The following is a 56,665-nucleotide window of genomic DNA, read 5'->3' as shown; positions in this document are numbered from 1 at the left end:
GCACCGGCATGGGCCAGTCCCTGGTCGTGGGCCGCGAGGCCGAGGTCAAGGCCGAGCTGGAGGCCCTGGGTATGGGCGACGCCTTCCGCGAGATCAGCGTCGTGAACGCGGCCAACACCCGGCATTTGGACAGCTATCACGAGTTCCTCTATCAGCGCCTGCAACGGAAGGGCGTCGACCGCGAGGATGCGTTCAAGCTGGCCAATCGCGACCGCCACATCTTTGCGGCGCTGATGCTGGCGCATGGGCATGGCGACGGGTTGGTGACCGGGGCCACGCGCAAGAACGCGCCCGTGCTGGCGCAGATCGGGCAGGTCTTCGACGTGCGCCCGCAGGACGGGGCGGTGGGCATCACCGCCGTGCTGCACCGGGGCCGGATCGTGCTGATCGGCGACACGCTGGTCCATGAATGGCCCGAGGCCGAGGATCTGGCCGATATCGCCACCCGCGGCGCCGCCGTGGCCCGCGGCCTGGGGCTGGAGCCGCGCGTGGCCTTCCTGTCGTTTTCGAACTTTGGCTATCCGGTCAGCGAACGCGCGACCAAGATGGCGCAGGCGGCGCATGTCCTGGACGAACGCGGCGCCGATTTCGAATATGAGGGCGAGATGACCGTGGACGTCGCCCTGAACATGGAATCGGCCGCGCGCTATCCGTTCAGCCGCCTGACCGCGCCGGCCAATGTGTTGGTGGTGCCGGCGCGGCATTCGGCCTCGATTTCCGTGAAGCTGATGCAGGAGATGGCGGGCGCGACCGTGATCGGCCCGATCCTGACGGGGGTGGCGCGGCCGATCCAGATCTGTTCCACCAATTCGACGGTCAGCGACATCCTGAACATGGCCGCCATCGCCGCGGGCGGGATCGGCGTGCGGGGCTGATCCCGCGCGTCGATGGGTATTTGAGCAACGGAGAGGCTCAGGCGCCGCGTTCGAACTGACGCTGTCTTTCGCGGAAGCGGGCGCGGTCCTCGGGGCCGTATTCGGCGGCGCAGCGGTGGCAGCTGACGCCTTCCTCGTAATCAGGGTGGGCGCGGTCCTCGGGGGCCAGGGGGCGGCGGCAGGCATGGCAGAGACCGTGACGACCCGGCGCCAGGCCATGGGTCAGGCTGACCCGCTGGTCGAAGACGAAGCAGTCGCCCTGCCAGGCGCTGTCTTCCTCGGGGACCTCTTCCAAGTATTTCAGGATGCCGCCCTGCAAGTGATAGACCTGATCCACGCCCTGCCCGATCAGGTAGTTGGTCGATTTCTCGCAGCGGATGCCGCCGGTGCAGAACATCGCGATGCGCTTGCCCGCGAAGCGATGCGCGTTCGCCTGCCACCAGGCGGGAAAGTCGCGGAAGCTTTTCGTGCCGGGGTCGATGGCGCCTTGGAAGCTGCCGATCTGGACCTCGTAGTCGTTGCGCGTGTCGATGACGGCCACATCGGGCGCGGCGATCAGCGCGTTCCAGTCGCGCGGGGCGACGTAATGGCCGGTCCCTGCGGCGGGGTCCACGTCGGGCTGGCCCATGGTCACGATCTCGGCCTTGAGGCGGACCTTCATGCGGCCGAAGGGGGGTGCGTCTGCGGCGCTTTCCTTCCAGTCGAGGCCCGCGAAGCCGGGCCAGGCGCGGATGTGGTCCAGCACCGCCGTGATGCCCGCGCGGGGGCCGGCGATGGTGCCGTTCACGCCTTCGGGCGCCAGCAGCAGCGTGCCGCAGAGGCCTTGGGCCCGGCACAGGTCCAGGAGCGGCCCCTGCCGCGCGGCGGGGTCGGCCAGCCGCGCGAAGCGATAGAGCGCGGCGACGGTGATGGGGGGGTCGGTCAGCATGGGCGTGGCCTTATCGCGGCCACGCCCCTTGGCGCAAGATCAGAATACCAGGCCCAAGGCCAGCCCGCCCAGCAGATAGGTCATGCCCGTGATCAGCAGGATGCCCAGCATGTTCAGCACCACTCCGCCCCGCGCCATCTGCGCGATGGTCACCGTGCCGGTGCCGAAGACGATGGCATTGGGCGGCGTGCCCACCGGCAGCATGAAGGCGCAGGTCGCCGCCAGCGCCGCCGGGATCAGCAGCGTCATGGGGTCGGCCCCGATGCCCAAGGCCACGCCGCCCAGGATCGGGATGAAGGTCGCCGCCGTCGCGGTGTTCGAGGTCACCTCGGTCAGGAACATGATGATCGCCACCACGGCCGCGACCAGCAGCACCGTGGGCAGCGCGCCGAGGCCCGTCACCTGCTGGCCGAACCAGCCGTCCAGCCCCGACGCCGCCACCGCCGAGGCCAGCGACAGCCCGCCCCCGAACAGCAGCAGAACGCCCCAAGGCAGGCCGCGTTCGGCATCCTTCCATTCCAGCACCATCTGGTCGCGCCCGCGCCCGGGCAGCAGGAACATGACCAGACCCGCGCCGATGGCGATGGCCGTGTCGTCCAGCCCCCCCAGCCAGGGGGCGGCATCCTCGACGCCCGGAATGGTGATCAGAAGGCCCGGCACCACCCACAGGAAGGCCGCGCCCAGAAACACCGCCAGGACCATGCGCTCGCCTTGGCTCAGCGGGCCCAGGTCGCGGACCTGATCCTCGATCATCTGCTGGCCGCCCGGGATCTCGGGCAGGTCGAAGCGGTAGAGGACCCGCGTCATCAGCACCCAGCCCAGCAGGATGAAGACCAGCGCCAAGGGCGTGCCCAGCATCATCCATTCCAGAAAGCCGATGCGGCGGCCCAGCTCGTCCGCGGCATAGCCCGCGACGATGGCGTTGGGCGGGCTGCCCAGCAGCGTGCCCAGGCCCCCCATGGATGCCGACCAGGCGATGGCCAGCACCAGGCAGACGCCGAAGGCCTTGATGTTGGGATCCTTGACCACCTCGGAGATGGTGGCCCCGCCCTTCAGCGCCTCCTCGGCGGCGGCGCCGTCCTGGCGCGATCCGCGTTCCACCACCAGCGACAGGACCGACAGGCCGATGGGCAGCATCATCAGCGTGGTCGCGGTGTTGGACACCCACATGGACAGGAACCCCGTGGCCAGCATCATCCCCAGCACGATCCGCTTGGGCGCGACCCCCACCTTGCGCAGCGTCAGAAGCGCGATGCGGGTGTGCAGATGCCATTTCTCCATCGCGATGGCGATCAGGAAGCCGCCCAGGAACAGGAACACGATGGATGACGCATAGGGCTGGGTCGCCTGCGCCACGGTGCGGTCGGTCAGCGCCGGGATCAGCACGATGGGCAGCAGCGCGGTGGCCGAGAGCGGGATCGCCTCGGTCATCCACCAGACGGCCATCAGCGTGCCCACCGCGGCCACGATGCGTGCATCGGGCGACAGATCGGCCTGGCCGCCCAGGGCGAACCAGACCAGCGCCGCCAGCCCCAACCCCAGCAGCCTGAGGCCCCAGATCATCCGGGCGGACCGGATCGGGACCTCGTTCTCGTCATGGGGGGCGGGGTGGTGCAGGTCGTCCTTGATGCCCATCATCTCCTCCGGGTTATGGTGCAGCCTAATCCGGCGACGGCCTTAGCGCAAAGACCCCGGCGCGGCCAGAGGCCCTTGACCCCGGCCCCGCCGCCCGGCCAGATCGGGCGCGAACCGCAGGAGGCCCTATGACCCATGCCCTGATCGTCATCGACATGCAGCGCGACTTCTGCCCCGGCGGCGCGCTGGCCGTCCCCGAGGGCGACAGGATCGTGGCGCCGATCAACGCGATGATGCCCGATTACGACGCGGTCATCCTGACCCAGGACTGGCACCCGGCGGATCATTCCAGCTTTGCCGTCAACCATCCGGGCGCGCGGCCCTATGACCAGGTGCCGATGGATTACGGCCCCCAGGTCCTCTGGCCCGCCCATTGCGTGATCGGCCGGCCGGGGGCGGATTTCCACCCCGATCTGGCAGTGGACCGGGCCGAGCTGATCCTGCGCAAGGGGTTCCGGCGCGGCATCGACAGCTATTCGGCGTTTCGGGAAAACGACCGGCGGACCCAGACCGGGCTGGCCGGGTATCTGCGCGACCGGGGCGTGACCCGGGTCAGCCTGGCGGGCCTGGCGCTGGATTTCTGCGTCGCCTGGTCGGCGATCGACGCCGCCGCCCTGGGCCTTGAGGTGCGGGTCCTGCAGGATGCCTGCCGCGCCATCGACCTGGATGGCAGCCTGGAGGCCGCGCGCCGGTCCATGCGCGATGCGGGCGTGACATTGGCGTGACGCTTGCGCCGCCCGGCGCTTGCGGGCACCAAGGGCGAAATCTGCAAGGAATCCGGCCATGGTCGATATCGCCACGCGCGTCCACAACCACAAATGGAAGATCGACCCCATCGTGCGGTCGCTGATCGACACGGATTTCTACAAGCTGCTGATGTGCCAGTCCGTCTTCCGCAACAGCCCCCACACCACCGTCACCTTCAGCCTGATCAACCGGTCCCGCGACATCCGCCTGGCCGAGCTGATCGACGAGGGCGAGCTGCGCGAACAGCTGGACCATGTGCGCGGCCTGTCGCTGACCCGCGGCGAAAGCACCTGGCTGCGGGGCAACACCTTCTATGGCAAGCGCCAGATGTTCCGCCCCAACTTCATGGAATTCCTGGAGGGGCTGCGCCTGCCCCCCTATCACCTGGACAAGCGCGACGGGCAATACGAGCTGACCTTCGAAGGCCCCTGGCCCCAGGTCATGCTGTGGGAGATCCCGGCCCTGTCCATCCTGATGGAGCTTCGGTCGCGCGCCGTCCTGAAGGACATGGGCCGGTTCGAGCTGCAGGTCCTCTATGCCCGCGCCATGACCCGGCTGTGGGAAAAGATCGAGGCGCTGCGCGACCTGCCCGACCTGCGCATCGCCGATTTCGGCACGCGCCGCCGCCACAGCTTCCTGTGGCAGGACTGGGCCGTGCAGGCGATGATCGAGGGCTTGGGCGAGCGATTCACCGGCACCTCGAACTGCCTGATCGCGCAGCGCCGCGACATCGAGGCGATCGGCACCAACGCGCATGAACTGCCGATGGTCCGCGCGGCCTTGGCCGATGGCGACGCGGCCCTGCGCCGCGCGCCCTATGACGTGCTGGCCGATTGGCACGAGGAACACGAGGGCAACCTGCGCGTGATCCTGCCCGACACCTACGGCACCGAGGGATTCCTGGCGGGGGCGCCCGACTGGCTGGCGGGCTGGACCGGCATCCGCATCGACAGCGGCGATCCCGCCACCGGGGCCGAGACCGCCATCCGCTGGTGGCGGGACCGGGGCGAGGATCCGCGCGACAAGCTGATCATCTTCTCGGACGGGCTGGACGTGGACCGCATCGCGCGGCTGCACCGCCAGTTCCATGGCCGGGTCCGGGTCAGCTTTGGCTGGGGGACGCTGCTGACCAACGATTTCCGCGGGCTGGTGCCGGGCGACGGGCTGGCGCCCTTCAGCCTGGTCTGCAAGGCGGTGGCGGCGGATGGCCGCCCGACGGTCAAGCTGTCGGACAACCCCGCCAAGGCCACCGGCCCCGCATCCGAGATCGCCCGCTACAAGCGCGTCTTCGGCATCGGCGCCCAAGAGGCCCAGCCCGTCACGGTCTGACCCCGCTAGACCCCCGCCGCCCAGAGGATCATGAGGCAGGTCACCGCCCCCAGCCCCGCCGTGACCGGCAGGGTGACCAGCCAGGCAGCGGTGATGGTCAGGACATGGCTGCGCCGGACCAGGATGCGGCGGCGGGTCTCCTCGGCGGGCAAGGCCTCGGCCCGGCGGCCGCGGCGGCGGTCCAGCCATTCGCGCCCGAAGCCCACGCCGAAGACGCCGCCCACCGCCACATGCGTGGTCGAGACCGGCAGGCCCAGCCCCGATGCCGTCAGCACCGTGACCGCCGTGGCCAGCGACACGCAGAAGGCCCGCCCCGCATTCAGCCGGGTGATGCCACTGCCGACCATGCCCACCAGCCGGCGCCCGAACAGCAGCGTCCCCAGCCCGATGGCCAGCCCCCCCGCGACCAGGATCGCCATGGGCACAGCCCCCGCATCGCCGCGCCCCATCCCGCCCTGCAGCACGACCGACAGCGGCCCCGCGATGTTGCCCACGTCATTCGCGCCATGGGCAAAGCCCAGGATCACCACCGCCATCAGCAGGGCCGGGCGCAGCAGGCGCTTGGTGCCGGGCTTGTCGGGGCTGCGCGCCAATTCGTCCTGGACGCGGGCGCGGGTCAGCATCCAGCCGCCGAGGCCCAGCACCGCCGCCAGCGCCAGCTGCGGCGGCGCGCCGATCCGCCGGTCCAGCAGCAGCATCACATAGGCCGCGAACAGCCCCGTCATCAGCCCCACCAGCGCCGGCAGCCAGACCAGCGCCGCGGCACCCCGATCGGGCGCCTCGACCACCTTCAGGCGCAGCAGGATCAGCAGCCCCGCCGCCAGCCCCGCCGCCAGGATCGGCGTCGCCACCCAGACCGAGGCGATCATCGCCACCGTCCCCCAAGCCACGCCGCCCATGCCCAGAACCACCGATCCCGCCCCGGCGATGCCGCCCACGATGGAATGCGAGGTGCTGACCGGCAGGCCGATCCCGGTCGCCAAGGTGATCCAGACCGCCGCCCCGATCAGGGCAGCCACCATCACCATCGGGCCGCGGACCGACCCCTCCAGCGGGGCCAGCTGGACGATGCCGCGGGCCAGCCGTTCGGACACGGCACCCCCGGCCAGCACCGCCAGCAGCGCGCCGACCAGCGCCAGAACCCCCATGCCCAGCCGCCAGACCGGGCGGAAGGCATGCATCTGGGCCTGCTCAGCATGGCCGATGCGCCCCAGGTCCTTGTCCAAAATGCGGAATTTCTGGCCGCGCGTCATCCGGCGCGCTCAGCGACCGTCAAGCCGGGCCAGGATACGGCGCAGGCCGGGCTCGTCCACATGCTGCGCGGCCTTGGCGGGCGCGAACCATTGACGGCGGCGCTGCGATTGCTCGGGGAAATCGTCGCTGAGCGCGGTGACCTCCAGCAGGAAGACGCGCATCTCGACCGGGATGGCGAAGCCCTCGTCCTGGCCCTTGTCATAGCGATAGCGGCCCAGCTCGGTCGGGTGGACACGGCCGCGGACGCCAGCCTCCTCCCAAGCCTCCTGGGCGGCGGCGCCGGGCAGGGTGCGCCCCTCCATCGGCCAGCCCTTGGGAATGACCCATCGCCCCGTCCCGCGGCTGGTGATCAGCAGCACCCGGCCCGTGGCCGGATCGCGGCAGACCGCGCCCACCTGCATCGAGGCCGGGCGTCGTCCCAACAGCATGTCGAAGGACCGCAGGATCATGTTCATTCGTCGTCGTCCACCTTTCCACGCAGGGATTTCACGCCGCCGCGAATCGCCTTGGCCTTGAGCCGCCGCCGCTGGCTGCCCAAGGTCGGCCGTGTCGCGACACGCCGTTTAGGCGTAACGAGCGCCTGGCGGATCAGTTCCACCAGACGGTCGCGCGCCAATTCGCGGTTGCGGGCCTGGCTGCGGGTCTCCTGCGACAGGATCAGGATCGCCCCGTCCTGGGTCCAGCGCCGCCCGGCCAGCCGCCGCAGCCGCCGCTTGACCCCGTCCGACAGGCCGGGGGACCGTTCCGCCTCGAACCGCAGCTCCACCGCCGTCTCGACCTTGTTCACGTTCTGCCCGCCCGGTCCCTGAGACCGGGTGAACTGTTCGGACAGTTCCCATTCCTGGATGGTGATGGCGTCGGTGACATGCAGCATGGCCCCAAGATAGGATGCGTCCCGACCCCAGTTAAAGCGCAATACCGTTAATCGGGCGTGAATCGGCGTCGAAAATCACCCGATCACGCGACTTTGCCCCTGTTCGGGCCAATGCGCGAAGGGCAGGACGGCGCCCTCCCTCCGGCTGAGGGTCACGCGGCCCAGGTCGACCTCGGCCCGCAGCCAGCCGGGTTCGTCCATCGCGCCTTGGGCGATGATGCCGGTCTCGGGCCAGAACCCGTCCGGCGGGCCATAGATCGCCGCCCGTCCGCGGTTCTCGTCCAGGGCGGGCAGCCAGTCGCATGCCCCCACGGTGGGGGCATGCACGACGACGCATTGGCTTTCCAGCGCGCGGGCCATGGCGCCGATCCGGACCCGGTGAAACCCCGCCACCGTATCCGTGCAGCTGGGCACCAGCAGGATCTGCGCCCCCGCCTCGGCCAGGGCGCGGCCCAGCAGGGGGAATTCGCTGTCATAGCAGATCAGCACCCCCATCCGCCCCAGATCCGTGTCGAAGATCCGCAGCCCCGGCGCGCCGGTCACGTCCCATTCCTCGCGTTCGAAGCGGGTCATGATCTGCTTGTCCTGATGCCCGATCACGCCGCCGGGACCATAGAGCACCGCCCGGTTCACCGGCCGCGCGCCCTCGAAGACCGGCCCCGAGGCGCCCAGGATGTGACAGCCGTGCCGGGCCGCCAGTTCGGCATGCAGGGCCCGGACCGCGGGCGCGTGGCGGGCGACCTCGTGCAGGCCCGCCTTCAGATCGCCCGCCACCGCGCGACCGCCCAGCGATGCCAGTTCCATCGCGCCGTATTCGGGAAAGACCAGCAGATCGGCCCCGGCCCCCTCGACCCAACGGGTCAGCTTGTCGGCATAGGCGTCGAATGTGTCGAACCAGTCGATCGGATAGGCGGCAGAGGCGATCTTCACAGCGGTCTCATCCAGAATTGCAGGGATTTGTCGGTCTCGGCGGGCTGGCCCATGTCCTTCCACGCGAATTGCGCCACGACGCCCGGCAGGGGCGCGTAACCGCGCCGGGTCCAGAACCCGTCCAGTGGGCGGTAACCGGCGGGCCGCAGCGGGTGGTCATCGGGCCGGATGACGCTGCAGAAGGCCGACCAGCGGGCCCCCAGGGCGCGGGCGTGATCCTCGCGCGCGTCGAAGAAGGCATGGCCCAGCCCCCTGCCCCGATAGTCCGGCAGCAGCACCGATTCGGCGCAATAGAAGATCTGGGACAAGGGCTCCGGCCGGTCGGACCAGGCGGCGGCGAAATCGGCGGCGTGATCGGCCATGGGCGCGCCCGTCGCCGCCCCCACGATGCGGTCGCCGTCCATCGCCGCCACCACCACCGCGCCCGGCGACTGATAGGCCCGCAGATAGTCACGCTCGTAATCCTGGTCCCCGTCATAGAGATAGGGCCAGTCGCGGAACACCGCGATGCGCAGCCGGGCCACGTCGTCCAGGGCCCGCGCCAGCGCATCTCCCGTCAGGACCCGGACCGTGACGCTCATGCGCCGACCTGCGCCATCCAGTCGGCCAGGTTGTAATAGGTGGTCACCCGCGCGATGCGCCCGTCGCGGATGGTGAAGAACGCCCCCGCAGGCAGGCGATAGGTCTGGCCGCGGGCCTCGGGCAGGCCGGGATCGGTCTTCAGATAGGTGCCGTTCACCACGAATTCCGCCGCCGCCCGGTCGCCCGCCTCATTGGCCATGATGACCATGTCGGTCAGGTTCTCCCGATAGCATTCGGTCATATGGGCGTTGAATTCGGCGAATTTGGCGCGGCCGTGGCGGATCCTGCCCTCGTTCACGTGATGTTCGACATCGTCATGCAGCAAGGCCAGCATGTCGTCGCTGCGTCCGGCATTGAAGGCATCGTAATAGGCGGCGATCAGGTCGGTGGCGGTCATCGGTCTCTCCTCGGTCTTTGGCGGAATCTAGCGCGCGCGGCGCGCCCCGTCACCTGATCCCTAGGTCCGAGGGAACCCGACCCCGACCGCCAGCCTTGAAAAACCGCATGAACCTGTTAGCGCTGATGCAAACAGGACCCGGAGGGACGACATGGACAACCGCGATCAGCTCGGCAGACGCGAGATCACCTGCTTCAAGGCCTATGACGTGCGCGGCGAGCTGGGCAAGAACCTGGACGCGGATGTGGCCTATCGCATCGGCCGCGCCTTCGCGCAGGCGCGCGGCGCGAAACGCGTGGTCGTGGGCCGCGACAGCCGCGAGAGCAGCCCCGAGCTGGCCGCGGCCCTGATCGAGGGGCTGACCGATGGCGGCGCCGATGTGCTGGACCTGGGGCTTGCGGGCACCGAGGAGGTCTATTTCCACACCGGCAACCAGGACACCGATGGCGGGATCGAGGTCACGGCATCCCACAACCCGATCAACTATAACGGCATGAAGATCGTGGGCCGCGGCTCGGCGCCCTTGGACCCGGCGACCGAACTGCCGCCCATCGTGGATCTGGCCACCGGCGGCGATTTTGCCCCGGCCACCAAGGGCAGCGTCACCGATTTCAGCCATGCCCGCGCGGAATACGCATCCCGCATGGCCGATTTCGTCGACGTCGCGGCGCTGAAGCCGATGAAGATCCTGGTCAATGCCGGCAACGGCACCGCCGGCCCGACCTTCGACGCCATCGCCGAGGAACTGGAGCGTCGCGGCGCGCCGCTGACCTTCGTCCGCATGCACCACAATGTCGACAGCAGCTTTCCGAACGGCATCCCCAACCCGCTGCTGGATGAGAACCAGCCCCCCACCGTCGCCCGCATGAAGGAAGAGGGCGCCGATCTGGGCGTGGCTTGGGATGGCGATTTCGACCGCTGCTTCTTCTTCGACGAGACCGGCCGCTTTATTCCCGGCGAATACATCGTGGGCCTTCTGGGCGCGGCCTTCCTGGAAAAGTCGCCGGGCGAGAAGATCGTCCATGACCCCCGCGTCATCATGAACACCCGCGCCATGATCGGCGAGGCCGGGGGCAAGGCCGTGGTCAGCAAGACCGGCCACGCCTTCATCAAGCGCAAGATGCGCGATGTGGGCGCGATCTATGGCGGCGAGATGTCGGCGCATCATTATTTCCGCGATTTCTACTATTGCGACAGCGGCATGATCCCGTGGCTGCTGATGATCGAACTGCTGTCGCGCAAGGGCCAGACCTTGGCCCAGCTGCTGGAGGAGCGGATGCGCCTCTACCCGTCCTCGGGCGAGACGAATTACGTCATCGAGGACCCGGATGCGGCGATCGACCGGCTGATCGCGGCCTATGCCGACAAGGCCGACAGCCGGGACGACCTGGACGGGGTGTCGCTGAATTTCGGCAGCTGGCGGTTCAACCTGCGCAAGTCGAACACCGAACCGGTGGTGCGCCTGAACGTCGAATCCGACGGCGATGCGGCGCTGGTGCGCGACAAGCAGGCCGAACTGGCCGCCCTGCTGAAGGGGTGATGCGCGCTGGCCCCGCCCTCAGGCGGGGTCCGCAAAGCCGAAGGCGATATAGTCGCGCAGATAGGCCTGGCGCGCCGCCTGGATCAGCGTCCGGTCGCGCAGGAAATCCGGCATGGGCGCGACGGGCGGCGGCGCGGCCCCGCCGAGGCCCGCGGCTTCGGCCAAGGCGGGCAGGTCGCGGTCCAGCCGATCCTCGCGGATCAGCATGTCGGGCGTGGCCACGCGCGAGAAACCGGCGATCACCTCGGACTGGCTGGCCCAGAGCGCATGGGTCGGCAGGGTCGTCTGGCCGTTCAGGTTACGGCGCAGGAACCCCAGAAAGGCCGCGAAAAGGTCGATCTGGGCATCCCGGGACAGCTGCGGCAGCGCCTCGTCCGGCGGCAGGGCCACACGATGCACGTCCCGCATCAGCTGGCGCAGCTCGGGCGATCCGCCGTCGATCATCTGGCGGAATGCCTGCCAGGCGCGGTGCAGCGGGTGGCGCAGCACGGCAAAGCTGCGATGGCCGGGATGCTGGCGTTTCCACTGGCGCAGGCTGGTCTGGGTGAAATCGCCGCTGACCGGCCCCAGCCCCGCCATCCAGTCGCGGATCGCCTGCCCCGGCCCGCCGCGCACCGGCATGTAGATCAGCCCATGACCCGCATCCAGCGCCGAAAACCCCGGCACGGAGGGCCCGCGCCGCGGTTCGAAATTGGGCACCCGCCGCAGCATGAACGGGTCCATCCGCGCCAGATCCTCCTGCATCCGGTCGAAATTGCCGACCTTTTCGGCCAGCTCGCGCGGGTTCTGGGGGACCTGGTCGCTGGCGGGATCGACACGGGCAATGTCGGTGCGGCCCAGCCAATGCACCAGGCCGGTCATCACCTCCGGGTCGCGCAGATCCTCGTATCCCAGCCAGAAGGCGGTCTGGCCGGTGACCTGCAGCCGGTGCATCACCCGCAGCTGGAACCGTTCCACCGCCGCCACCATGGCGCGGAATTCCGGCCCGTCATAGGTGATGGTCGCGGGGATCGGGGTCTCGGTCTCGTTCAGCTTCCACTGGTTGGTCTCCCATGCCAGGCGGGTCGAGACATAGCTGTCCAGCGGGTTGCGCGTCAGCACGATCTTGGCGCAGTCCCGGTCATGCATGATCGCGTCGAAGACCCGCGGATCGTGATCGTGGAAATAGCGGAACCCCGGCAGATGCCCCGGCCGGTCGAACAGCCGGTCCAGCAGGCGCAGCGGATCGGCCTCGCGTTCCTCGCGGGTGATGCCCTGCAATTCGTCCTTGTCGGGCCAGCCCATCATGTAGGGGTTGAACGCCTCGCCAAAGCAGGTGACGCCCTTCAGGGCATTCAGCGTCGCCTCCAGCAGGTTGGAGCCGGTGCGCATCTCGGCGAAGATCACGAAGCGGCGGAAGGGGGCGGTCATTCGGCGGCGGTCCTTTCGGGTGCGAGCATTTCCAGCAGGGGAATGACACTGCTTGTGACCTGAAGACGCAATCCGGCGTTCCGCATCTTTCGCAGCAACTCTGATAACCCCTGATAGTTGGCGACCTCTGGCACACCCGACCTGATCATCAGTCCCTCCGGCAAGTGCCGAAGCGATTGCAGCAATATGTCATTGGGATACGCTAAAACGTCACCCAGCTCATGGATCTGAACCCGTGCCCGCACCCAGACTGAGCCAAGGATGTCCAGCTGTTGCAACTCGATACGCTGCAGGACGCCCGCGATTTTTCGAAGTTCTTCAAATGGCGCTGGTGAATTCAGCAAGGGCAGCATCCAGGCCCCGGTGACCACATGGATATGGGCATTGGGATCGGTCGCCATGAACCAGTTCAGCGCCTGGTTGTCGCGCGGGCTGAACTGAAAGGCCTGCATGCGGGTGGTGATGCGGATCAGCGCGGTCAGGAAACCCTGCGGGTCGCGGTCGCGGATCAGCGTGCTGGAGGAGATGGCGCCGGGCCCGATCTCCGGCCGGCCGGCGAATTCGACCATCTCGGGGCCCAGCAGATGGCCATGGACATCGGCATCGACCTGGCGCGCCAGCCAGGCCTCGAAATCCGGGAAGATGTCGGAAAAGCCCTGGAACACTGCATAGGGGGCCGAGGTCTTGCCGTTCTCGGCATCCTTGCGGGGAAAGCGGCTCTGCATATAGAGGCCGGGCCGGCCCAGCAGGCGGCGGCGCACGGTGCGGTTGATCAGCCGCTCGATCCTCTGGGGCTGGGGCGGGGCGGGGTCGGGTCGGGCCGCCACGGGGCGCGGGAAATGGGCCAGCAGCCGGTCGGCCTGCGGCCAGATCTTGCGCGCCACGAAGCAGCGCGATTCCTCCAGCATGCGGATATGGTCGTCATAGAGCTGATAGGGCCGCCCGTCATGGTCGAATTTGGCCAAGGTCAGCGAATGGCTCTCGATGCGCAGGGCGTGGCGGCGGGCCAAGGTTTGGAAATAGCTTTCATCCGGAATCCAGGACAGCCGGAAGAAACGGTCGAATTCCGCCCGGCGCGGATCGTCCAGGATGGCGCGCAGCGTGGCGGCGGTCAGGCACCACCATTGCGATCCCAGATGCGGGGTCAGCCCCTTGGGCAGGCGGCGGCGGATGCCCAGCCGGCGCTGGATCTGGGTCAGCCGGTCGAACATCCAGCGCTGACGGCGCCAGTCCAGCGGATAGAACAGGGTGAAGCGTTCCTCGTTCAGCCCGCCCACGGCCCAGCCGACCTCCAGCGCGCTGACGCTTTCGATATGGTCGCAATGCGGATCGCGCGCCAGATAGGCGGCCAGTTCGGCCACCGGCCGCAGCGGCAGGCAGGACCCCGATGCCAGATAGACATGGCTGGTATCGGGAAACCGCTCCAGCAGCAGCGCGGCCGCGTCCCGGGTCGCACGCACCAGGCTGAACCGCCCCCAATCGCAGCGATGGCGGCGCGAAAAGACCACCTGGGGCAGGTCGGCCAGCGCGGCCTTCATCCGGGTCACGGAGCCGACGGATGCCTTGGCATCGACATGGATCGCGACGCGCGCGCCCCCCGCCACCCAGATCCGCGCCATGCGGGCCGCGACATCCAGCCGGGCATGGCACAGCAGCACCACCCCCAGCCTCATGTCATCCGGCCCGACCGCCCCCGTCATGCCCAGTTCCCCCGCGAGATCAGGCCCAGGTCCTCCAACTGCCGCCAATCCTGGTATTCGCGCGATTCGCTGCACCAGATGCGCGTGCCCTCGCGCAGGCCGGCGTGATAGGCGCGGTATTCCTTGCTGTTGGAATAATGCTGGCGGCGGTCCAGCTCCTCGGCGGATTTCTCGGCGAAGGTGGACAGGAACTTGGCATGCAGCAGGCAGCCCGACGCCATCTCGCCGCCATTCTCGTCATAGACCTGGTTCAGGTGCCGCGGCAGCAGCATATGGGTCGAGCTGACATAGGCATAGCGCCAATGCCAGCGCACCAGCGGGATCTTGTTCAGCGCGGGCCCCGCCAGGGGATCGGCGGTGAAGAACTTGCGCGTGCGCGGCCCGCCCTGGATCCACAGATTGCCGAAGAAGGGGTTCTTGGCGATGGTGTAGTTCGCCGGATCGAACCAGCGGGCGATGGCGAAGGGGTCCTGGCCTTCCTCGTATCGGGTATCCTCGATATTGCCGCGCGGATACATGTCCAGCAGCATGGCGGGAAAGCTGCACCGCCCCGATGCGCCCAGCCAATCCGTCAGCGCCGCCAGCGGGCGCGAATCGCAATGCGGATAGATCAGGAATTCGTCGGGATCGACCGTCAGGCACCAATGCCCATGGCCGTATTTCATCAGCAGCCGGTTGATCCAGTCCATCCCGAACCGCGCCCGCTTGTAGCCGGCATTGGTCCACCACAAAGACACGTCGGGCTGTTCGGCCAGATAGTTCCCGCTGCCGTCATTGCTGTCATTGTTGACGAACAGAAAATGATCGACGCCCAGCTTGCGGTAGTAATCCAGGAAATAGGGCAGCCGCACCCGTTCGTTGCGCATGGTGACGAAGGCCAGGATCGCGCCGGAGCGGATCTGGGCGGTGCGGTTCACCACCGGCTTCAGCGCGCGGCGGCGGTTGAAGGCCCGCGCGATCAGGTATTGCCTCCGAGCACGGCGCTCCAGCCTCTCGCGCGCATCATCAATCCACCTACGCATCATCAACCAGCAATTCACGTTTGATGATAAAGCTATTGACCATGCTCAATGTGCTGCGCTGATTCCCCGACTCTGAGACGCAGCATTGCAGAGAGGTGTTAGCACCAGTTTAACCCGGCCCCATCAGGCCCAGATCGACCAGCTGCCGCCAGCCGCGATAGCGCAGCGATCCCGCATGGTGCAGCACCGGCCCCTCGGCCACCCGGCGGTGATAGTCGCGATAGGCGGCGGGGTCGGCGAAATGCTGGGCGCGGTCCAGCTCCTCTGTGGATTTCTCGACGATCTGGGGCAGGAACTTGCCATGCAGCAGCACCCCCGACAGGCGCGGATCGCCCGGCCCGTCATAGATCAGGTTCAGCCGCGGCGGCAGCATGGAATGGGTGGAGTTCACATAGACCTGGCGCCGCGACCAGCGCATCAGCGGCAGCTTGTTCATCGTCGGCGCCCGGCGCGGCCGGTCGGCAAAGAACACCCGGTCGCGCGGCCCGCCCTGCAGCCACAGATTCCGTCGCGGCTCCAACCGGCTGGACCGCCAGGGACCGGGATCGAACCAGGGCAGCCGCTCGGTCAGGGCCGCGCCCTCGGGCGCATCCGCCGTCCCTAAGGGCCCCGTCGGATAAAGGTCCAGCATCACCGCCCCCATGCCGGGGCGGCCATCCGCCTCCAGCCGGGCGCAGAGGCCGGGCAGGTCCAGCCGGTCATGGTCGGGATAGACCAGCAGCTCGTCCGCATCGACCGTCAGGCACCAATGACCCCGGCCATGCCGCCACAGGATCGCCCCGGCCCAGTCCAGCCCGAACCGCGCCGCGCGATAGCTGTCGGCGCAGCGCCACAGCGACACGTCGGGCTGATCGGCCAGGAAACGGTCCGATCCGTCATCGCTGGCATTGTCCACCATCAGGAAATGCGCGACGCCCAAGGCGCGGTAATGATCCAGGAAACCCGGCAGATGCGCGATCTCGTTGCGCAGGACGGTCACGGCCAGCACATCGCCCGGCCGGATCACGGCAGTGCGATCCACCACCGGGGTCAGGCGACGGCCTGCGCGGATCGCGCGCCAGATCAGCTCGCGCCGCTTCCAGCGCAGGCGATAGGCCCGCCACGCGCCGCGCAGGCTCACCGCTCGTAACGGCCCGTCTGGTGCCAGCGCCAAGCGTCGCCGATCATCTGGCGCATGGTGGACCGGTCGGGGGTCCAGCCCAGTTCCGCCTTGGCGCGGCTGCTGCCGCAGACCAGCTTGACCGCATCGCCGCCGCGCCGGGGCCCGTCGACCATCGGCACCTCGCGATTGGTGATGGCGCGGGTCGCATCCACGACCTCGCGGACGGAGAACCCGTCGCCGGTGCCCAGGCAGAAGACCCGGCTGCCCCGCCCCGCGCGCAGCCATTCCAGCCCCTTCACATGCGCATCCACCAGATCCATCACATGGACATAGTCGCGGATACAGGTGCCGTCCGGCGTGGGATAATCGGTGCCATGGATGGTCAGCGCCGCGCGCTTGCCGTCCACCGCATCCAGGATCAGCGGGATCAGATGCGTCTCGGGGCGGTGATGTTCGCCGACCTCGCCATCGGGATCGGCGCCCGCCACGTTGAAATAGCGGAAGATCACCGAACGCAGCCCGTCCGAGGCGCCGAAATCCGCCAGCATGTCCTCGATCGCGCGTTTCGATGCGCCATAGGCGTTCAGCGGCGCCTGCGGCGTGTCCTCGTCCAGCACCTCGCCGTCGCGATCGCCATAGGTCGCGCAGGTCGAGCTGAAGACGAAATCCAGACAGCCCACAGCGATCGCGGCCTCGATCAGGTTCAGGGAACCGGCGACATTGTTGCGCCAATACTTACCCGGCTCGGCCATCGCCTCGCCCACTTGCGACAGGGCCGCGAAATGCAGCACCGCCACGGGCCGGTGTTCGACAAAGGCCGCATCCAGCGCCGCGCGGTCCATCAGGTCGGCCTCGACCACGGGGCCGAATTTCACCGCATCGCGCCAGCCGGTCGAGAAATTATCCAGCGTGACCGGGGTGAACCCCGCCGCCGCCAGCGCCTTGCAGGCATGCGAGCCGATATAGCCCGCACCGCCCGTCACCAGAACCTTGTCCGACATGGCTTATTCCGCCGCGCGGCGCATCGCCATGACCTGATGCAGGTATTCGGCGAATTCGTCCTTCAGCTCGTCGCGCTCCAGCCCGAAGGCGACGGTGGCCTGCAGGAAGCCCGCCTTGGACCCGCAATCGAAACGCTGACCGCGGAAGCGCAGGCCAAAGACGTCGCGCCCGGCCTCGATCTCCTCGGCGATGGCGTCGGTCAGCTGGATCTCGCCGCCCGCGCCCTGCTTCAGCTTGTTGAGGTTCTTCATCACGGTCGGCGCCAGGATGTAGCGGCCGATCACCGCCAGGTTCGAGGGCTGCGTGCCCATGGCGGGCTTTTCGACCATGCCGCGGGCGCGTACGATGGCGCCCATATCCTCGGCAACGTCCAGAACGCCGTAGGAGGACGCCTTTTCCGGCGCGACCTCCATCGTGGCGACCATGCTGCCGCCGGTCTCGCCATAGGCCTCGATCATCTGCTGCAGGCAGGGCGGCTCGCCCTGGATGACGTCATCGGTCAGCACGACGGCGAAGGGCTCGTCCTCGTTCATCAGGCGGCGCGCGCACCAGACGGCATGGCCCAGGCCCAGGGCCTTGTGCTGGCGGATATAGGCGATGGCGCCCGAATCCATGTTGGTCGACCGCAGGATGTCCAGCAGCTTGTCCTTGCCGGATTTCTTCAGGCTGGATTCCAGCTCATGCGCGTGGTCGAAGTAATCCTCCAGCGCGCCCTTGCCGCGCGAGGTGACGAAGATGAATTCCTTGATCCCCGCCGCGCGCGCCTCGTCGATGGCGTATTGGATCAGGGGCTTGTCCACCAGGGACAGGATCTCCTTGGGAATGCTCTTAGTGGCGGGCAGGAAGCGCGTCCCCAAGCCTGCGACGGGAAAAATGGCTTTCGTGACCTTGCGACCCATGACGTATACCTCTGAATTGTTCGGCGACCCGGACGTCGCTCTGATTGGTGCGGATGCCTAAACGCATGCGCCTCGATTTCAAGGCCAGATTATTCTCTGGGCCATTCCCCGCCAAGCGATTTGCCCTAGTCGCATAAATCTTTCATAGAAATGCCGCGCGGCGGGGCTGGTCAGTCGATCTGCATGGCGCGCATCATCGCCTCCAGCCGGGGAACGTCCTCGGGGTTGTTCAGTTCCCAGAACTGGCGGCCCCTCGCCTCGACCTCGACGCACAGCACATGGCGGCCGCGTTCCAGAAAGCGCAGCTGCTCCAGCCCCTCCAGCCGTTCCAGCACGCCCTCGGGCCAGGTCGCGTATTCGGCCAGCGCCGCGGGGCGATAGGCATAGACGCCGACATGGTGAAAGACCGGGCTGGGTGCCTCGGGCGCGGGCGCCACGGGGACGAAGGGCACGACCTCCTTCGAGAAATAGAGCGCGCGGCCGTCATGGCCGAAGACCGCGGTCGTGCCGCCCACCCGCCCGGCGCGGCGGTCGGCCAGCAGATCCTCGCGCATGGCGCCCGAACAGCGCAGGACCGGGGTGGCGACCTGGGCCTCCGGGGCTGTGCGCAGGCCCGCCACCAGATCCTCGACGAACCAGGACGGGGTCAGCGGCGCGTCGCCCTGCAGATTCACGACGATCTCGGGGGACAGGTCCAGCGCGGCCACGGCCTCGGCCACGCGCTCGGTGCCGTTGCGGCAGTCGGGGCTGGTCATCGCGACCTGGGCGCCGAAGCCCTGCGCGTGGTCGCGGATGCGGTCGTCATCGGTGGCCACGATCACCCGGTCGATGCCGGGCACGGCCATGGCCGCGTCCCAGCTGCGCCGGATCAGGCTGCGCGCCCGGCCGCCCGCCCCGGTCAGGGGCACCAGCGGCTTGCCGGGATAGCGGGTCGAGGCGTGGCGGGCGGGGATGACGATGACGACCGACATCTCAGCCCTTCACCAGCAGGACGCCGGGGGCATAGGCGATGAAGAACGGGTTCGCGAATCCCGGCTTGCCATAGGCCAGCGGCGTGTGGTCGTCGAAGCGCACGACCTGACCGCCCGCCCCGCGCAGGACCGCGTCGCCCGCCGCCGTGTCCCATTCCATCGTCCGGCCCAACCGGGGATAGAGATCGGCCTCGCCCGTGGCGACCAGGCAGAATTTCAGCGAGCTGCCCGCGCTGGTCATGTCGCGCACCCCGTATTCGCCGATATAGGCGTCGGTGGCCGCGTCGCGATGCGATTTCGACGCCACGACCATCAGCGCGCGGTTGTCGGGCGTGGCGTTGACGCCGATCGGATCGGTCCGGCCGGGGGCCTCGCCGAAGGGACCCTGCTCCTCGACCGACCGGCCGTCGGCGGTGGTGTAGAACAGCCGCCCCTTGGCGGGGGCATAGACCACGCCGCGCAGCGGCACGCCGTTCTCGACATAGGCGATGTTGACGGTGAAATCGCCGCGCCGCTGCACGAATTCCTTGGTGCCGTCCAGCGGATCGACGATCAGGAAGGTGCGCAGGTCCTGGTCATGGGTGTCGGACTGTTCCTCGGTCACCAGGGGGATGTCGGGAAAGGCCGCCCGCAGCCCCGCCGAGATCAGCGCATCGGCGGCCTCGTCCGCGGCGGTGACGGGCGAATCGTCGGACTTGGCGCGGGTCTCGAAATCGTCGGACTGATAGATCTCCATGATGCGCGCGCCCGCCTCCAGGGCCAGGCGACGCATTTCCGTGGTCAACCGGTCGAATTGCATTCACTTTTCCTTTCCCTGACGGGGCATTCGGGCGCAGGGTCCTGCCGTCGCGTTGTGCGGTGGCGTCGCGCCACTTATGATGCCCGACAGGTCCGTGGGCAAGCGCCGGGCCGGGCGGATGTCGCGCGGCGATGCAAGCCTGCCACCACCCCGCCGCCAAAGGCCAGAATTCGGAGCAGTTCGCGAATGTTCAAGCAGCGTCAGAACCGGACCATGCTGCAGGCCGGGTTCACGACCATCGCCCTGATCTATCACCAGACGGTCTACAACCTGCGCACGGAGCACCGCAACGCGGTGGTCGGGCTGCTGCTGACCATGCTGCAAAGCGTGTTGTTCGTGGCGGTCTTTCTGGCGATGTATTCGCTGATCGGGCTGAAATCATCGCCGATCCGGGGGGATTTCCTGCTCTACATCATGTCGGGCATCTTCATCTTCATGCTGCATGTGCAATCGGTGGGCGCGGTCGCGCAGAGCCATTCGATATCCTCGGGCATCATCAAGCACGAGCCGCTGAACGCGGCGGTGCTGATCTCCGGTGCGGCGCTGGCGGTGCTCTATCGCCAGACGATCGGCTGCATCGTGATCCTGTCGGTCTATTACATGGCCTTCCAACCCTTCACGATCCACGACCCCCTGGGGGCGGGGGCGCTGTTCCTGCTGGCCTGGTTCTCGGGCGTGGCCATCGGCTTGATCTTCCTGGGGATCCGGCCATGGTCGCCGCAGGCCTGCAAGGTGCTGACAACACTCTATCAGCGGATCAACATGTTCGCCTCGGGCAAGTTCTTCGTGGCCAATGCGATGCCGGGCTTCATCCTGCCTTGGTTCAGCTGGAACCCGCTCTTTCACCTGATCGACCAGGAACGGGGCTTTCTGTTTATCAACTATTCGCCGCACAAGACGATGCTCTACTATCCGCTCTGGGTGACGATCGCGGCGCTGATGGTGGGGCTGCTGATCAACTTCACGACCCGCAAATACGAATCCATCAGCTGGAGCGCGGTTCAGTAAAAACCGCGCGGATCGGCTCCGGTCCGGCCCGTTTTTGGGCCGATCCGGTGCTTGCGGGGCCGAATTGCATCCCTATATACACCCCCGAACGGCCCGGACGGTTCCGGACCGGTTTCACGCAAGGGATCGGGCCTCGGGGGCCGCAACGGACCCGCAGCCTAACATATCGCCGCAAGAAAGGTTCAGACACATGTCCAAAGTCATCGGCATCGACCTCGGCACCACGAACAGCTGCGTCGCCATCATGGACGGCAGCCAGCCCAAGGTCATCGAGAACAGCGAGGGTGCGCGCACGACGCCCTCGATCGTCGGCTTCACGGATGGAGAGCGTCTGGTCGGCCAGCCCGCCAAGCGTCAGGCCGTGACCAACCCCACCAACACCGTCTTCGCCGTCAAGCGCCTGATCGGCCGCCGCATGGGCGACGAGGCCGTGGAAAAGGACCGCAAGCTGGTCCCCTATACCATCACCGACGGCGGCAATGGCGATGCCTGGGTCGAGGTGAAGGGCGAGAAGTACTCTCCGGCGCAGGTCAGCGCGATGATCCTCCAGAAGATGAAGGAAACCGCCGAATCCTATCTGGGCGAACAGGTCACCCAGGCCGTGATCACCGTCCCCGCCTATTTCAACGACGCACAGCGCCAGGCGACCAAGGATGCGGGCAAGATCGCCGGCCTCGAGGTCCTGCGCATCATCAACGAGCCGACCGCGGCCGCGCTGGCTTACGGCCTGGACAAGAAGGAAACCAAGACGATCGCGGTCTATGACCTCGGCGGCGGGACCTTCGACATCACCATCCTGGAAATCGACGACGGGTTGTTCGAGGTGAAATCCACGAATGGCGACACCTTCCTGGGTGGCGAAGATTTCGACATGCGGATCGTCAACTACCTGGCCGACGAGTTCAAGAAGGAGCACGGCGTCGATCTGTCCAAGGACAAGATGGCCCTGCAGCGCCTGAAGGAAGCTGCGGAAAAGGCCAAGATCGAGCTGTCCAGCAGCAGCCAGACCGAGATCAACCAGCCCTTCATCAGCATGGACAAGAACAGCGGCACGCCGCTGCACCTGGTCGTCAAGCTGACCCGCGCCAAGCTGGAAAGCCTGGTGGCCGACCTGATCAAGCGCACCATGAAGCCCGTCGCCGACGCGCTGAAGGATGCCGGCTGTTCGAAATCCGACATTGACGAGGTCGTTCTGGTCGGCGGCATGACCCGCATGCCCAAGGTCGTGGCCGAGGTCACCGAATTCTTCGGCAAGGAGCCCCACAAGGGCGTGAACCCCGACGAGGTCGTGGCGCTCGGCGCCGCCATCCAGGCCGGCGTGCTGCAGGGTGACGTCAAGGACGTCGTGCTGCTGGACGTGACGCCCCTGTCCTTGGGAATCGAGACCCTGGGCGGCGTCTTCACCCGCCTGATCGACCGCAACACCACCATCCCGACCAAGAAGTCGCAGATCTTCTCGACCGCCGAGGACAACCAGGGCGCCGTGACCATCCGCGTCTTCCAGGGCGAACGGGAAATGGCCGCCGACAACAAGATGCTGGGCCAGTTCAACCTGGAGGACATCCCGCCCGCGCCGCGCGGCATGCCGCAGATCGAGGTGACCTTCGACATCGACGCCAACGGCATCGTCTCGGTCAGCGCCAAGGACAAGGGCACCGGCAAGGAGCAGAACATCACCATCCAGGCCTCGGGCGGTCTGACCGACGAGGATATCGACCGGATGGTGAAGGATGCCGAGGCCAATGCCGATGCCGACAAGAACCGCCGCGAGCTGGTCGAGGCCAAGAACCAGGCCGAAAGCCTGATCCATTCGACCAAGAAGTCGCTGGACGAGCATGGCGACAAGGTCGACAGCTCGACCGTCGAGGCGATCGAACTGGCCGTCGGCGCGCTGGAGGAATCGGTCAAGTCCGAGGATGCGGGCAAGATCCGCTCGGGCATCCAGAACGTGATGGATGCGTCCATGCGGCTTGGCGAGGCGATCTACAAGTCGCAGCAGGGCGGTGACGATGCCGGCCCCGCCGATGCGGATTCCCCGCGCGACGTGGACAGCGACATCGTGGACGCCGATTTCGAAGATCTGGGCGAAAACAAGAAGCGCGGCTGATCAGGGCCGCTTCCCCGAAAAGGGCCGGCCCGTCGCAGCGGGCCGGCCTGTCTTTTGGGGCAGCTGAACAGGACGAGACATGGGCAAGCGTTGCTATTACGAAGTGCTCGGGGTCACGCGCGGGGCCGGGGCCGACGAGATCAAGAAGGCCTATCGCAGCAAGGCCAAGGAACTGCATCCCGACCGCAATCAGGACGATGCCACGGCCGAGGCCCGCTTCAAGGAAGTGAACGAGGCCTATGACTGCCTGAAGGACGACCACAAGAAGGCCGCCTATGACCGCTTCGGTCATGCCGCCTTCGAGGGCGGCATGGGCGGCGGCGGCGGCGGGCGCGGCCAGCATCCGGGCGATTTCGGCGCGGCCTTCGCCGATGTCTTCGAGGACCTGTTCGGCGACATGATGGGCCGGCGCGGCGGCGGGGGCGGCGGACGCGCCCGGGCACAGCGCGGCCAGGACCTGCGCTACAACCTGCGGGTCAGCCTCGAGGAGGCCTATATGGGCGTCCAGAAGCCGATCACCGTGCGCGGCTCGGTCGCCTGCGGCGAATGCAGCGGCACCGGCGCCGAAGGGGCCAGCCAGCCCGCCGCCTGCCCGACCTGCGCGGGCATGGGCAAGGTGCGCGCCCAGCAGGGCTTCTTCACGGTCGAGCGCACCTGCCCGACCTGCGGCGGCGCGGGCCAGATCGTCAAGAACCCCTGCAAGGCCTGCCACGGCGCGGGCCGGATGGAACGCGACCGCGCGCTGCAGGTCAACATCCCCGCGGGCGTCGAGACCGGCACCCGCATCCGCCTGGCCGGCGAGGGCGAGGCCGGGCTGCGCGGCGGGCCGACGGGCGATCTCTACATCTTCATCGAGGTGGTCGAGCACGCGATCTTCTTGCGCGACGGCAAGATGCTGGCCTGTCAGGTGCCGGTCAGCATGGCCACCGCCGCCTTGGGCGGCGAGGTCGAGGTGCCGACGATCGACGGCGGGCGCGCTCGCGTCAAGGTCCCCGCCGGCAGCCAGACCGGCCGCCAGATGCGCCTGCGCGGCAAGGGCATGCCGCCCCTGCGCCACGGCCCCGGCGCGGCGGGCGATTTCGGCGACATGCTGATCGAGCTGACGGTCGAGACGCCCGTGAACCTGACCACCCGCCAGCGCGAGCTGCTGCGCGAGTTCGAGGCCGAGAAGGCCGATAACAGCCCGCAATCGGACGGGTTCTTCGACAAGGTGAAAAGCTTCTGGGACGGGATGACCCGCTGAGGTCTTAACCCCGCGTTAACCGGTTCGGGCCATGCTGGCGGCATGGACCCGAATCGTTCCTTTGGCGAAATGCCCCTGCCGCTGTTCCAGCCCGCCCCCGATGACGTGGCGCTGGACACGCCGCCCGTCGCGGGGCGGCGCGGCGCGCCCTCCTATCTGGCCGATCACCGGGCGCGGCTGCGCGACCGCTTCATGCAGGGCGGCGCCGGGGCGATGCCCGATTACGAGTTGCTGGAGCTGGTGCTGTTCCGCGCCATCCCGCGCCAGGACGTCAAGCCCCTGGCCCGCCGCCTGATCGAGACCTTCGGCGATTTCAACCGCGTCATCACCGCCCCGCCCGCCCGCCTGCAGGCGGTCGAGGGCGTGGGCCCCGCCATCGTCACCGAACTGAAGATCGTCGAGGCAGCGGCGCAGCGCATGGCCCGCGCCCGGATCATGCACCGCCCCGTCCTGTCCAGCTGGCAGTCGCTGCTGGATTACTGCCACACCGCCATGGCCCATCGCGAGATCGAGCAGTTCCGCGTGCTCTATCTGGACCGCAAGAACGTGCTGATCGCCGATGAGGAACAGTCCCGCGGCACGGTCGATCATGTCCCCGTCTACCCGCGCGAGATCATCCGCCGCGCGCTGGAGCTGAACGCCTCGGCGCTGATCCTGGTGCACAACCACCCCTCGGGCGATCCCACGCCGTCCGACAGCGACATCACCATGACCGCGCGCATCGCCCAAGCCGCCGACAGCATGGGAATCACCATCCACGACCACCTGATCATCGGCAAGTCGCGCGAACTCAGCTTTCGCTCGGAAGGGCTGTTGTGACGGCGGCCTGCAACCGCGACACCCTGCCGCAGTGACCATACGGAACGGCGTGGCGAATCCGCCGGATGCGGCGATTTGCGTAGGGGTTGCACGGGTTATCATCTGGACTGACGGGAAATTGAGGGCTAGAACCGCCCCCGCGAAGGCTGCGTTCGGACGCGGCCCGGAATGTCGTATCGGCCCCTTCTCGGCCTGAATTGGAGTATGACCCGTGTCCCACGCAGATGACCACGTAGGCACCCGGAGGGATTTCCTCTACTATGCCACGGCGGGAGCAGGCACGGTGGCCGCCGGTGCCGCCGCCTGGACGCTTGTGAACCAGATGAACCCCTCGGCCGACGTCCAGGCCCTAGCCTCGATCCAGGTCGATGTCGCGGGCGTCGCGCCCGGATCGCAGATCACCGTCCTGTTCCTGGGCAAGCCCGTGTTCATCCGCCGCCGCACCCCCGAGGAGATCGAGGCCGGCCGCGCGGTCGAGCTGAACGAGCTGGTGGACCGCAACGCGCAGAACCCCAATGTCGGCGACAACGCGCCGGCCACCGACGCGAACCGCGCGCTGGACGAGACCGGCGAATGGCTGGTCCAGATCGGCGTCTGCACCCATCTGGGCTGCGTGCCCATCGGCGACGGCGCGGGCGATTTCGGCGGCTGGTTCTGCCCCTGCCACGGCAGCCATTACGACACGGCCGGCCGCATCCGTCGCGGCCCCGCGCCGCAGAACATGCATATTCCCGTGGCGTCGTTCATCAACGACACCACCATCCAGCTGGGCTGAGGGGGGACCAATGGCCGGAATTCCGCACGATCACTACGAGCCCAAGTCGGGCTTCGAGCGCTGGCTGCACCGCCGCCTTCCGGTGGCGGGGCTGCTCTATGACACGCTGATGATCCCCACGCCCAAGAACCTGAACTGGATGTGGATCTGGGGCATCGTCCTGGTCTTCTGCCTAGCGCTGCAGATCATCACCGGCATCGTCCTGGCGATGCATTACACGCCGCATGTCGACATGGCCTTCGCCAGCGTCGAACACATCATGCGCAACGTGAATGGCGGGCACATGCTCCGCTACATCCACATGAACGGCGCGTCGCTGTTCTTCGTCGCCGTCTATCTGCACATCTTCCGCGGCCTCTACTACGGCAGCTACAAGGCCCCGCGCGAGGTGACCTGGATCATCGGCATGCTGATCTATCTGCTGATGATGGCCACGGCCTTCATGGGCTATGTGCTGCCTTGGGGCCAGATGTCCTTCTGGGGCGCGACCGTGATCACCGGCCTCTTCGGCGCGATCCCGGGGGTGGGCGAATCCATCCAGACCTGGCTGCTGGGCGGGCCCGCGGTCGGCAACGCGACGCTGAACCGCTTCTTCTCGCTGCATTACCTGCTGCCCTTCATCATCGCGGGCCTGGTGATCGTGCATATCTGGGCCTTCCATTCCACGGGCAACAACAACCCGACCGGGATCGAGGTGCGCCGCACCAGCAAGGAAGAGGCCGAAAAGGACACCCTGCCCTTCTGGCCCTATTTCGTGATCAAGGACCTGTTCGCGCTGGCGCTGATCCTGGTCATCTTCTTCGCCATCGTCGGCTTCATGCCGAACTATCTGGGCCACCCGGACAACTATATCGAGGCGAACGCCCTGGCGACGCCCGCGCATATCGTGCCGGAATGGTACTTCCTGCCCTTCTACGCGATCCTGCGCGCCTTCGACGGCGATGTGTGGCTGGTCCAGCTGACCAACTTCATCTCCTTCGGGATCATCGATTCGACCTTCTTCGGCGTGCTGGCCATGTTCGGCGCCATCCTGGTCATGGCGCTGGCGCCTTGGCTGGACACCAGCCGCGTTCGCTCGGGCCGCTACCGCCCGCAGTTCAAGTGGTGGTTCTGGCTGCTGGTCGCCGACTTCATGATCCTGATGTGGGCGGGCGCCATGCCGGCCGAGGGGATCTATCCCTACATCGCGCTGGCCGGTTCGGCCTATTGGTTCGCCTATTTCCTGGTCATCCTGCCCCTGCTGGGCGTGATCGAGAAGCCCGAGCCGATGCCCGCCACCATCGAGGAAGACTATAACGCACATTACGCGCCCAAGGTTGGTGGGACCAGCCTGACGCAGCCTGCCGAATGAGAGGACCAAGCAAGATGCTGAAAGCAATCGCGATCGCCGCCATCACGGCCCTCGGGCTGCCCGGTGCTGCGATGGCCGCAGGCGAGGTCGGGCATATCGAGGATGTCGATTTTTCCTTCGAGGGCCCCTTCGGTTCGTTTGACCAGTTCCAGCTGCAGCGCGGTCTTCAGGTCTATACCGAGGTCTGCTCGGCCTGCCACGGCCTGCAATACGTGCCGATCCGCACGCTGGCCGACCCCTCGGGGCCGGGCCTGCCCGAGGATCAGGTCCGCGCCTATGCGGCCGAGCTGCTGCCGATCTGGGACGAGGCCCTGGGCGAGGAGCGTCCGCGCACCCTGACCGACCATTTCCCGACCGTCGCGGGCGACGGGATGGGTCCGGACCTGTCGCTGATGGCCAAGGCGCGTGCGGGCTTTCACGGCCCCTACGGTCTGGGCATCAACCAGCTGATCCGCGGCATGGGCGGGCCGGAATATCTGCATGCCCTGCTGACCGGCTATACCGGCCGCGACCAGGAGCAGGCGGGCACCCTGCTGCATGAGAACACCGCCTTCCCCGGCGGCTGGATCAGCATGGCCGCCCCGCTGTCGGATGACCGCGTCACCTACGAGGACGGCACCCCTGCCACGGTCGACCAGATGTCGATGGACGTGGCCGCCTTCCTGATGTGGACGGCCGAGCCCAAGATGATGGACCGCAAGGCCGTGGGCCTGGTCTCGGTCCTGGTGCTGCTGCTGCTGACGGTGCTGCTCTATCTGGTGAACAAGCGTCTCTGGGCGCCACACAAGGACAAGCTGAAGCCCTGATCCCCACCGGATCCCCGCCATCGAAACGCGCCCCCCGGGGCGCGTTTTTCGTTCTGGACAAGGCCCCGCGCGGGCGGTCACATGACCGCGTCACATGCGGGGGGGCGCGACATGGCCATCTGGAACCTGGGATCCATCAATATCGACCTGGTCTATCGGCTGGACCACCTGCCCCGCCCGGGCGAAACCCTGGCCGCCCGCAGCCGCGCCCAGGGCCTGGGCGGCAAGGGCGCCAACCAGTCGGTCGCCGCCGCCCGCGCGGGTTCCGCTACCCGGCATCTGGGCGCGATGGGGGATGCCGATGGCTGGGTCGCCGACCGCCTGTCGGAAGCGGGCGTCGACATGGCCGGCGTCGCCCGGCTGGCCGATCAGCCGACCGGCCATGCGATCATCCTGGTCGATGCGGGGGCCGAAAACGCCATCGTCATCCATCCCGGCGCGAACCGCGCCATCGACGACCAAGGGCTGGACCGGGCCTTGGCGGCGATCGGCCCCGAGGACACGCTGCTGCTGCAGAACGAGACGAACGGCCAGCTTGCCGCCGCCCGGGCCGCGCAGGCACGGGGCGCGCGGGTGGTCTATTCCGCCGCGCCCTTCGATCTGGAGGCGGTGCAGGCCGTGCTGCCCCATGTCTCTGTCCTGGCGATGAATGCGGGCGAGGCTGATCAGCTCTTTGCCGAAATGCCCGAGGTTCCGGTCCAAGGCCTGCTGATCACCCGCGGGGCCGAGGGCGCGGAATATCGCGACCTGACCACGGGCGCGATCCACCGGCAGGCCTCGTTCCGGGTGGATGCGGTGGACACGACCGGGGCGGGCGACACCTTCGCGGGCTATTTCGCCGCCGGGCTGGATCAGGGCCTGACCATCCCGCAGGCGCTGCGGCTGGCCTCGGGCGCGGCGGCGCTGAAGGTCACGCGGGCGGGGGCGGGCGACGCCATCCCCACCCGCGCCGAGGTCGACGCGTTTCTGGACGATCAGCCGATCTGACCGCGAACCCCGCCGGTCTGCGCCCGGTCCATCAGCAGGTGGTCCAGGATCACGCAGGCCGCCATCGCCTCGGCCACCGGCACGGCGCGGATGCCCACGCAGGGGTCGTGGCGGCCCTTGGTGATGACGTCGATCTCCTCTCCGCGCGCATTGATGGACCGGCGAGGTGTCGTGATCGAGCTGGTCGGCTTGATCGCGAAGCGCACCACGATGTCCTGACCCGTGGATATCCCGCCCAGGATCCCGCCCGCGTGGTTCGACAGGAATTCCGGCCCGTCCGGCCCCATGCGGATCTCATCGGCATTGTCCACGCCGGTCAGCGCGGCGGAGGCCATGCCCTCGCCGATCTCGACCGCCTTCACGGCATTGATCGACATCATCGCGGCGGCCAGATCGGTATCCAGCTTGGCATAGACCGGCGCGCCGAGGCCCGCGGGGCAGCCCTGAACGCAGACCTCTATCGCTGCGCCGACGCTGTTCTGATCCTTGCGGATACCGTCCAGATAATCGGACCAGGCCTGAACAGCGTCCGCATCGGGCAGAAAGAAGGGATTGTCGTCCACCGCCGACAGGTCCAGCCGCGCGCGGTCAAGATGCATCGCCCCCATCTGCACCATGTAACCGGTGATCTTCAGGTCCGGCACCAGCGCTCCTAGCACCGCCTGTGCCACCGCGCCCGCCGCGACCCGCGCCGCCGTCTCACGCGCGGATGATCGGCCCCCGCCGCGATAATCGCGCACCCCGTATTTCAGGTGATAGGTGATGTCCGCATGCCCCGGACGGAAACTGGTGGCGATGTCGCCGTAATCCTTGGACCGCTGGTCGGTATTCTCGATCATCAGCTGGATCGACGTGCCGGTGGTGACGCCCTCGAAGACGCCGGACAGGATGCGCACCTGGTCGGGCTCGCGCCGCTGCGTGGTGTGTTTCGACGTGCCGGGGCGGCGGCGGTCCATGAAGCGCTGGATGTAGTCTTTCGTCAGGGGCACGCCGGGCGGCACGCCGTCCACCGTCGCGCCAAGGGCGGGGCCGTGGCTTTCGCCCCAGGTGGTAAAGCGGAACTCGCGGCCGAAGGTGTTGTAGCTCATGGGCGCGTCTCCTCGGACAGGGCTTTCAATTCATAGATCAGGTCCAGCGCCTCGCGCGGGGACAGGGCGTCGGGATGGACGGCCTTCAGGCGGTCATCCAGCGGACGGGCCTTCGGCGCGGGCGGCGGGGCGGCGCGGAACAGCGGCAGGTCGTCGATCAGCGCCATGGGCCGGGCCGACTGACGCTCGCCCGATTCCAGCGCGTCAAGGACGGTGCGGGCGCGATCCACGACCGATGCGGGCAGGCCCGCCAGCCGCGCGACCTGCACGCCATAGCTGCGATCGGCCGCGCCCTTTCGGACCTCGTGGAGGAAGATCACCTCGCCCTCCCATTCGCGCACGGCAACGGTGGCGTTCTCGACGCCGTCCAGCTTGGCCGACAGCGCCGTCATCTCATGGTAATGCGTGGCGAACAGGGCACGGCAGCGGTTCGCGGCCTGCAGATGCTCCATCACCGCCCAAGCGATCGACAGCCCGTCCCAGGTCGAGGTACCGCGCCCGATCTCGTCCAGGATCACCAGCGCGCGGTCATCGGCCTGGTTCAGGATCGCGGCCGTCTCGACCATCTCGACCATGAAGGTGGACCGGCCCCGCGCCAGATCGTCGGCGGCGCCCACGCGCGAAAACAGCTGGCTGACCAGCCCGATATGGGCCGCGCGTGCGGGCACGAAGGCCCCGGCCTGCGCCAGCACCGCGATCAGCGCGTTCTGGCGCAGAAAGGTCGATTTCCCGGCCATGTTCGGCCCGGTCAGCAGCCAGATCGCGGGCGTCGTCCCCTTGGTCAGGTCGCAATCATTGGCGACGAAGCTTTCCGCCTTGCGGCGCAGCGCGCGTTCCACGACCGGGTGGCGGCCCCCGTCGATGACGAAGGCGCGGCTGTCATCGATGCGCGGGCGCACCCAGCCCTCGCCCGAGGCCAGATCGGCGAAGGCCCCGGCCAGATCGATCTCGGCCAGCGCACGCGCCGCCTGTCCGATCAGCGCGGCGCGGTCCAGGATCGCGGCACGCAGGCGGTCGAAGACGGCGCGCTCGATCTCCAGCGCGCGATCGCGGGCGTTCAGGATGCGGGTCTCCAGCTCGCTCAGTTCGACCGTGGTGAAGCGGATCTGGTTCGCGGTGGTCTGGCGGTGGATGAAACGGTCGGGCATCGCACGCATGCGCTCGGCATGGGTGGTCGTCGTTTCGATGAAATAGCCCAAGACGTTGTTATGCTTGATCTTCAGGCCGGGGATGCCCGCCTGCGCCGCGTAATCGGCCTGCATCCCGGCGATGACGCCGCGCCCCTCGTCGCGCAACCGGCGGGTCTGGTCCAGATCGGCGTCGAACCCCTCGGCCACGAAGCCGCCATCGCGGGCCAGCAGCGGCGGCTCGGCCACCAGCGCCTGATCCAGCAGCGCTACCAGATCGTCATGCCCGACCAGATCGCGCGCCGCATCGCGCAGCACCTGCGGCGCGTCGCCGGGCAGGCGGGCGGCGATGGCCGCGCCCTGCGTCAGCCCGGCGCGGATCGCGGCCAGATCGCGGGGCCCCCCGCGGTCCAAGGCCAGCCGTGACAGCGCCCGGTCCATGTCCGGCACCCGCGACAGCGCCGCGCGCAGATCGGCCAGCAGGCGCGCATCGCCCGAAAGCGCGGCCACCGCATCATGCCGCGCCGCGATCAGCGCCAGATCGCGCGAGGGCGCGCCGATCCGACGCTCCAGCAGCCGCGCGCCCGGTGCGGTCACGGTGCGGTCGATGGCGGCCAGCAAGGATCCCTCGCGCCCGCCCGACAGGGCCTGGGTCAGTTCCAGGTTGCGCCGGGTCGCGGCGTCGATCTGCATCGCGCCGCCCGCGCGTTCCCGCAAAGGCGGGCGCAGCAGGGGCAGGCGGCCCTTCTGCGTCATCTCCAGATAATCGACGATGGCGCCCATCGCCGACAGCTCGGCCCGGGTGAAGGTCCCGAAACCGTCCAGCGTCTCGACGCCATAGAGCGCGCAGAGCCGCCGCGCCCCCGCCCCGCTGTCGAAGGCGCTGGCATGTAGGTCGGTCATGGCCGCGCCCGCTTCGGCGATCAGATCCTCCAGCCCCGTGTCGCAGGACAGCACCTCGCGCGGGGCCAGCCGCGCCAGCTCGGGCGCCAGGCGTGGAAGCGGGCAGTCCATCACCGAAAACGCCCCGGTCGAGATGTCGACCCAAGCCAGCGCGCCCTCGTCGCGCACCACCACGAAGGCCGCCAGGTAATTGTGCCGCCGCGCCTCCAGCAGCGATTCCTCGGTCAGGGTGCCCGGCGTGACCAGCCGCACCACGTCGCGCGCCACGACGGATTTGGACCCGCGCTTCTTCGCCTCGGCGGGGTCCTCCGTCTGTTCGGCGATGGCCACGCGGAATCCTTTGCGGATCAGCGTCAGCAGATAGGATTCCGCCGCATGGACCGGCACGCCGCACATCGGGATGGGTTCCCCCAGATGGGTGCCGCGTTTCGTCAGCGCGATGTCCAGCGCGGCCGCGGCGGCCACCGCATCGTCAAAGAACATCTCGTAGAAATCGCCCATGCGATAGAAGAGCAGCGCACCCGGATTGGCCTCGCGGATCGCAAGATACTGGGCCATCATCGGCGTGGGCTGATCGGTCATGTCCTTCACCATGCCCGCGTTCTAGCGCCTTGCGCGCGGGCGCGAAACCTCTACATTCGGGGCCACCTCGGGGTGCCCCATCGGGCTGAGACGCTGCAGGCGGACCCGTTGAACCTGATCCGGCTCACACCGGCGGAGGGAAGGTCACGCGCCCCTTTCATCCGAAACCCCCTATGAAAGGAGGCGCCCATGCGAACCGCCCTTGCCCTGTTGCTGATGGCCACGCCCGTCGCGGCCCAGGACCGCGTGTTGACGGTCTATGCCGAGGATTACATCGCCAGCGAATGGGGCCCCGGCCCCGCCATCAAGGAGGGGTTCGAGGCCTTCTGCGACTGCACGCTGCGCTTCGTGACCGGCGACATCCTGCCCCGCATCCTGATGGAGGGCGCGAACACCCAGGCCGATGTGGTCTTCGGCCTGAATACCGACGTGCTGGCCCGCGCGCGGGCGTCGGGCCTCTTTGCGCCGCATGGTCAGGACACGTCCGACATGTCCTTGCCCATCGCATGGGACGATCCGACCTTCCTGCCCTATAACTGGGGCGAGACGGCCTTCGTCTATGATACGACTCGGCTGGAGAACCCGCCCGCCAGCTTTGCCGAACTGCTGGAGGCCGAGGATATCCGCATCGTCATCCAGGACCCGCGCAGCTCGATCTCGGGGCTGGCGCTCTTGTTCTGGGTGAAGCAGGTCTATGGCGACGAGGCGGGCGCGGCCTGGTCGCAGCTGGCGCCCAAGGTGCTGACAGTGACGCGCGGCTGGTCTGAAAGCTATGGCATGTTCACCAGCGGCGAGGCCGATATGGTGTTGTCCTACACGACCTCGCCCGCCTATCACATCGCCGCCGAGGATGACGTGACCAAACGCGCCGCGATCTTTCCCGAAGGCCATTACTTCATGACCGAGGTGGCGGGCCAGCTGGCCGGGTCCGATCAGCCCGAACTGGCCCAGGCCTTCATGGACTGGATCGTGACGCCCGAATTCCAGCAGGTCGTGCCCTTGGCCAACTGGTCCCTGCCCGCCGCCCTGCCCGAGGATCAATGGCCCCAGGTCATGCGCGACCTTCCGCGCCCTGACACCACGCTGTTCTATTCCGAGGACGAGGCCGAGGCCCTGCGGCAACCCGCGCTGGACGAATGGCTGCGCGCCTTCAACTAGGCCATCTGGTCGCGGCCTTCCTTGCCACGGCGATCCTGGGCACCCTGGGCGCGGTGGCCTGGTCCGCCGGCGGCCTGGGGGCCTTGAGCGAATGGGACTGGCGCGCGGTGCGCTTCACGCTGTGGCAGGCGGCTTTGTCGGCGACGCTGTCCGCGCTGCTCGCGGTGCCGGTGGCGCGGGCCTTGGCGCGGCGGCGGTTCCGGGGGCGGGGCCTGCTGGTGACGCTGCTGGGCGCGCCCTTCATCCTGCCGGTGATCGTGGCGATCATGGGGCTGATCGCGGTCTTTGGCCGCAACGGCGCCGTGAACGAGGCCCTGCGCGCCCTCGGCCTGCCCGAGATGGTGATCTATGGCTGGCAGGGGGTGATCCTGGCGCATGTCTTCCTTAACCTGCCGCTGTCGGTGCGGCTGATCCTGCAGGGCTGGCAGGCGATCCCGGCCGAGCGTTTCCGCCTGGCCGCCAGCCTGGATTTCGCGCCCTGCGACATTGCCCGCCATCTGGAACGCCCGATGCTGCGCGCCGTGCTGCCGGGGGTCTGGCTGGCGGTCTTTCTGGTCTGCCTGACCTCGTTCACGGTTGCCTTGGCGCTTGGCGGCGGGCCGCGCGCCACCACGGTCGAGCTGGCGATCTATCAGGCCTTCCGCTTCGATTTCGACCTGGGTCGGGCGGCCAGCCTGGGGCTGGTCCAGATCGGCCTTTGTGTCGCGGCGGCGCTGGTGGCGCGGCGGATCGTGGTGCCTGCGGCTTTCGGCGCGGGGCTGGACGCGCGCCACGGCCCGCCCGCGCCGGGGGGCTGGCGGCTTGGGGCGGATGCGCTTGTGATCACATTGGCGGCGGGGTTCCTGCTCTGGCCGATGGGGGCCGTGATCACGACCGGACTGCCGCGCATCCCCGCGCTGCCCGCCGATGTCTGGGACGCCGCTTGGCGGTCGGTCGTCATGGCGGTGGCCTCGGCCCTGCTGTCGGTCGGGGCCTGCCTGGCGCTGGCCCTGACCATTGCGGCAGGCCGGGCGCGGTGGGTCGAGGCGGCGGGGATGCTGCCCCTGATCGCCTCGCCTCTGGTGCTGGGGACGGGGCTCTTCATCCTGCTGCGCGGGGTGGCCAGCCCGCAGCAGATGGCCCTGCCGGTGACGGTGGCGGTCAACGCGGCCATGGCCCTGCCCTTCGGGCTGCGCGCGCTGATCCCCGCGGCGCAGGCGCTGCGGGCGGATTACGACCGGCTGGCCCTGTCGCTGGACCTGCGGGGGCTGGCGCGGCTGCGCCTTTTGACCCTGCCGCGTCTGGCCCGGCCCCTGGGGTTCGCGGGCGGGCTGGCGGCGGCCTTGGCGATGGGCGATCTGGGGGTCATCACGCTCTTCGCCAGCGATCAGCCGACGCTGCCCCTGAAACTCTATCAGCTGATGAACGGTTACCGGATGGCGGATGCGGCGGCGGCATCCGTGCTGCTGATGATCCTCAGCTTCGGCCTCTTCTGGCTGTTCGATCGCGGAGGCCGGCTTGGCGCTTGAATTCGACGACATCGTGGTGCGGCAGGGGGATTTCACCCTGATGGCCGACCTGACCCTGCCGCCGGGCCGCCATGCGGTGATCGGCGCGTCGGGGTCCGGGAAATCCACGCTGCTGTCGCTGATCGGCGGCTATCTGGCGCCCGACCGGGGGCGGCTGCGCTGGCAGGGGCGCGATCTGGGTCTACTGCCGCCGGGCCGCAGGCCGGTCACGACGCTGTTTCAGAACCACAACCTGTTCCCGCATCTGAGCGTCGCGCAGAATGTCGGCATGGGCCTGCGCCCCGACCTGCGGCTGGACCGCGACCAGCGGGACCGGGTCACGCGCGCGCTGGATCAGGTCGGGCTGGCGGGCACCGGCCCGCGCCGCCCCGGCGATCTGTCCGGCGGCCAGCAGAGCCGCGTGGCGCTGGCCCGCGCCCTGCTGCGCGCCCGGCCCATCCTGCTGCTGGACGAGCCCTTCGCCGCCCTCGGCCCGGCGCTGAAATCCGAGATGCTGGCCCTGCTGGCCGATCTGGCGGGGGATGCGACGGTGCTGATGGTCACCCATGACCCGGCGGATGCCCGCGCCTTCGCCCCCACCACCCTGCTGATCGAGGATCACCGCGTCCACCCGCCCCTCCCGACCGGGCCGCTCTTGGACGATCCGCCGCCGGGCCTGCGCGCCTATCTGGGCTAAGGCTTGCATGCACCGCATCCTGCCCCCTATCCTGCGGCGATGACCCGAACCATCGCGCTGATCGGGGCCGGCCCCCGCGCGCTTGGCGCCTTGGAGGCGCTGGCCCGCCTGCCGGGGCCCGCGCGGCCCCGCGTCACCCTGTTCGACCCCACCCCCTGGCCCGGTGCGGGGGCGAATTTCGCGCCCGACCAGTCGGTGCTGTGCCTGCTGAACGTGGCACTGCGGGGGATCGACCTGCCCGCGTCGCCTGTGGGCTTTCCCGACCTGGCCGATTGGCTGGGCGCCTGCGATCCCGACCGCTATCCGCAGCGGGCCGAGCTGGGGGCCTATCTGATGGCCCGGCTGGCCGCGCTGATCGAGGGCGGACCCCTTGCGGTGGTCCGGGATGCGCGGCGCATCGACCGGATCGCCCCGGATGCCGGGGGCTGGCGCGTGGGGGATGCGCGCTTCGACCAGGTGCTGCTGGTGCCGGGCCAGCCCCGGTCGCGGCCCGACGACCAGCTGGCGCGCTGGATGGCGCATCGCCCCGACAGGGTAGTGCCCGCCTATCCCGACCACCGGCTGCTGCGCCGGGCGCAGGGCTGGGCGGGGCTGACCGTCGCGGTGCGCGGCCTGGGCCTGTCGACGATGGATGTGCTGCGCCTGCTGACCGAGGGGCTGGGCGGGCGGTTGCGCGACGGGACCTATCACCGCTCGGGGCGGGAACCGGCGCGCATCCTGCCCTTTTCGCTGGACGGGCTGCCGCCCTTTCCCAAGCCCGGATCGCAGGCGCTGGACCGCGCGCTTGACCCCCTGCCCGAGGAGACGGACGCCTTCCGCCGCGCGCTGGACCATGCCCTGACCCTGCCGCCCGATGCCGCGGCCGAGGCTTTGATCCCCCCCGTGGCCCGCGCCGCCGCGCGGATCCTGGGCTGCGATCCCGCCATCCCCGCCGCCTGGCTGCGCCAGGAGATCCGCGACCCCGCATCCCAGCATCAGGGCGGCCCCCGCGCCCTGCTGGATCACGGCATCGCCATGGCCTCGGGGCGGGCGGCACCGGATGCGGGCTATGTCATCGGGGCGCTGTGGCGCAAATGGCAGAACCCGCTGCGCCGGGCCTTCAACCCCGCCGATCCGCCCGCCCCCACCGCCAAGGCGCTGATCGCGCTGGACGAGGGGCTGAAGCGCTATTCCTACGGCCCGCCGCTGGACATGTCGGAACGGCTGGCGGCGCTGATCGATGCGGGGTTGGTCGATCCCCGCGCCGCGGACGATCCCGACATCACGCTGACCGATCGCGGCTGGCGGCTGGAGGGCGCGACCCGGGCCGAGGCCGATGTGATTGTCGATGCCGTCCTGCCGCCCCCGGCGCTGGACCGGCTGGACGACCCGCTGCTGCTGGACCTGCAGCGCCGGGGTCTGGCGCGCGCCCATCCGGCGGGGCCGGGGCTGGATGCGGGCGCGGACGGCGTGCTGATCGGGGATCGCGGCCCGGTGCCGGGGCTGGCCGCCTTGGGCCGCATCACCATGGGCCGGGTGATCGCGGCGGACAGCATCCATGACTGCTTCGGCGCCGCCGCCGACCGATGGGCCGCCATGGCCGCGGCGGGCGCGTGAAAATTGCACGATCTGCGAGATAAGCTGATGCATGCGCCCGGCCAATCCTGCTAGCCTTGCGCCAGAGGACATCACGGGAGGATTTCATGTTCCATCGCATCGCCGTCGCCGGTTCGGCGCTGGCCCTGACGGCCGCGCTGGCGGGCGCGCCCCAGGCCCAGGCCCAGGACTTCATCAATGTGCTGACCGGCGGGACGTCCGGGGTCTATTACCCCCTGGGCGTCGCCCTGTCCGAGATCTATGCCGCGGGCATCGACGGCGCGCGCACCCAGGTCCAGGCCACCAAGGCATCGGTCGAGAACCTGAACCTGCTGGCCCAAGGCCGGGGCGAGATCGCCTTCGCCCTGGGCGACAGCGTCCAGATGGCCTGGGAGGGCAACGAGGAGGCGGGCTTTCCGCGCCCCCTGACCGAGCTGCGCGCCATCGCCGCGATCTATCCCAACTATATCCAGATCGTGGCCGATGCCGGCGCGGGCGCCACCACGCTGGAGGATCTGCGCGGCAAGACCCTCTCCGTGGGCGCCCCCGCATCGGGGACCGAGCTGAACGCCCGCGCGATCTTTGCCGCCGCCGGGATGGGCTATGACGATCTGGCCCGCGTCGAATACCTGCCCTATGCGGAATCGGCTGAGCTGATCAAGAACCGGCAATTGCAGGCGACGCTGCAATCCTCGGGGCTGGGCGTGGCCTTCATCCAGGACCTGTCGGCCACCCATGACATCACCATCGTCGAGATCCCCGAGGATGTCGTGACCGCCATCGGCGAACCCTTCGTCCCCGCCACCATCCCGGCGGGCACCTATGCGGGCATCGACCAGGACATCGCCACCGCGGCGGTGGGAAACATGCTGATCACCCATGAAGGCGTCCCGGAGGAGACCGCCTATCAGATGACCAAGCTGATGTTCGACAACCTGGACCGCATGCGCAGCGCCCATGGCGCGGCGGGCGACATCACCGCCGAGACGGCGCTGGACGGCCTGCCCATCCCGCTGCACCCGGGCGCCGAACGCTATTATCGCGAGATCGGCCTGATCGACTGACCCCCCCCCAGCCCGCGCCGAAAGGGCGCGGGCATCCCCCCTTGCGGAGCGCGCCATGAGATCCCCCACCCCCGCCAGCGGGCCCGTCCCGGCCGACCGGAACCGCCTGGACCCCAATGCCGAGGCCGAGGTCAGCGAGGGCCTGCCCCCCGGCTTCGGCACCGGCATCCCCGGCCGCGTGGCCTTCTGGCTGGCGGTGGTGTTCTCGCTGTTCCAGCTGTGGGCGGCGGCCTATGGCACCCTGCCCAGCCAGATCGTGCGGGCGATGCATGTGGGGTTCCTGCTGCTGCTGGGCTTCGTGCTGGTGGGCAACCTGGTGGCGCGCAGCCGCATGGGCCAGGCCTTCTACTGGGCGCTCGGGCTGTTGGGCTTTTCCACCGGGCTCTATCAATGGATGGAATATGTGCCGCTGATCCGGCGCACGGGGTTTCTGAACCAGACCGACCTGATCATGGGCACCGTCCTGATCGTGCTGGTCTTCGAGGGCGCGCGGCGGCTGATGGGCTGGCCCTTGGCGGTGATCGCGGGGATCTTTCTGGCCTATTGCTTCTTTGGTCAGCACCTGCCCGCGCCCTTCATCCATCGCGGCTATGGCTATGACCAGATCATCGAGCATTTCGCCTTCGGCACCGAAGGCATCTATGGCAGCCCGATCTATGTCAGTTCGGCCTATATCTTCATCTTCGTGGTCTTCGCGGCGTTTCTGGAACGGGCGGGGATGCTGAACCTGTTCAACGATTTCGCGCTTGGCATGGTGGGCCATGTACGGGGCGGGCCCGCGCAGGTGGCCACGCTGTCCTCGGCGCTGATGGGCACGATCTCGGGCTCGGGGGTGGCGAATGTGGTGGCCTCGGGCCAGTTCACCATCCCGATGATGAAGAAGTCGGGCTTTCGCCCCGCCTTCGCGGGCGGGGTCGAGGCGACGGCATCCATGGGCGGCCAGATCATGCCGCCGGTCATGGGCGCGGTGGCCTTCATCATGGCCGAGACGCTGAACGTCCCCTATGCCCGCGTCGTGCAGGCGGCGGTGATCCCGGCGATCCTCTATTTCGGGGTGGTGTTCTGGATGGTCTGGCTGCAGGCCGGGCGCGACAACCTGCGTGGCCTGCCGCGCGAGAGCCTGCCGAATCCCTGGCACGCGGTGCGCGACCAGTGGCCGCTGGTCCTGCCGCTGGCGGCGCTGGTCTATCTGCTCTTTGCGGGCTATACGCCGATCTTCGCGGGGACGATGGGGCTGGCACTGGTGACGGTGCTGATCCTGGGCACGCCGCTGGCCGCGATGATCGGGCCGTTTGCCTTCCGCATGGTCTTCTGGGTGGCGCTCGGGGTGGCGGCGGCCAGCTTCGTGGAGTTCGGCGTCAACCTGCTGGCCATCGTCATCGCGGGGCTGATGGTCGCCTGCGCGCTGCTGAAGGGCGCGCGCCCCACGCTCGGGATCATCCGCGACGCGCTGGCACAGGGGGCCAGGAACGCCCTGCCGGTGGGCATGGCCTGCGCGATCGTGGGCATCGTGATCGGCACGCTGACACTGACCGGCATCGCATCGACCTTCATCGGGGCGATCATCGCGGTGGGCCAGAACAACCTGTTCCTGTCGCTGCTGCTGACCATGCTGACCTGCCTGGTGCTGGGCATGGGCATCCCGACCATCCCCAACTACATCATCACCTCGTCGCTGGCCGGCCCCGCGCTGCTGGAGCTGGGGGTGCCGCTGCTGGTCAGCCACATGTTCGTCTTTTATTTCGGGATCATGGCGGACCTGACGCCGCCGGTCGCGCTGGCCTGCTTTGCCGCCGCCCCCATCGCGAAATCGACGGGGCTGAAGATCTCGATGCAGGCGATCCGGCTGGCGGCGGCGGGGTTCATCATCCCCTTCATGGCGGTCTATACGCCGTCGCTGATGCTGCAGGACGGGGGCGCCATCGCCGAGGCCTGGGGCTATCCGGTCGAGGTGGCCTTCGTTCTGGTCAAGACGGTGGTCGGCGTGGGCCTCTGGGGGGTGGCGGTGGTCGGATACCTCTTTGGCCGCACGACCTTGGGCGAACGGCTGCTGGCCATGGCGGCGGGGGTGTCGATGATCCTGGCCCTGCCCAACAGCGATGCGATCGGCTTTGGCCTGGCGCTGGCCTTTCTGGCTGCGCATGGGCTGCGGCTGCGGCGGGCATGATCTGTCTGGGTGCCGGGGCGGCGGTGATCCTGGCGCTGAGCGGGCCGGATTTCACGCTGGACTGGTCCCATTCCGTGACCCGCGACCGCTGGTGGGAACGCTGGCGCGCCGATGCCGCGGGGCTGGCCCCGGTCGAGGCGCGCATCGCCGGGCCCGGCGCGGGGATCGACCTGCCCCCCGATGCCGTTCTGCGCGACGGCGTGTGGCATTTCACGCCCCATCTGCCGCCCCGCCCCGAGGTCACGCTGGCCGCATCCGGGGCCACGGGCGGGGCTTGGCGGATCTGCGCCCGGGGCGAATGCCACGCCCTGCCCGAGGACCGCGGCCCGATCCGCCTGTGGCAGGCGGCCGATTGCGATCAGGGCTGAAACCGCCAGACCGCCTGCCCATCCGCCGGATCGGTCAGCCGATGGGCGCGGATGCCGAAGACCCGGCCCAGCAGCGCGGGCTCCAGCACCCGGTCGGGCGGCCCCGCCCGGACCAGCCGACCCGCCTGCATCACCGCCACCCGGTCGCAGCGCAGCGCGTGGTTCAGGTCATGCAGCGCGATGACCACCGCGATGCCCAGCCCCGTCACCAGGTCCAGCAGCTGCAGCTGGTGGCGGATGTCCAGATGGTTCGTCGGCTCGTCCAGCAGCAGGATTTGCGGCGCCTGGACCAGGGCGCGGGCGATATGGACCCGCTGGCGTTCGCCCCCCGAAAGCGAGGCCCAGTCCCGGTCCTCCATCCCCGCCAGCCCGACGCGGGCCAGGCCGTCCGCAACGCGCGCGTCGTCCGCCGGGCCCCAGGGATTGTCGCGGTCCAGCCAGGGGATGCGGCCCAGACCTGCGGCCCCCGCCACGGTCAGCCGGTCGGCCGTGTCGGCGAATTGCGCGACGAAGGCCAGCCGGCGGGCGACCGCGCGGCGGGGCATCCGGGCGATGTCCCGCCCGTCCAGCAGGACCCGGCCCGTATCCGCCCGCGCCAGCCCCGCCAAGGCCCGCAGCAGGGTCGACTTGCCCGACCCGTTGGGACCGACCAGGCCCAGAACCTCGGCCCGCCCGACCCGCAGCGAGACATCGTCCAGCACCCGGGCCCGGCCGCGGCGCAGATGCAGGGCGCGCGCCTCCAGCACGGTCATCGGGGGCCTCCGTGGCGGATCAGGATGACGGCGAAGATCGGCGCGCCGATCAGCGCGGTCACCACGCCGATGGGCAGGACCTGGCCCGGGATGACGATGCGCGACAGGATGTCGGCCCCCACCAGAAAGACCGCCCCGATCAGCGCCGATGCCGGGATCAGCCGCCCATGCCCGGTGCCGACCAGCATCCGCGCCGCATGCGGCACGACCAGCCCGACAAAGCCGATGGCCCCCGCGATGGACACCATCACCGCCGCGGCCATGGCCGTGACGCCGATCAGCACCACGCGCACCGGGCCCACCCGGACGCCCAAGGCGGCGGCGGCCTCGGGGCCGAAGGCGAAGGCGTCCAGGCTGCGCGCATGGGCCGTCACCACGACCAGCGCGACAAGCGCCGCGGGCAGGGCCAGATGCACATCGGGCCAGCGCACCCCCGACAGGTTCCCCAACAGCCAGAACATCAGCCCGCGCGCCTGTTCCGCATTGGCCGATCGCGCGATGATGAAGGCCGTCAGCGCGTTGAACAGCTGCGACCCCGCGATGCCGGCCAGCACGATCTGGCTCGTCGCCTGCGCGCCCGCGCCGGCCAGCCGCGCCAGCCCCGCGACCAGCAGGAACGCCCCTACCGCCCGCCAGCGCCCCCGCCCCCATCGGCACCATGCCCGCGCCGAGGCCCGCCACCGTGACCAGCACGGCCCCGGTCGAGGCCCCCGCCGATATGCCCAGCAGCCACGGATCGGCCAGCGCATTGCGCAGCAGCGATTGCAGGACCAGCCCGCAGATCGCCAGCCCCGCCCCGCAGGCCCCGCCACCAGCGTGCGCGGCAGGCGATAGGCGCGCACGATCCCCGCCTCGATCGCATCGGGCGCGGGCAGGCCCAAGACCGGCCCCGCCAGCGCCCGCAGGACGGTGCCGGGGGGATGGGCGGGCGTCTCGCCGATGCAGATGCCGGCCAGCAGCGTGACCGCCAGCACCGCCCCCACCCGCAGCGCGGCACCGCCCCGCCCCGCGCGCAAGCGCCCCGGGGGCGGCCAGGGATCCGTCCGTCACGGGGCCAGCCCGGCCATGGCCTCGGTCAGGGCCTCCAGCCCGTCGAACATGCGCAGGCCCGCATGCATCGCCTCGGCATCCAGGATGACGATGCGATCCTCGCGCACGGCGGTCATGCGGCTGGTCACCGGGTCGGACCGCAGGAAGTCCAGCTTGGCCTCGTGATCGTCGGCGGGAAAGCGGCGGCGGTCCATCCGCGCGATCACGATGACCGAAGGATCGGCGCGGGCGATGCTTTCCCAGCCCACGGTCGGCCATTCCTCGTCCGACTGCACGACGTTGCGCAGGCCCAGCTGGTCCAGCATCCAGGCCGGGATGCCGCGCGCCCCCGCGACATAGGGATCGACCTCCAGATGCGCGGAAGAAAACCAGACCACCGCCGAGGCGTCGGGCAGGTCCAGCCCCCGAGCCCGGTCCACCGCCGCCGCCTGCCGGGCGCGCAGATCGGCCTGCAGCGCCCGCCCGCGATCGCCCAGGCCCATCATCCGCGCCATCTGGTCGACCGAGGCATAGAGCGTCTCGATGTCGAAATCCGCCTCGCGCGTGCCGTCGGCGCCCACGGTATTGTCCTTGGCCGCGCAATCGGTCGGCATGACATAGACGGGGATGCCCAGATCGGCGAACTGTTCGGGCCGACCGACCACGCCCTGCGCGCCGATCATCCATTCGAACATGGTCACCACCAGGCCGGGCCGGCGGTTCACCACGGATTCGAAGCTGGGCATGTTGTCGGCGATGCGCGGCACGCCCGCATCGGCATCGGCATGCCGGGGCAGCACCGCGTTGAACCACAGCGCGGTGCCCGCCATGCGGTCCTCGGCGCCCAAGGCATAGAGGATCTCGGTCGTGGACTGGCCGATCGAGACGACATTGGCGGGCGGTTCGGCCAGCGTCACGGTGCGGCCGCAATTCTCGATGGTCAGGGGGTGGTCGGCCAAGGCCGCCGCGGGGAACAGCGCCAGCAGGGCCAGCGGCAGGATACGCGTCATCTGTCTTCCTTCCCGAAAACAGGGGGAAGGGCCGCGACGGACCGCACGCGATGCCAGACGGGACGCGCCATGCCGGACCCGCCCGCGCACCCCGCCCGGTTCAAGTGTCAAGCGATGGCAGGTCTCCTGACTGGCGGATACGGCGTCCCCGGCCTTCCCATCCCGCAGGGGGACAGTGGCATCGTCGGGGGGCCTGGCCGCTTACAGTTGCGGGGGCAGTCGCGGGTTCGGCGCCTGATGGCTACACCTCACCGCGTTCCCTTTTCACCCGCGCGCAGCCTGTGGCGCACGGGAACCATCGGCGCCTGCATGGCCCGCGCGCGCCCGGGCGTCAAGCGCGCATCACAGGATCCACAGCCGGATCAGCCAGGCGACGGCCCCCAGGGCCGCCACGCTGGCCACCCACAGGGCCACGAACCACGCGATCCGCGACAGGCCGCGGGGCATCAGTGATACCCCTCGTTCGGGTCGATCTTGCCGCGGAACACCCAATAGGAATAGGCGGTATAGGACAGGATGATCGGGATCAGCACCGCCGCGCCGACCAGCATGAAGATCTGGCTGTTCTCGGGGGCGGCGGCCTCCCAGATGGTGACCTCGACCGGGACGATATAGGGATACATGGAATAGCCCAGCCCCGCGAAGCCCAGGACGAACATCCCCAAGGCGCAGAGGAACGGCCAGTAGTCGTGATGGCGCACCATCAGCGTGCGGAACATCCCCAAGGCCAGCAGGCCCACCATCGCGGCGACGCCTGCTGCCAGCACGATGTTCCAGCCCCCGAACCAGCGGCTGTAATAGCCGTCCTGCAGGAACGGCGTCCACAGGCTGACCACGCCCATGAAGGCCACCGTCGCCAGGCCCAGCAGCCAGGCCCGGCCGCGCATGCGTTCCTGCAGGCGGCCTTCGGTCTTCATGACCAGCCAAGTCGCGCCCAGCAGCATGTAGCCCACCGCGACCGCCAGCCCGACCATCAGCGTGAAGGGCGTCAGCCAGTCCCACCAGCCGCCGGAATAGCTGCGCGCGGCCTTGTCGATGTCGATCCCCTGCAGCAGCCCGCCCAAGGCCACGCCCTGCGCGACGGCCGCCATGGTCGATCCGCCGATGAAGGCCAGATCCCAGACCGGGCGCCAGCGCTTGGTCTTCCATCGGAACTCGAAGGCGACGCCGCGAAAGATCAGCGCCAGCAGCATCACGATGATCGGGACGTAAAGCGCGGGCAGGATCAGCGCATAGGCCAGCGGAAAGGCCGCGAAGAGGCCGCCGCCCCCCAGGACCAGCCAGGTCTCGTTGCCGTCCCAGACCGGGGCCACGGAATTCATCATCACGTCACGGTCATGGCCCTCGGGCTCGACCGCGAACAGCATGCCAAGGCCCAGGTCGAACCCGTCCAGCACCACATAGACCAGCACCGCGAAGGCGATGATGAAGGCCCAGATGACGGTCAGGTCGAAGGATACTCCGTCTGCGATGGGCATGGTCATTCTCCGGGCTGGATGCTGCGGGTCTTGTGCTGCTGGGCGGGGGTGGTGCCGGCGGTGCGGATGGGACCGTCGGCATGGTCCTTCATCCGCGGTTCGGCCACCACCGGGGCGCGGTTCATCAGCCGCATGATATAGTATGTCCCGGCCCCGAACACCGCGAAATAGACGATGACGAAGGCGATCAGCGAGGACCCCACCGCCGCCGCGTCCAAGGGCGCCGCGCTATCCGCGGTGCGCAGATAGCCATAGATCGTGTAGGGCTGGCGGCCGACCTCGGTCGTGATCCAGCCCGCCAGCACCGCGACCAGCCCCGATGGCGCCATGATCAGCGCCGCGCGGTGCAGCATCGGGCTGTCGAACAGCGTGCCGCGCCAGCGCGACCAGGCTGACCACAGCCCGATCCCCAGCATCGCGAAGCCCAGCATCACCATCACCCGGAAGGACCAGAAGACGATGGCGACGGGGGGCTGATCCTCGATCGGGATGGTGTCGAGCCCCGCCAGCGGCGCGTTCAGGTCATGCTTCAGGATCAGCGAGGACAGCTTGGGGATGCCGATGGCGTAATCCAGCCGCTGTTCGGCCTGATTGGGCAGGCCGAACAGATAGAGCGGCGCGCCTTCGGGATGGCTTTCGAAATGACCCTCCATCGCCATGACCTTGGCGGGCTGATGTTCCAGCGTGTTCAGCCCGTGGATGTCGCCCAGAAAGATCTGCACCGGCGCAAAGATCGTGGCCATCCACATCGCCATCGAAAACATTGTCCTCGTGGCCGGGCTGACCCGGTCGCGGCGGTGGCGGTGGCGCAGCAGGTGCAGCGCCGCCACGCCGCCCACGATGAAGGCCGTGGTCAGATAGGCCGCCGTCACCGTATGCGCCAGACGATAGGGGAAGGAGGGGTTGAAGATCACCTGCCAGAAATCCGTGGGCAGGAACTGGCCCGTATCGGGGTCGATCATGAAGCCCGCGGGTGTGTGCATCCAGCTGTTCACCGACAGGATCCAGAAGGCGGATATCGCCGTGCCCACCGCCACCGCCAGGCAGGCGATCATGTGCAGCGTGGGCCCCACCCGGTCGCGGCCGAAGAGCATGATCCCCAGGAACCCGGCCTCCAGGAAGAAGGCCGACAGGACCTCATAGGCCATGGGCGCGCCGATGGTCGGCCCCGCCTTGTCGGAAAAGACCGACCAGTTGGTGCCGAACTGATAGGACATGACGATGCCCGACACGACGCCCATCGCAAAGGCCAGGGCGAAGATCTTGACCCAGTACCGGAACAGATCCAGGTATTTCGTGTCCTTGGTCCACAGCCACAGCCCGTTCAGCACCGCCAGAAAGCTGGCCAGGCCGATGGTGAAGGCGGGGAACAGGAAATGAAAGCTGACGGTAAAGGCGAACTGGATTCGCGCCAGCAGCACGGCATCGGCAGTCTCGAACATCGGGTGCCTTTCACGGCGGGGGCACGCGCCTTGGGCGTGGCCGGTTCAGATGCGGCGCGGGCGCGCCCATGACCCGACTGTGCCAGCATGGCGGCGCGATGCAACCCGCCGCCATGTCGCAGCCCCGCGCCGCTGTGGCGCGTCTGCATCACCGCGCGTCAGTAGCGGCGGGTGCGCTGTTCGTGGGTGCGCAGGCTGTCGCAGATGCGCGTTTCCGGGTCCAGGCGGACATAGTCCTGCGCGCTGATGACCTGCATCTCCATCCGGCGGTTCCAGCCGCCGAACCAGCGGTCGCGGATACCGTTGCGATAGAAATTCCCCATGATCTGATCGACATAGGGCGGGATGATCTGCGTGCCCTGGATGCGCGGCGCGTGGAACCCGATGCGCGCGTTCGGCCCCAGGCAGGCATTGGGCATGGTCGTCAGGATCGTGCAGGCCGACCGGCAATAGCCGCGGATGCGCACCTCGCGCCCCGATGCGGCCAGCTGTTCGCGGGTGCGCACCATCTCCAGCACGTTGCCGCCGCGATTGTCCCAGACCTCGATATAGGGGCCGTTGCGCTGGATGCTGGACTGCTGCGCGGCGGCGGGGGCGGCCAGCGCGGCGGAGAGGGTCAGGGCAAGGGCGATCAGGGCTTTCTTCCCCGCCAGAGTGCCGCCGCGGCGGGGCCAAGTGAAATCACGTTCCGGCGACGACGTGATGGACCCCCGGAGGGCCCGGGCGCGTTCCCCCGGTGATCCACGTGACGACCACGCAACGAAAGGAAGACCCATGTTCCGTCTGCTGAAGCTGTTCGCCCTGTTCAAGCTGTTCCGCCGGTCGCGCCGCCACCGGTAAGCGCCTCTTTTCCCGACGGGGCGAATCGCTTATGTGCGGCGGATGCAGCAGAACCCGCCCGATCTTCGCCCCGACCTCGCCCGTGCGCGCGTGCCCGACGACCGCCGCGACGGCCAGCCGACCATCGGCATGGTCTCGCTCGGCTGTCCAAAGGCGCTGGTGGACAGCGAACGCATCCTGACCCGCCTGCGGGCCGAGGGCTATGCGATCAGCGCGGATTACCACGGCGCCGATGCCGTGGTGGTCAATACCTGCGGCTTCCTGGACAGCGCCAAGGCCGAAAGCCTGGACGCCATTGGCGAGGCGCTGCGCGAGAACGGACGCGTCATCGTCACCGGCTGCCTGGGGGCCGAGCCAGACTACATTACCGGCGCACATCCCAAGGTTCTGGCCGTCACCGGTCCGCATCAATACGAACAGGTTCTGGACGCGGTCCATGCCGCGGTGCCGCCGCGCCCCGACCCCTTCATTGACCTGCTGCCGGCATCGGGCGTCAGCCTGACGCCGCGGCATTACAGCTATCTGAAGATCTCGGAGGGCTGCAATCACAAGTGCAGGTTCTGCATCATCCCCGACATGCGCGGCCGCCTGGCCAGCCGACCGGCCCATGCCGTGATCCGCGAGGCGGAACGCCTGGTGCAGGCCGGCGTCAAGGAACTGCTGGTCATCAGCCAGGATACCAGCGCCTATGGGCTGGACCTGAAGCATGCCACCGATCGCGGGCACCGCGCCCATATCACCGATCTGGCGCGCGATCTGGGGTCGCTCGGGGCTTGGGTGCGGCTGCATTACGTCTATCCCTATCCGCATGTGCGCGACCTCATCCCGCTGATGGCGGACGGATTGGTGCTGCCCTATCTGGACATCCCCTTCCAGCACGCCCATCCGGACGTGCTGCGGCGCATGGCCCGGCCCGCAGCGGCGGCCAGGACGCTGGACGAGATCGCCGCATGGCGCGCGGTCTGCCCCGAGATCACCCTGCGTTCCACCTTCATCGTCGGTTACCCCGGCGAGACCGAGGCCGAATTCCAGACCCTGCTGGACTGGCTGGACGAGGCGCAGCTGGATCGCGTCGGCGCCTTTCAATATGAAAACGTCAAGGGCGCGCGGGCCAACGACCTGCCCGATCATGTCGCCCCTGATCTCAAGCAGGACCGCTTCGAGCGCTTCATGGAAAAGGCACAAGCCATCAGCGCCGCCAAGCTGGCCGCCAAGGTCGGCACCCGGATCCAGGTCATCGTGGACGAGGTCGATGCGGACGGCGCCACCTGCCGCACCAAGGCCGACGCCCCCGAGATCGACGGCAACCTGTTCATCGATCAGGGCTTTGACGGCCTGGCCCCCGGCGATATGGTGACCGTGACGGTGGACGAGGCGGGCGATTATGACCTTTGGGGAACACGCGACGACGGCTGAGACGGTTACGCGGCTGCGCACGGTGCTGGCGATCAGCCCGGCCTTCGACCCCGAGGGCCGGCCGCGCAAGCCCGGCGCGCTGTGCATCGGCGCGCAGAAGGCCGGGACGAGCTGGCTGGCCCAGATGCTGGGCCAGCATCCCCAGATCTGGATCCCTCCCTTCAAGGAGGTGCAGTATTTCAACCATCTGCACATCCCCGAACACCGCCGCTGGATCGGCTGGCATTACCGCAACAAGCCGCAGGAGATCCGCGACCGCCACGTCTTCCGCGAGGTCCCGCTGGATCCAGCGCTGGACGCCTATCTGACCGCGATCACCGCGGGCAAGATGTTCCACAACCAATGGTACAAGCGCGTCTTCGCCCCCGCCCCCGCCCATGCCATCCCGATGGATTTCACCCCCGAATATTCCGGCCTGCCCGAGGCGGGGGTCGATGCGGTCCATGCGCTGCTGCCCAAGGCGCGGGTGATCTATCTGCTGCGCCACCCGGTCGACCGCGCCATATCCCAGCTGCGCATGAACCTGCGCCGCGAGAAACGCGCCCCCGCCACGCTGGAGGACTGGCTGGCCGAGGTCGCGAACCCCGTGCTGGACGAACGCGGCGATTATGCGGCCTATCTGCCGCGCTGGCTGGCACGCTATCCCGACATGCTGGTCATCCCCTTCGGCCGCATCGCGCGCGAGCCGCATCTGGTGATGGACGAGGTCGAGGCCTATCTGGGCATCGGCCCGATGGCCTATGGCAACCTGGATCAGAAGGTCTTTGCCAACGCCCCCGGCCTGATGCCCCCGCCCGAGGCCGTGGCCGCGCTGGAGGCCCGCCTTGCCCCCCAGGTCGATGCCGTGCGCGCGATCATGGGCCGCGATTTCGCGGACCGGATGCGCTGACCTTTCCCCGGCGGCCCGAATGCCCTAGAAAGCCGCAAATTGCAGGAGATTCCCCATGGCGGCCTATCAGTTCGTCTATCACATGGACGGCGTGTCCAAGACCTATCCCGGCGGCAAGAAGGTCTTCGAGAACATCCGTCTGAACTTTCTTCCCGGCGTCAAGATCGGCGTCGTCGGCGTCAATGGCGCCGGCAAATCCACCCTGCTGCGCGTCATGGCGGGCTGGGACAAGGATTTCTCGGGCGAGGCCTGGGCCGCCAAGGGCGCGACCGTGGGCTATCTGCCCCAGGAACCCCAGCTGGACGAATCGCTGGATGTGCGCGGCAACGTGATGCTGGGCGTGGCCGCGAAAAAGGCCATCCTCGACCGCTACAACGACCTGGCGATGAACTATTCCGACGAGACGGCCGAGGAGATGGCCGCCCTGCAGGACCAGATCGACGCCGAAAACCTGTGGGATCTGGACAGCCAGATCGACGTGGCGATGGAAGCCCTGCGCTGCCCGCCCGACGATGCGGATGTGACCACCCTGTCGGGCGGCGAAAAGCGTCGCGTGGCGCTCTGCAAGCTGCTGCTTGAGGCGCCGGACATGCTGCTTCTGGACGAACCGACCAACCACCTGGACGCGGAAACCATCGCCTGGCTGCAAAAGCACCTGATCGAATATCCGGGCACGATCCTGACCGTGACCCATGACCGCTATTTCCTGGACGACATCACCAGCTGGATCCTGGAGCTGGATCGCGGCCGGGGCATCCCCTACGAGGGGAACTACTCGGCCTGGCTGGAACAGAAGGCCAAGCGGCTGGAACAGGAATCCCGCGAGGACAAGTCCAAGCAGAAGGTCCTGGAGCGCGAGCTGGAATGGATCCGCGCCGGCGCCAAGGCGCGCCAGGCGAAATCCAAGGCCCGGATCAACGCCTATAACGAGCTGGCCAACCAGTCCGAGCGCGACAAGCTGTCCCGCGCCCAGATCATCATCCCCAACGGCGAACGCTTGGGCAACAAGGTGATCGAGGTCGAGGGCCTGAAGAAGGCCATGGGCGACAAGCTCTTGATCGAGGATCTGACCTTCAGCCTGCCGCCCGGCGGCATCGTCGGCGTGATCGGCCCCAACGGCGCGGGCAAGTCGACGCTGTTCCGCATGCTGACCGGCAACGAGGCCCCCGACGAGGGTCAGATCACCTTCGGCGACACGGTCCAGCTGTCCTATGTGGACCAGTCCCGCGACGCCCTGGACCCCAACGCGACTGTCTGGGAGGAAATCAGCGGCGGCGCCGAACAGATCGTGCTGGGCGATGCGCAGATGAACAGCCGCGCCTATTGCTCGGCCTTCAACTTCAAGGGCGGCGACCAGCAGAAGAAGGTGGGCCAGCTCTCGGGCGGGGAACGCAACCGCGTCCACATGGCCAAGCTGCTGAAATCGGGCGGCAACGTCCTGCTGCTGGACGAACCGACCAACGACCTGGACGTGGAGACGCTGCAGGCGCTGGAGGCCGCGCTGGAGGATTTCGCCGGCTGCGCGGTGATCATCAGCCACGATCGTTTCTTCCTCGACCGTCTCTGCACCCATATCCTGGCCTTCGAGGGCGACGCGCATGTCGAATGGTTCGAGGGCAACTTCCAGGCCTACGAGGAGGACAAGATCCGCCGCCTCGGCCCGGATTCCGTGAACCCGACCCGGGTGAAGCACAAGAAGTTCACCCGCTGACCTCAGCGCCCCTCCGGTTCCGGCCCCGTGCCGGCCGGGGGGGTCCGGGGGGCTGGCCCCCCGGCGTCGCGGGACGCACTATCGGGCGCGGGCGGGCCGAAATGCTCGGCTGCCGGCTCCTCGACCGCTTCGGTCGCCATCAGGCGGCGCAGGGCCTGGCGGAAATCATCGGCGGGCGCATGGACCAGCGCCGCCGCATCGCCGCCCTCGGTCAGATGCTCGGCCACGATGCGGTGGCCCAGCCCATAGCCTGTCCATTTCCGCATCCGCCCCCGGCCCATGAACCAGTCGCCGTGATCATGATCGCGCCGGGCCCAGCCCGTGGCCGCCTGTTTCAGAACGCCCGTGCCCGGCCGCACCTGGTCCCAGGGGTCGGCTGGCCCGCCCAGCACCTGCAGCACGAAATGCCCGGCCAGCCCCTCGGTGACCAGCGCCTCGCCCAGGGACCGGCCATATCCCGGCCCCTCCCACCGGGCAAGGTGATGCATCTCATGGACCAGCGTGCGGCGGAAATGCTCGGGCGCAACGCGGGCGGGGTCCAGCATCAGCTCGATGATGCCGGGCGCCGGGGCATGGCCGCCGATCCCCCATTCCGGGATGACCCCGTCCCCCGCCCGCACCACCAGGTCGAATCGCGGCAGGTCCAGATGATCCTCGACCAGCGCCACGACCTCGCGCGCATGGGCGCGGATCTCGGCCATGATGGGCGTCAGCGCGCCGCGCGCGTTCAGCATGTGCAGCTGCCAGATCGGCATGGCTCTCTCCCTCGGGTCCCGCGGGGTCAGACCTCGGGGACCAGCACCTCGCGCTTGCCGACATGGTTGGCGCTGCTGACGACGCCCTGCTCCTCCATCTGCTCGACCAGCCGCGCGGCCTTGTTATAGCCGATGGCCAGCTTGCGCTGGATATAGCTGGTCGAACATTTGCGGTCCTTGGCCACGATCATCACCGCCTGATCATAGAGCGCGTCGTCGCCCCCGTCGCCGCCGCCCAGGCCCAGAACCGCGTCGATATCGTCGGCCTTCTCCTCGTCCACGCCCTCGACCACGCCGGACTTATAGCTGGGGGGACCGAAGGATTTCAGATGGGTCACCACCTCCTCGACCTCCTCGTCGCTGACGAAGGGGCCGTGGATGCGGGTGATCCGCGCGCCGTTGCCCATATAGAGCATGTCGCCCTGGCCCAGCAGCTGTTCGGCCCCCTGTTCGCCCAGGATGGTGCGGCTGTCGATCTTGGATGTGACCTGAAAGCTGATCCGGGTGGGGAAGTTCGCCTTGATCGTGCCGGTGATGACATCGACCGAGGGGCGCTGCGTGGCCATGATCAGGTGGATGCCCGAGGCCCGCGCCATCTGCGCCAGGCGCTGGATGCAGGCCTCGATCTCCTTGCCCGCGACCATCATCAGGTCGGCCATCTCGTCCACGATGACGACGATATAGGGGAAGGTCTCGGGCTGGAATTCCTCGGTTTCCCAGATGGCATCGCCGGTATCCTCGTCGAAGCCGGTCTGGACGGTGCGCTTGAACAGCTCGCCCTTGGACAGCGCCTCGCGGACGCGGCCGTTATAGCCCTCGATGTTGCGGACGCCCATCTTGGACATCTTGCGATAGCGGTCCTCCATCTCGCCCACGACCCATTTCAGCGCCACGACGGCCTTCTTGGGGTCGGTGACGACCGGGGACAGCAGATGCGGGATGCCGTCATAGACCGACAGTTCCAGCATCTTGGGGTCGATCATGATCAGCCGGCATTCATCCGGGGTCAGCTTGTACAGCAGCGACAGGATCATTGTGTTGATCGCCACGGATTTCCCCGAACCGGTGGTGCCCGCGATCAGCAGGTGGGGCATCTTGGCCAGGTTCGCCACGACCGGATCGCCGCCGATATCCTTGCCGAGCGCCAAAGGCAGCGGCTGCGTGCCGTCGCCAAAGGCGCGGCTGGCGAAGATCTCGCGCAGCAGGACCTTTTCGCGCCGCGCATTGGGCAACTCGATCCCGATGACGGTGCGGCCCGGAACGGTGCTGACCCGCGCCGACAAGGCCGACATGGACCGCGCGATGTCATCGGCCAGGCCGATCACCCGGCTGGCCTTCAGGCCCGGCGCGGGCTCCAGTTCGTAGAGCGTGACGACCGGGCCGGGCCTGACCTCGGTGATCTGGCCCTTGACGCCGTAATCGTCCAGCACCGCCTCCAGCATGCGGGCGTTCTCCATCAACGCCTCCTGCGAGACGGGGACGGCATCGGCATCGGTCGGCGCCGACAGCAGGTCCAGCGGCGGGCGCTCATATCCCATGCCCGTCTCCTCCGGCCGGGGGCGGGGGCGGGGCGGGCGGGGGCCGCGGGCTTCTGCGTCACGACCACGGGGTCGGGGTGGTCCTCGGGGTCGTCCTCGGGATGGGCGGGCGCAGGGGCGCCGTCACGTGCCAGGCGCTGCGCCACGGCCTTCAGGACCGAGGATTTCGCAGTGCTGGACCGGATCGCGTCGCTGATGCGGCCGCGCACCTCCTCGTCCGAGGGGGCGTCGGTGTCGAAATCGATGTCGCGTTCGATCAGCTCGGGTTCGGGCATGTCGGATTCCAGCTCGAATGCCGGGGGCGGGGCGGGCTTGCGCCGCGCCTTGGGGGCCGCGGCCTCGCGCGCGGGGGCGGATCGCCCGCGGGCGGCGCAGCCGCGCCACGCCCGCAGCCGCCGCCCCGCCCGCGGCCATCGCGCCCTGCCCCGCCGTGCCCAGGCCCCGGCGGAACCGCATCCAAAGGCCCCGCAGCTCCAGCCGGTCGAAGCCCAGAACGAAGGCCCCCGCCGCGACCAGCGCCAGCGCCACCAGCAGGGCAGCCACGCGGATGCCCAGCTGCGCCTTCATCGGCAGCAGGTTCAGCATCGCGCCCATCATCATGTCGCCGAAATGCCCGCCCAGCCCGTAATTCTGCTGCCATCCCGGGCCGGGGACCAAGGTGCTGGCATAGATCGAGGCCAAGGCCACCGCCAAGGGCGTGAAGATCCCGCGCATCAGCCGGTCCTCGCCCTTGTGCAGCATCAGCCGCAGGCCCCAGACCCAGGCCGCGACGACCAGCATCCAGGCGCCCATCCCCGCGATCATCACCAAGGCCGAGGCGATCATCGCCCCCGCGCCGCCCAGCATGTTCTGCGCGGGCGCGTCGGTGGCCGATCCGAAGCTGGGATCATCGGGGGACCAGCTACCCAGCATCATGGCGATCAATGCGCCCAGGACGATCAGGCCCGCACCGATCGCCTCCTTCAGGCGGCGTTCCAGCGCGGCCTGGGTGGATTGGTCGAAGAGCGGATCGCGGTGTTTCGCCTGCCAGCTTGCCATGTCCTCAACCCCCCGTTTCGTCGTAAAGCACGGCCCTGAGCCGCGTCAGCGCCGCGCGGGTCTGGTCCGCATCGGCCACCAAGGCCACGCGGATGAAGCCCGCGCCCGGGTTCACCCCGTCCACCGCCCGCGCCAGATAGGCCCCGGGCAGCACCTGGATGCCCGCCCGCGACCACAAAAGGCGCGCGGCCTCCTCGCCATCCGCGACGGGCAGCCACAGAAAGAAGCCCCCCTGCGGCGCGCGATATCCGGGGATGTCGCCCAGAACCGCGTCCGCGATGCGGTATTTTTCCTGATAGAGCGCCAGGCTGGCCGCGACGTGATCCTCATCGCCCCAAGCGGCGGCGCTGACCCGCTGCACGGGCAGCGGCAGGGGCGCGCCGGCATAGCTGCGCAGCCGCCGCATTTGGGCGATCTGCGCGGGCCCGCCCGCCGCAAAGCCCGAGCGCAGCCCCGGCAGGTTCGACCGCTTGGACAGCGAATTGAACATCACCACCCGGTCCGCCAGGCCCAGCTCCGTCGCCACGGCCAGGGCGCCCGGCGGGGGCGCGTCGCGCCAGATCTCGGAATAGCATTCATCGGCCAGGATCAGGAAATCATGCCGCTCGGCCAAGCGGATCACCTGCGCCAGCCAGTCGCGGTCGGCCACCGCGCCCTGCGGATTGGCGGGCGAACACAGATAGGCCAGCGCCACCCGGTCCAGCAGCGCCGGATCGAGGCCCGCGTAATCGGGCAGGTTGGCCGTATCGGGCGTCGCGGGGACAAAGACCGGATCGGCCCCCACCGCCGCCGCCGCCACCGCATAGACCTGATAGAAGGGGTTCGGGATCAGCACCGCGGGCCGCTGCCCGGCCTTCGTTTCGGGGCAGAGCGCCAAGGCCGCGTTGAACAGCCCCTCGCGCGTGCCGTTCAGCACCATCAGCCGGTCCGGCGTGACGGTCAGGCCATGGCGGCGGTCCAGCCAGCCGCCGATCGCCGCCAGCAATTCGGGCGCGCCCTCGTTCGGGGGGTATTTCGCGAATTCGGACAGGCTGTCCGCCAGGACCGGCCCCACGAAATCCGGCATCGGGTGGCGGGGTTCGCCGATGGTCAGGATCATGGGGGATTCGCCCGGGGCCAGCCCAGGCTGCAGATCCGCCAACAGCGCCCGCAGACGCGGAAACGCGTAGTCGGGCAGGTTCGAGAACCGCTCGGGGAATGTCATTTCTGCCTCGCTCTCGGGGTCTTCGCCCCGTTCCTTGGCGGAAACTTTAGCGTGATCGCGCCCTTGCGTCCAGCAAAGACCGGGTCAGGCCAGCGCCGCCTCGGCCCCTGCCGCCACGCGCAGCAGATGCCGGTCGCGCCCCGCATGCCCCATCAGCGAGATCCCGCAGGCCGGATGCCCCGTCGGCAGCGTGACCGAGGGCAGGTTCATCAGGTTCGCGATGCGCGTGTTGCGCAGCGTCAGCAGGTTGGCACG

Annotated in this window: 50 protein-coding genes, 2 pseudogenes and 2 riboswitches (2 of these 54 only partly in view); of the genes and pseudogenes, 22 read left to right on the top strand and 30 right to left on the bottom strand. The window is 68.6% G+C overall.

Annotation, left to right across the window (positions count from 1 at the left end; all coding sequences use genetic code 11):
* A protein-coding gene (locus JHW48_RS01380; RefSeq protein ID WP_119885801.1) for an NADP-dependent malic enzyme crosses the window boundary here: on the top strand, window positions 1–875 show its 3' end. The gene continues 1,402 nt to the left of window position 1, outside the view; only the last 875 of its 2,277 coding nucleotides appear in the window; the start codon falls outside the window, past its left edge; it ends in the stop codon at window positions 873–875.
* A gap of 37 nt (window positions 876–912) precedes the next feature.
* Here JHW48_RS01380 and trhO read toward each other — a convergent pair whose 3' ends face one another.
* A complete protein-coding gene (trhO, locus tag JHW48_RS01375; protein WP_119885802.1) occupies window positions 913–1,803 on the bottom strand; it encodes an oxygen-dependent tRNA uridine(34) hydroxylase TrhO in 891 nt (296 codons plus the stop codon).
* A 39-nt stretch (window positions 1,804–1,842) separates the two neighbouring features.
* Window positions 1,843–3,441, bottom strand: a complete 1,599-nt coding sequence (locus JHW48_RS01370; protein WP_272835699.1) for an SLC13 family permease — start codon at window positions 3,439–3,441, stop codon at window positions 1,843–1,845.
* A 125-nt stretch (window positions 3,442–3,566) separates the two neighbouring features.
* On the opposite strand from JHW48_RS01370, the gene pncA reads away from it, so the two are divergent.
* The gene (pncA, locus tag JHW48_RS01365; protein WP_119885803.1) at window positions 3,567–4,163 is read left to right on the top strand and encodes a bifunctional nicotinamidase/pyrazinamidase; all 597 of its coding nucleotides are present in this window, start codon (window positions 3,567–3,569) and stop codon (window positions 4,161–4,163) included.
* Between the two features lie 58 nt (window positions 4,164–4,221).
* Window positions 4,222–5,514, top strand: coding sequence for a nicotinate phosphoribosyltransferase (pncB, locus tag JHW48_RS01360; RefSeq protein WP_119885804.1), 1,293 nt, complete (start codon window positions 4,222–4,224; stop codon window positions 5,512–5,514).
* A 5-nt stretch (window positions 5,515–5,519) separates the two neighbouring features.
* Here pncB and JHW48_RS01355 read toward each other — a convergent pair whose 3' ends face one another.
* The 6 genes from JHW48_RS01355 to JHW48_RS01330 all read right to left on the bottom strand — a co-directional run bounded on the left by JHW48_RS01355 (window position 5,520) and on the right by JHW48_RS01330 (window position 9,551).
* Complete coding sequence (locus tag JHW48_RS01355) at window positions 5,520–6,740, bottom strand: inorganic phosphate transporter (protein ID WP_272835697.1); 1,221 nt, start codon at window positions 6,738–6,740, stop codon at window positions 5,520–5,522.
* A 36-nt stretch (window positions 6,741–6,776) separates the two neighbouring features.
* Window positions 6,777–7,223 (bottom strand): NUDIX hydrolase, encoded by a 447-nt coding sequence (locus JHW48_RS01350; RefSeq protein ID WP_240637970.1) that lies wholly within the window; start codon window positions 7,221–7,223, stop codon window positions 6,777–6,779.
* Complete coding sequence (arfB, locus tag JHW48_RS01345) at window positions 7,220–7,642, bottom strand: alternative ribosome rescue aminoacyl-tRNA hydrolase ArfB (RefSeq protein ID WP_119887688.1); 423 nt, start codon at window positions 7,640–7,642, stop codon at window positions 7,220–7,222. Before arfB ends, JHW48_RS01350 begins: the two co-directional genes overlap by 4 nt.
* A 75-nt stretch (window positions 7,643–7,717) precedes the next feature.
* Entirely contained in the window at window positions 7,718–8,572 is an 855-nt protein-coding gene (locus JHW48_RS01340) for a carbon-nitrogen hydrolase family protein (RefSeq protein ID WP_119887689.1), read from the bottom strand.
* Complete coding sequence (locus tag JHW48_RS01335) at window positions 8,569–9,153, bottom strand: GNAT family N-acetyltransferase (RefSeq protein WP_119887690.1); 585 nt, start codon at window positions 9,151–9,153, stop codon at window positions 8,569–8,571. The genes JHW48_RS01340 and JHW48_RS01335 overlap by 4 nt, the downstream gene beginning before the upstream one ends.
* Complete coding sequence (locus tag JHW48_RS01330; RefSeq protein WP_119887691.1) at window positions 9,150–9,551, bottom strand: ketosteroid isomerase-related protein; 402 nt, start codon at window positions 9,549–9,551, stop codon at window positions 9,150–9,152. The genes JHW48_RS01335 and JHW48_RS01330 overlap by 4 nt, the downstream gene beginning before the upstream one ends.
* Window positions 9,552–9,702: 151 nt before the next feature.
* Here JHW48_RS01330 and JHW48_RS01325 point away from each other — a divergent pair, with 151 nt between their 5' ends.
* Window positions 9,703–11,091 (top strand): phosphohexomutase domain-containing protein, encoded by a 1,389-nt coding sequence (locus JHW48_RS01325; protein ID WP_119887692.1) that lies wholly within the window; start codon window positions 9,703–9,705, stop codon window positions 11,089–11,091.
* Between the two features lie 18 nt (window positions 11,092–11,109).
* On the opposite strand, the gene JHW48_RS01320 is transcribed toward JHW48_RS01325, so the two are convergent.
* The 8 genes from JHW48_RS01320 to cysQ all read right to left on the bottom strand — a co-directional run bounded on the left by JHW48_RS01320 (window position 11,110) and on the right by cysQ (window position 19,996).
* Window positions 11,110–12,501: a hypothetical protein gene (locus JHW48_RS01320; protein WP_119887693.1), complete on the bottom strand. Its 1,392-nt coding sequence runs from the start codon at window positions 12,499–12,501 to the stop codon at window positions 11,110–11,112.
* Window positions 12,498–14,201, bottom strand: coding sequence for a DUF5927 domain-containing protein (locus tag JHW48_RS01315; protein ID WP_272835694.1), 1,704 nt, complete (start codon window positions 14,199–14,201; stop codon window positions 12,498–12,500). Before JHW48_RS01315 ends, JHW48_RS01320 begins: the two co-directional genes overlap by 4 nt.
* Window positions 14,198–15,223 (bottom strand): glycosyltransferase family 2 protein, encoded by a 1,026-nt coding sequence (locus tag JHW48_RS01310; protein ID WP_119886217.1) that lies wholly within the window; start codon window positions 15,221–15,223, stop codon window positions 14,198–14,200. Before JHW48_RS01310 ends, JHW48_RS01315 begins: the two co-directional genes overlap by 4 nt.
* Before the next feature lie 109 nt (window positions 15,224–15,332).
* Complete coding sequence (locus JHW48_RS01305) at window positions 15,333–16,343, bottom strand: glycosyltransferase family 2 protein (protein ID WP_240637840.1); 1,011 nt, start codon at window positions 16,341–16,343, stop codon at window positions 15,333–15,335.
* Window positions 16,340–17,326 (bottom strand): UDP-glucose 4-epimerase GalE, encoded by a 987-nt coding sequence (gene galE / locus JHW48_RS01300; RefSeq protein WP_119886197.1) that lies wholly within the window; start codon window positions 17,324–17,326, stop codon window positions 16,340–16,342. Before galE ends, JHW48_RS01305 begins: the two co-directional genes overlap by 4 nt.
* 3 nt (window positions 17,327–17,329) lie before the next feature.
* Complete coding sequence (locus JHW48_RS01295; protein WP_119886198.1) at window positions 17,330–18,226, bottom strand: UTP--glucose-1-phosphate uridylyltransferase; 897 nt, start codon at window positions 18,224–18,226, stop codon at window positions 17,330–17,332.
* 170 nt (window positions 18,227–18,396) lie between these two features.
* Entirely contained in the window at window positions 18,397–19,197 is an 801-nt protein-coding gene (locus JHW48_RS01290) for a 3-deoxy-manno-octulosonate cytidylyltransferase (RefSeq protein WP_119886199.1), read from the bottom strand.
* Window position 19,198: 1 nt separating this feature from the next.
* Window positions 19,199–19,996 carry a 3'(2'),5'-bisphosphate nucleotidase CysQ gene (gene cysQ / locus JHW48_RS01285; protein WP_119886200.1) on the bottom strand — a complete coding sequence of 266 codons (798 nt, stop codon included), beginning with the start codon at window positions 19,994–19,996 and terminating at the stop codon, window positions 19,199–19,201.
* A 186-nt stretch (window positions 19,997–20,182) separates the two neighbouring features.
* Here cysQ and JHW48_RS01280 point away from each other — a divergent pair, with 186 nt between their 5' ends.
* The 8 genes from JHW48_RS01280 (at window position 20,183) to JHW48_RS01245 (ending at window position 29,092) form a co-directional block, all read left to right on the top strand.
* A complete protein-coding gene (locus JHW48_RS01280; RefSeq protein WP_119886201.1) occupies window positions 20,183–21,004 on the top strand; it encodes an ABC transporter permease in 822 nt (273 codons plus the stop codon).
* Between the two features lie 163 nt (window positions 21,005–21,167).
* On the top strand, window positions 21,168–23,111 hold the full coding sequence (dnaK, locus tag JHW48_RS01275) for a molecular chaperone DnaK (RefSeq protein WP_272835840.1): 1,944 nt from the start codon (window positions 21,168–21,170) through the stop codon (window positions 23,109–23,111).
* 79 nt (window positions 23,112–23,190) lie between these two features.
* Complete coding sequence (gene dnaJ, locus JHW48_RS01270) at window positions 23,191–24,354, top strand: molecular chaperone DnaJ (RefSeq protein WP_119886203.1); 1,164 nt, start codon at window positions 23,191–23,193, stop codon at window positions 24,352–24,354.
* Window positions 24,355–24,396: 42 nt separating this feature from the next.
* A complete protein-coding gene (radC, locus tag JHW48_RS01265) occupies window positions 24,397–25,173 on the top strand; it encodes a RadC family protein (protein ID WP_119886204.1) in 777 nt (258 codons plus the stop codon).
* A gap of 211 nt (window positions 25,174–25,384) precedes the next feature.
* Window positions 25,385–25,948 (top strand): ubiquinol-cytochrome c reductase iron-sulfur subunit, encoded by a 564-nt coding sequence (petA, locus tag JHW48_RS01260; RefSeq protein WP_119886205.1) that lies wholly within the window; start codon window positions 25,385–25,387, stop codon window positions 25,946–25,948.
* 10 nt (window positions 25,949–25,958) lie between these two features.
* Window positions 25,959–27,299 carry a cytochrome b gene (petB, locus tag JHW48_RS01255; protein WP_119886206.1) on the top strand — a complete coding sequence of 447 codons (1,341 nt, stop codon included), beginning with the start codon at window positions 25,959–25,961 and terminating at the stop codon, window positions 27,297–27,299.
* 14 nt (window positions 27,300–27,313) lie between these two features.
* Complete coding sequence (locus JHW48_RS01250) at window positions 27,314–28,105, top strand: cytochrome c1 (protein WP_119886207.1); 792 nt, start codon at window positions 27,314–27,316, stop codon at window positions 28,103–28,105.
* Between the two features lie 111 nt (window positions 28,106–28,216).
* A complete protein-coding gene (locus tag JHW48_RS01245) occupies window positions 28,217–29,092 on the top strand; it encodes a ribokinase (RefSeq protein WP_119886208.1) in 876 nt (291 codons plus the stop codon).
* Here the strand turns inward: JHW48_RS01245 and aroC are convergent.
* Window positions 29,080–30,180 carry a chorismate synthase gene (gene aroC, locus JHW48_RS01240; RefSeq protein ID WP_119886209.1) on the bottom strand — a complete coding sequence of 367 codons (1,101 nt, stop codon included), beginning with the start codon at window positions 30,178–30,180 and terminating at the stop codon, window positions 29,080–29,082. The two genes, JHW48_RS01245 and aroC, sit on opposite strands and share 13 nt — an antisense overlap.
* Window positions 30,177–32,792 (bottom strand): DNA mismatch repair protein MutS, encoded by a 2,616-nt coding sequence (gene mutS, locus JHW48_RS01235; RefSeq protein ID WP_119886219.1) that lies wholly within the window; start codon window positions 32,790–32,792, stop codon window positions 30,177–30,179. The genes aroC and mutS overlap by 4 nt, the downstream gene beginning before the upstream one ends.
* 58 nt (window positions 32,793–32,850) lie before the next feature.
* A riboswitch (TPP riboswitch) is annotated at window positions 32,851–32,950 on the top strand.
* A gap of 31 nt (window positions 32,951–32,981) precedes the next feature.
* Here mutS and JHW48_RS01230 point away from each other — a divergent pair.
* The 7 genes from JHW48_RS01230 (at window position 32,982) to JHW48_RS01200 (ending at window position 41,308) form a co-directional block, all read left to right on the top strand.
* Entirely contained in the window at window positions 32,982–33,950 is a 969-nt protein-coding gene (locus JHW48_RS01230) for a thiamine ABC transporter substrate-binding protein (RefSeq protein ID WP_119886210.1), read from the top strand.
* Complete coding sequence (locus JHW48_RS01225) at window positions 33,929–35,458, top strand: ABC transporter permease family protein (protein WP_119886211.1); 1,530 nt, start codon at window positions 33,929–33,931, stop codon at window positions 35,456–35,458. Before JHW48_RS01230 ends, JHW48_RS01225 begins: the two co-directional genes overlap by 22 nt.
* Before the next feature lie 40 nt (window positions 35,459–35,498).
* Window positions 35,499–36,134, top strand: coding sequence for a thiamine ABC transporter ATP-binding protein (locus JHW48_RS01220; RefSeq protein ID WP_119886220.1), 636 nt, complete (start codon window positions 35,499–35,501; stop codon window positions 36,132–36,134).
* A 39-nt stretch (window positions 36,135–36,173) separates the two neighbouring features.
* A complete protein-coding gene (locus JHW48_RS01215; RefSeq protein WP_119886212.1) occupies window positions 36,174–37,730 on the top strand; it encodes an FAD/NAD(P)-binding protein in 1,557 nt (518 codons plus the stop codon).
* An 86-nt stretch (window positions 37,731–37,816) separates the two neighbouring features.
* Window positions 37,817–38,773 (top strand): TAXI family TRAP transporter solute-binding subunit, encoded by a 957-nt coding sequence (locus JHW48_RS01210; protein ID WP_119886213.1) that lies wholly within the window; start codon window positions 37,817–37,819, stop codon window positions 38,771–38,773.
* 55 nt (window positions 38,774–38,828) lie between these two features.
* Window positions 38,829–40,940, top strand: a complete 2,112-nt coding sequence (locus JHW48_RS01205) for a TRAP transporter permease (protein ID WP_119886214.1) — start codon at window positions 38,829–38,831, stop codon at window positions 40,938–40,940.
* Window positions 40,937–41,308 (top strand): DUF1850 domain-containing protein, encoded by a 372-nt coding sequence (locus JHW48_RS01200; RefSeq protein WP_119886215.1) that lies wholly within the window; start codon window positions 40,937–40,939, stop codon window positions 41,306–41,308. The genes JHW48_RS01205 and JHW48_RS01200 overlap by 4 nt, the downstream gene beginning before the upstream one ends.
* Here JHW48_RS01200 and JHW48_RS01195 read toward each other — a convergent pair.
* The 7 genes and pseudogenes from JHW48_RS01195 to JHW48_RS01165 all read right to left on the bottom strand — a co-directional run bounded on the left by JHW48_RS01195 (window position 41,299) and on the right by JHW48_RS01165 (window position 47,795).
* Entirely contained in the window at window positions 41,299–42,060 is a 762-nt protein-coding gene (locus tag JHW48_RS01195; protein WP_119886216.1) for an ABC transporter ATP-binding protein, read from the bottom strand. The two genes, JHW48_RS01200 and JHW48_RS01195, sit on opposite strands and share 10 nt — an antisense overlap.
* A pseudogene (locus JHW48_RS01190) lies at window positions 42,057–43,076 on the bottom strand (FecCD family ABC transporter permease). The gene JHW48_RS01195 and the pseudogene JHW48_RS01190 overlap by 4 nt, the downstream one beginning before the upstream one ends.
* A gap of 30 nt (window positions 43,077–43,106) precedes the next feature.
* A complete protein-coding gene (locus JHW48_RS01185) occupies window positions 43,107–44,099 on the bottom strand; it encodes an ABC transporter substrate-binding protein (RefSeq protein ID WP_119887393.1) in 993 nt (330 codons plus the stop codon).
* 99 nt (window positions 44,100–44,198) lie between these two features.
* Window positions 44,199–44,413: riboswitch (cobalamin riboswitch) on the bottom strand.
* A 28-nt stretch (window positions 44,414–44,441) separates the two neighbouring features.
* On the bottom strand, window positions 44,442–44,546 hold the full coding sequence (locus tag JHW48_RS01180; protein ID WP_119887392.1) for a DUF2474 family protein: 105 nt from the start codon (window positions 44,544–44,546) through the stop codon (window positions 44,442–44,444).
* Window positions 44,546–45,577 (bottom strand): cytochrome d ubiquinol oxidase subunit II, encoded by a 1,032-nt coding sequence (gene cydB / locus JHW48_RS01175; RefSeq protein ID WP_119887395.1) that lies wholly within the window; start codon window positions 45,575–45,577, stop codon window positions 44,546–44,548. The genes JHW48_RS01180 and cydB overlap by 1 nt, the downstream gene beginning before the upstream one ends.
* A 2-nt stretch (window positions 45,578–45,579) precedes the next feature.
* Entirely contained in the window at window positions 45,580–47,019 is a 1,440-nt protein-coding gene (locus tag JHW48_RS01170) for a cytochrome ubiquinol oxidase subunit I (RefSeq protein WP_119887391.1), read from the bottom strand.
* Window positions 47,020–47,177: 158 nt separating this feature from the next.
* Complete coding sequence (locus tag JHW48_RS01165) at window positions 47,178–47,795, bottom strand: hypothetical protein (RefSeq protein WP_240637945.1); 618 nt, start codon at window positions 47,793–47,795, stop codon at window positions 47,178–47,180.
* A gap of 106 nt (window positions 47,796–47,901) precedes the next feature.
* Between JHW48_RS01165 and rimO the strand changes: the two genes are divergently transcribed.
* Genes rimO through ettA form a run of 3 tightly spaced genes read left to right on the top strand, consistent with a single transcriptional unit; the run spans window position 47,902 to window position 51,875 of the window.
* A complete protein-coding gene (rimO, locus tag JHW48_RS01160; protein ID WP_170152349.1) occupies window positions 47,902–49,275 on the top strand; it encodes a 30S ribosomal protein S12 methylthiotransferase RimO in 1,374 nt (457 codons plus the stop codon).
* Window positions 49,244–50,164, top strand: coding sequence for a sulfotransferase family protein (locus JHW48_RS01155; RefSeq protein WP_119887389.1), 921 nt, complete (start codon window positions 49,244–49,246; stop codon window positions 50,162–50,164). The genes rimO and JHW48_RS01155 overlap by 32 nt, the downstream gene beginning before the upstream one ends.
* Before the next feature lie 55 nt (window positions 50,165–50,219).
* Window positions 50,220–51,875 (top strand): energy-dependent translational throttle protein EttA, encoded by a 1,656-nt coding sequence (gene ettA / locus JHW48_RS01150; protein WP_119887388.1) that lies wholly within the window; start codon window positions 50,220–50,222, stop codon window positions 51,873–51,875.
* A gap of 2 nt (window positions 51,876–51,877) precedes the next feature.
* On the opposite strand, the gene JHW48_RS01145 is transcribed toward ettA, so the two are convergent.
* The 5 genes and pseudogenes from JHW48_RS01145 to JHW48_RS01130 form a co-directional block, all read right to left on the bottom strand.
* Window positions 51,878–52,630 carry a DUF2268 domain-containing putative Zn-dependent protease gene (locus JHW48_RS01145; RefSeq protein ID WP_119887387.1) on the bottom strand — a complete coding sequence of 251 codons (753 nt, stop codon included), beginning with the start codon at window positions 52,628–52,630 and terminating at the stop codon, window positions 51,878–51,880.
* Window positions 52,631–52,656: 26 nt separating this feature from the next.
* A pseudogene (locus JHW48_RS18625) lies at window positions 52,657–54,168 on the bottom strand (DNA translocase FtsK); the annotation flags it as partial.
* A 123-nt stretch (window positions 54,169–54,291) separates the two neighbouring features.
* Window positions 54,292–55,206, bottom strand: coding sequence for a DNA translocase FtsK 4TM domain-containing protein (locus JHW48_RS18620; RefSeq protein WP_419182399.1), 915 nt, complete (start codon window positions 55,204–55,206; stop codon window positions 54,292–54,294).
* Between the two features lie 4 nt (window positions 55,207–55,210).
* On the bottom strand, window positions 55,211–56,410 hold the full coding sequence (locus JHW48_RS01135; protein WP_119886268.1) for an aminotransferase class I/II-fold pyridoxal phosphate-dependent enzyme: 1,200 nt from the start codon (window positions 56,408–56,410) through the stop codon (window positions 55,211–55,213).
* 84 nt (window positions 56,411–56,494) lie between these two features.
* On the bottom strand, window positions 56,495–56,665 hold the final stretch of the coding sequence (locus JHW48_RS01130; RefSeq protein ID WP_119886269.1) for an amidase. Its footprint extends 1,158 nt past the window's final position; only the last 171 of its 1,329 coding nucleotides appear in the window; its start codon lies beyond the right edge, outside the window; its stop codon occupies window positions 56,495–56,497.

This window comes from Paracoccus aestuarii (genome assembly GCF_028553885.1).
Classification (GTDB): domain Bacteria; phylum Pseudomonadota; class Alphaproteobacteria; order Rhodobacterales; family Rhodobacteraceae; genus Paracoccus; species Paracoccus aestuarii.
This window is presented reverse-complemented; position numbering and strand designations above follow the sequence as displayed.

Bases quoted from the DNA above. Each gene is read 5' to 3' on its own strand.
- trhO (WP_119885802.1), bottom strand. From the start codon at position 1,803: ATGCTGACCGACCCCCCCATCACCGTCGCCGCGCTCTATCGCTTCGCG.
- JHW48_RS01370 (WP_272835699.1), bottom strand. From the start codon at position 3,441: ATGATGGGCATCAAGGACGACCTGCACCACCCCGCCCCCCATGACGAG.
- pncA (WP_119885803.1), top strand. From the start codon at position 3,567: ATGACCCATGCCCTGATCGTCATCGACATGCAGCGCGACTTCTGCCCC.
- pncB (WP_119885804.1), top strand. From the start codon at position 4,222: ATGGTCGATATCGCCACGCGCGTCCACAACCACAAATGGAAGATCGAC.
- JHW48_RS01350 (WP_240637970.1), bottom strand. From the start codon at position 7,223: ATGAACATGATCCTGCGGTCCTTCGACATGCTGTTGGGACGACGCCCG.
- arfB (WP_119887688.1), bottom strand. From the start codon at position 7,642: ATGCTGCATGTCACCGACGCCATCACCATCCAGGAATGGGAACTGTCC.
- JHW48_RS01335 (WP_119887690.1), bottom strand. From the start codon at position 9,153: ATGAGCGTCACGGTCCGGGTCCTGACGGGAGATGCGCTGGCGCGGGCC.
- JHW48_RS01330 (WP_119887691.1), bottom strand. From the start codon at position 9,551: ATGACCGCCACCGACCTGATCGCCGCCTATTACGATGCCTTCAATGCC.
- JHW48_RS01325 (WP_119887692.1), top strand. From the start codon at position 9,703: ATGGACAACCGCGATCAGCTCGGCAGACGCGAGATCACCTGCTTCAAG.
- JHW48_RS01320 (WP_119887693.1), bottom strand. From the start codon at position 12,501: ATGACCGCCCCCTTCCGCCGCTTCGTGATCTTCGCCGAGATGCGCACC.
- JHW48_RS01315 (WP_272835694.1), bottom strand. From the start codon at position 14,201: ATGACGGGGGCGGTCGGGCCGGATGACATGAGGCTGGGGGTGGTGCTG.
- JHW48_RS01310 (WP_119886217.1), bottom strand. From the start codon at position 15,223: ATGCGTAGGTGGATTGATGATGCGCGCGAGAGGCTGGAGCGCCGTGCT.
- galE (WP_119886197.1), bottom strand. From the start codon at position 17,326: ATGTCGGACAAGGTTCTGGTGACGGGCGGTGCGGGCTATATCGGCTCG.
- JHW48_RS01295 (WP_119886198.1), bottom strand. From the start codon at position 18,226: ATGGGTCGCAAGGTCACGAAAGCCATTTTTCCCGTCGCAGGCTTGGGG.
- JHW48_RS01290 (WP_119886199.1), bottom strand. From the start codon at position 19,197: ATGTCGGTCGTCATCGTCATCCCCGCCCGCCACGCCTCGACCCGCTAT.
- cysQ (WP_119886200.1), bottom strand. From the start codon at position 19,996: ATGCAATTCGACCGGTTGACCACGGAAATGCGTCGCCTGGCCCTGGAG.
- JHW48_RS01280 (WP_119886201.1), top strand. From the start codon at position 20,183: ATGTTCAAGCAGCGTCAGAACCGGACCATGCTGCAGGCCGGGTTCACG.
- dnaJ (WP_119886203.1), top strand. From the start codon at position 23,191: ATGGGCAAGCGTTGCTATTACGAAGTGCTCGGGGTCACGCGCGGGGCC.
- radC (WP_119886204.1), top strand. From the start codon at position 24,397: ATGGACCCGAATCGTTCCTTTGGCGAAATGCCCCTGCCGCTGTTCCAG.
- petB (WP_119886206.1), top strand. From the start codon at position 25,959: ATGGCCGGAATTCCGCACGATCACTACGAGCCCAAGTCGGGCTTCGAG.
- JHW48_RS01250 (WP_119886207.1), top strand. From the start codon at position 27,314: ATGCTGAAAGCAATCGCGATCGCCGCCATCACGGCCCTCGGGCTGCCC.
- JHW48_RS01245 (WP_119886208.1), top strand. From the start codon at position 28,217: ATGGCCATCTGGAACCTGGGATCCATCAATATCGACCTGGTCTATCGG.
- aroC (WP_119886209.1), bottom strand. From the start codon at position 30,180: ATGAGCTACAACACCTTCGGCCGCGAGTTCCGCTTTACCACCTGGGGC.
- mutS (WP_119886219.1), bottom strand. From the start codon at position 32,792: ATGACCGATCAGCCCACGCCGATGATGGCCCAGTATCTTGCGATCCGC.
- JHW48_RS01230 (WP_119886210.1), top strand. From the start codon at position 32,982: ATGCGAACCGCCCTTGCCCTGTTGCTGATGGCCACGCCCGTCGCGGCC.
- JHW48_RS01225 (WP_119886211.1), top strand. From the start codon at position 33,929: ATGGCTGCGCGCCTTCAACTAGGCCATCTGGTCGCGGCCTTCCTTGCC.
- JHW48_RS01220 (WP_119886220.1), top strand. From the start codon at position 35,499: ATGGCCGACCTGACCCTGCCGCCGGGCCGCCATGCGGTGATCGGCGCG.
- JHW48_RS01215 (WP_119886212.1), top strand. From the start codon at position 36,174: ATGACCCGAACCATCGCGCTGATCGGGGCCGGCCCCCGCGCGCTTGGC.
- JHW48_RS01210 (WP_119886213.1), top strand. From the start codon at position 37,817: ATGTTCCATCGCATCGCCGTCGCCGGTTCGGCGCTGGCCCTGACGGCC.
- JHW48_RS01205 (WP_119886214.1), top strand. From the start codon at position 38,829: ATGAGATCCCCCACCCCCGCCAGCGGGCCCGTCCCGGCCGACCGGAAC.
- JHW48_RS01200 (WP_119886215.1), top strand. From the start codon at position 40,937: ATGATCTGTCTGGGTGCCGGGGCGGCGGTGATCCTGGCGCTGAGCGGG.
- JHW48_RS01195 (WP_119886216.1), bottom strand. From the start codon at position 42,060: ATGACCGTGCTGGAGGCGCGCGCCCTGCATCTGCGCCGCGGCCGGGCC.
- JHW48_RS01185 (WP_119887393.1), bottom strand. From the start codon at position 44,099: ATGACGCGTATCCTGCCGCTGGCCCTGCTGGCGCTGTTCCCCGCGGCG.
- JHW48_RS01180 (WP_119887392.1), bottom strand. From the start codon at position 44,546: ATGCCCCGCGGCCTGTCGCGGATCGCGTGGTTCGTGGCCCTGTGGGTG.
- cydB (WP_119887395.1), bottom strand. From the start codon at position 45,577: ATGCCCATCGCAGACGGAGTATCCTTCGACCTGACCGTCATCTGGGCC.
- JHW48_RS01170 (WP_119887391.1), bottom strand. From the start codon at position 47,019: ATGTTCGAGACTGCCGATGCCGTGCTGCTGGCGCGAATCCAGTTCGCC.
- JHW48_RS01165 (WP_240637945.1), bottom strand. From the start codon at position 47,795: ATGGGTCTTCCTTTCGTTGCGTGGTCGTCACGTGGATCACCGGGGGAA.
- rimO (WP_170152349.1), top strand. From the start codon at position 47,902: ATGCAGCAGAACCCGCCCGATCTTCGCCCCGACCTCGCCCGTGCGCGC.
- JHW48_RS01155 (WP_119887389.1), top strand. From the start codon at position 49,244: ATGACCTTTGGGGAACACGCGACGACGGCTGAGACGGTTACGCGGCTG.
- ettA (WP_119887388.1), top strand. From the start codon at position 50,220: ATGGCGGCCTATCAGTTCGTCTATCACATGGACGGCGTGTCCAAGACC.
- JHW48_RS01145 (WP_119887387.1), bottom strand. From the start codon at position 52,630: ATGCCGATCTGGCAGCTGCACATGCTGAACGCGCGCGGCGCGCTGACG.
- JHW48_RS18620 (WP_419182399.1), bottom strand. From the start codon at position 55,206: ATGGCAAGCTGGCAGGCGAAACACCGCGATCCGCTCTTCGACCAATCC.
- JHW48_RS01135 (WP_119886268.1), bottom strand. From the start codon at position 56,410: ATGACATTCCCCGAGCGGTTCTCGAACCTGCCCGACTACGCGTTTCCG.